Origin of the sequence: Armatimonas rosea (genome assembly GCF_014202505.1) — a bacterium.
Classification (GTDB): Bacteria; Armatimonadota; Armatimonadia; order Armatimonadales; family Armatimonadaceae; genus Armatimonas; species Armatimonas rosea.
Map to the genome: position 1 here is coordinate 1 of NZ_JACHGW010000008.1, position 55,206 is coordinate 55,206.

Consider the following 55,206-nt stretch of genomic DNA (forward strand, 5'->3'; position numbering starts at 1 on the left):
CGGCGAAGATACTGGGGGCATAAGCCTTTGGGAAAATAGCGCGACGCCAGAATTTATGTGAGGGCCTTGTCTTTCTCTACGAATATCGTAGGGAGGGGCGAGGCCTTTTGCGTTTGTGAGCCAGCAGAGCCGCGCTTTTACTTGTCTGCTGCTGTGGTCGGTACGCTGCTGCTTTGGGCGGTCTTTGCCTCGCTCTAGCAGATCCTCCCTTGATTCCTTCCCTCTCATTGATAGACATGTGGGATTCCTCCGGGTAAAGTATGCCTACGACACTTGCTTCGAGGTTTTTTCACCTGCCTTTAATCTCCCGGAGGTAACAAAGACCCTGTCGTGGTATCTAAAGAAGCAGTATCTGTTTCAGGGGGTTTGGACACATCGTAATGAGGAATTGTTTTGTAATGTCGCTTCGGGTGGCTCTTGTGCCACTGCTGGCTATCTTGCCCATTGTTGCTGCACAGGCTCAGGAAGCTGCTCTCGAAGCCAATCCACAGTCCTCCGGCGCAGGGCCGATGACGCTCTCTGCCGCCATCACAACGGCACTCAATCGCCAGCCCCAGCTTGTTGCTGCTGCAGCAAGCAAAGAATCTGCCGCCCAGCGCCTCAAGCAGACCAAGGCAAGCTACCTACCCACTGTCACGCCGTCGTATAACTTTCAGAACCAGTACACCTTTGGAAAGGTGCAGGTGTTCCAGGGGAACGGGGTCGTGACCGAGCTGCCTTCTGGCAAGACTGTCACCACGCGCCAGGAGCAGATCTCGCTGAGCTACCGTGTCTTTGACTCTGGGCGGCGCGATCTCAACGCAAAACAGGCAAAGCAGAGCCTCACTGCCTCCGAGCTTGGGGAGCAGAATACCCGCCAGAGCGTCATTGGCAATGTCGCCGATGCCTACTTTAATGCCCTGCGGACCGATGCGCTTGTCCGGGTCTCCCAGGCACAGGTGGATCGTGCCAAGACCACCCTGGATCAGATCAGGTTTCAGGCGAGCGATGCCGTTGGGACAACCCCGAAAAAGGATGTCTTTCAGGCCGAGGCGGACTACCTCAACGCCACCGTGAACCTACTTCAGGCGCAGAACAATGCGGAGATTGCTCACACCCAGCTCCGCAATGCGATGGGGATCAGCGGGACCGGGAAGCTCGCCTTGGCAGAGGTGCCGCCCCCGACACTGGCCACCCCGATGACCGCGACCGTGCCTGGGGTAACTCTAGACACGCCGAGCCCACAGGCAATCCCCAAGCTGATCACCGAGGCTCAGGCAAATCGTCCTGATATTCAACAGAGTGAGGTCAATGCAGCAGCCGGGGAGACCACGGTGAAGCTAGCGCAGCTAAACACGCGCCCCAACCTCAATGTCGATCTCTCCGCGGGCTACCAGCTCGATGCGGCCAACGATCCGACGCGCCAGATTGGAAACAACCGGGCGGTGGTTGCCAACCTGACCTACCCGCTCTACGATGGTGGGGCGTCCCGGGCCAATGTCCACGCCTCGGAGGCCAGCCAGCGCTCGACAGTTGCCCAGCTTGAGAACCAGAAGCAGACGGTTGCACTGGAGGTGGAGCAGTCCTGGCGGAACCTGGGGCAAGCGCGGGTCAGTATCGCAGCCACCGAGTCTGCGCTGGCGGCAGCACGCAAGAACTACGAGGCGGCGTCCGAGGCCCTAAAGCTGGGCGCCGGGAGCACGGTTGAGGTTATCACGGCCCAGACCGCGCTCGTGCAGGCTGAGATCAACAATGTCCAGGCACTCTATAACTTCTATACTGCCGATGCGCGCCTGACCCGCTCCCTCGGGCAGGCCGATCGTATCGGTCGTGCTGCGACAAAGTAGCCTCGTGGAAAGAAAAAATGCAGCCTTGACTGGGCTCTGGGATCGGCTCTTTGGGATCGATCTACGGAGCCTGGCCTTGCTACGCATTGCGATGGGAGTCTTTCTGGTCTGGGACTTGCTGGACCGGGCGCGGTTCCTACGCCAGCACTACACCGACCAGGGAGTCTTTCCCACCAATGCCTGTATCGAGATGTGGAGCTCGGGCGAGATCTGGGAGCGGCTCTGGGCGTTTGCGTCTTTTCACATGATCTCGGGGGAGCTGGGCTGGCAGGTCTTTCTCTTTCTGTTTACCGCGGCGTGCGCTGTCTGCCTCGCCGTGGGCTACCGCTCCCGTCTCTTTGCCTTTCTTTGCTGGCTGCTGACGGTCTCTCTCCAGAACCGCAATCCACATGTCCTCCACGGCGGCGATCAGATGATCCGCCATACGCTCTTCTGGATGATGTTCCTGCCGCTGGGGGCGCGCTTCTCCGTGGACGGTCTCTGTGCGCTCTGTAAGGCCTACCAGCAGCCTGTGCCTGCCCGGACCCTCTCGCTCGCCTCGGCGGGGATTCTGATCCAGACCGCCCTGCTCTATTGGTTCACGTCGGCGCTCAAGTACGCCCCCGAGTGGCGTGGCGAAGGCACCGCGATCTACTATGCCTTCTCCATCGAGCACTACCAGACCGCCCTGGGACGCCTGATGCTGGGCATGCCGCTGATTGTCTTGAAGCTCATGACCTGGGCGGCGATTGGCCTGGAGATGCTCGGGGGGATTGTCGCCTTCTGCCCTGTCGCGACCGAGCGGGTTCGGATAGGGTGCGTGGCGGTGTTCTGGACCTTCCACCTGGTCCTGATCGGCGGCCTCATGGATGTTGGCCCGATCAGTGAGGCGAGCTGCATGCTCTGGATCCCGTTCCTGCCCGCCCTTTTCTGGGACAAGCTCGCGGCGCTCTGGCAGCGCCTGCCTGCCCGTGGCCTGAAGCAGCGTCTTGAGGGAGCCTACCACGCGCTTGTGGGGTGGCGCAATCGCCTGATTGTCCGCCGTGTGCAGCGCCAAGCGCCGCTCCCCGAGCTGAGGCCGACCAAGGTAACCCAGGTCTTTGCGGGCCTCGCGATTGTCTTTGCCGTGCTCTGGAACCTGCGTGGTGTCGATGCGAAGCGCTACGGCAGTCTCACCGACAACATGACCTGGGTCGCAAAGCTGGTGCGCCTGGACCAACAGTGGGGAATGTTTGCGCCCTTTCCCTTCAAGGACGACGGCTGGTTTATCCTGGCGGTGGAGCGTGAGGATGGCTCACAGGTGGACCTGCTCCAAGACGGTAAGCCTGTCAGCTGGGCAAAGCCCGCCTCGGTGCTGAAGATGTACACCAGCGAGCGCGACCGCAAGTACCTGATGAACCTCTACATGGCAAACTACTCCGCGCAGCGCCCCTACTTTGTGCACTCAAAGCTGCTGGAGTGGTTCCAGGTCCATCCCAAGCCGAGCAAGGGGGAGCAGGTCAAGCGTGTCAGCCTCTACTACATGCTCCACCGCACCCCGCCACCGGGAAGCCCTCCCGTGGAGCCGAAAAAAGTGCTGCTCTTTAGCGAAACCTATACGAAAGTGTAAAAAACATGCCCGTTGTTATCGAGACGCGAGATCTCATCAAGAACTATAAGACCGGCCTGATCGAGGTCAAGGTGCTCCTTGGCATCACGCTCCAGATCAACGAGGGGGAGTTTGTTGCTATCATGGGGCCTTCGGGTTCGGGCAAGTCCACCTACATGAATATCCTGGGGTGCTTGGACCGGCCCACGGGAGGCGAGTACCTGCTGGATGGCGAGGATGTCTCCCGCCTCTCGGACAACCGCCTGGCCGATATCCGCAACCAGAAGTTTGGCTTTGTCTTCCAGAGCTTCAACCTGCTGCCCCGCACGACAGCCCAGCGTCAGGTGGAGCTGCCGATGCTCTACGCGGGCAAGCCCAACAAAGAGAAGCGGGCAAAGTGGGCACTGGAGCGGGTCGGGCTGGGGGACCGCACCCACCACAAGCCCAACGAGCTCTCGGGCGGCCAGCAGCAGCGTGTCGCCATCGCCCGCTCGCTGGTCAACGACCCCCGCGTGATCATGGCTGACGAGCCCACGGGCGCGCTGGACACCCGCACGAGCTTTGAGATCATGGGAATCTTCCAGGAGCTCAACCGTGAGGGCAAGACGATTGTCATGGTGACTCACGAGAACGATATCGCCCAGCACGCCACGCGTATCATTCGCTTCCGTGACGGCCTGATCCACGAGGATACCCAGGTCGCCAACCCCAAAGACGCCCGCGTCGAGCTGGAGCACTTCCTGGAAGAGCAAGCCCGTAACGATGCCGCCGCGGGAATCAAGCGCTAGGTTTTTGCGCCTTTGATCGCCCTTTTGACCGCCCCGATGAACCGGGGCGTCTTGCTGTCGTCGCAGGCTCCGACACGAAGGCCTCCGGCCATACCGCGCGTTCACGCGGATCGGGATGGGCGCAGCCCTTTGTATCCGAGGCACGAGGATAGCAAGACGCCCCCGTTTATGGGGGCGATCAAAAGGGCGAGCTAGAACAACGTCCTCGGGGGCTCTTTTTTGGCCTCGACCACTTTCTTTCGGGCGGCTTCGATATCGGCGATCAGGAGCTCGCGGGCGTGGTCGTAGGCGGCGCCTTCTTGCCGCAGAATGTAGGCGGGGTGCAGGCCGGCGATGGCGTAGCGGGCGTAGCAGCTCTCGAAGAACTTTCCGCGCTCACTGGTGATCTTAAAGCCCTTGTGGATGATCGTGTTGGCCGAGGGCGCTCCCAGGCAGAGAATCACCAGCGGCTCGATCGTCCCCAGAATCGGCTCCAGCCAGCTACTCACGCAGGCGCTGGCTTCGTCGGCGGTGGGCGGGCGGTTTTGTAGGCGACCCGTCTCCCCCACGAGAGTCGGGCGGCAGCGGACGACATTGGTGATAAAGATATGCTTGCGCGTGATCCCACACGCATAGAGGCACTCGTCGAGGAGCTGCCCCGCGCGGCCCACAAACGGGCGGCCGGTCTTGTCTTCCGTCTCGCCGGGGCCCTCACCGACAATCACCAGGGGGCTGTTGGGGTTGCCCTCGCCAAAGACCACATTCGTGCGTGTCTCACAGAGTCCGCAGCCCTGGCAGCCCAGTGCCTCCTCGCGTAGGGCCGCAATCCGCGATTCTTTTTCCGTCATAGCGGCTTGATTGTACCTACTTGTATGCAAAGGCGGAAAGCAGGCCGGAGTCGAACCCACACCTCTTTAATGCCATTAAAGCGCTCTTCCATTGAGCTACTGCTCTCCACGCATGATTTTACCTGGGGTATAACAAACGATGCAGCACCTGGATAAAGTTTTGAATGGCTACCTCGACGATCCCCAGGCGACGGCGGACCAGCTCTGGTATGCGTATCAGCACTATCACTACCTGCCCGTCCAACAGTACCAAGTCATTCAAGAGAGACTGGCACGCAATCCAAGCTGTCCCTCTCGCCTCCTCGCTCAGCTCGTCCCTCAGGTGTGCCCTGCTGCCCTGCAGAATCCGGCTTGGGAGGTGTATCGAAAAGACGAGGACTTTCTGCGAAGCTTACCCAGCAACTTTATCCTGCGGCTCCTGAGTGATGAGAGTGCACCACAGCTCCTGATGGAAGCGCTGACGCTGCATCCTAGTACCCGGATTGTCAGTGCGGCGCGGCGGCACGTGAGCATCGTAGGTGAAGTGACCGAGGGCTGGGAACGTGCAGTGCGCGATGACTGGGTAACTCAGCTTCGGCGTGATAGCGCACTCGTCTGGCTCCAGCGTGCAGGAGGACTGGCTGAGGGAATCAATGCGGCCTTTCCCTACCCGATCACTCCTCTGCCACTACTACCTGAGCCGCAACGCCTCCCTATCCTTCTGGAGATTGCAAAACAGAGTGGGCCGCGGCTTGCTCCCATCCTCGCGATCTCCCAGCTTGTCCATGCCCCCACAGAGCTACGCGGCTACTACAACCACCCTCATTGGGAGCGGCGGTTTGCGGTGGCGCTGAATCCACAGGCACCGCGCGATGTCCGTGTTTTGCTTACCCACGACGGCCACCAGTGGGTACGGGCTGCCGCACGGGTGGCCGATTTTAAGAGCTTCCTCAAAGCGATGGGATAACGTCGGCGAGGGCGGCTTCGAGGGTGGGCCAACGGAAGCTGTAGCCGAGGGCGAGGGCGCGCTGGGGGATTACCCGCTGGCTGGCGACCAGGTAGTCGGCGAACTCGCCTACGAGAGCCTTGAGGGCGAAGAGCGGCACGGGGAAGCGGGCGGGTTTTCCTAGGAGCTCCCCCAGCGCATCGGCGAGCACCTGGCCGGTGACCGGGTTGGGGGCGACGGCATTGAGCGGGCCGGAGACAGTCGGGTTCTCCAGCGCGAGCGTAAACAGCCCCAGGACATCGTCGCGGTGGACCCACGGAACCCACTGGCGCCCGTTGCCCAGCGGCCCGCCGAGCCCGAGCTTCCAGGGAGAGAAGGGCACCTGCGGGGGATTGAGCATGCTCTCGATCACCCCACCGCCGCGCGCAAAGACCTGCCCGATCCGCAGAAAGGCCACGCGCCCGCCGCTGCTCACCGCCTCCTGGGTCGCCTCTTCCCAGCGGGAGCAGACATGGGTGAAGTAGTCCGGCACGGGAGCCGTCTCCTCCGTGATCTCGTCATCGCCGTGGTCGCCGTAGAACCCGACCGCCGACGCATTGAGCAGGACCTTGGGGCGCGCCGATGCCAGCTTGCGGGTGGGCTCCACCCGGCTGCTTAAAATCTCATCGCGGACCTCGTCGTTCCAGCGCTTGGCCGCCACCGAGACCCCACAGAGATTGATCACCGCATCGGCCTGCGCCACGGCGGTGCGCCAGCCGAGGGTATCGTCCCAGTGGAGCTGGCCGGGCTTGGCCGTGCGGCTGAGGGACTGGACCGTGTGGCCCGAGGAAGTGAGGTGCGCACTCAGCGCCTGCCCGATAAAGCCTGAGGCTCCCGCGATCACGATCTTCATACCAGGAGAGTACCTGATTTGGCCTCAGCGCAGGCGCAGGTCGGTCTCGGGCGAGATTCCCAGGCGCTTGCGCAGCATCAGGTTCTCCTCTTGGGACGTGCGCAGGCGGTCCTCGGCGAGCTGGCGCAGGGCGGCATCGGCGCTGGAGTGGCTGGCGCGCTCGTTGGCGAGGGCCTCCAGCGCCTCTTTCCAGCGCTGCTCGCGCAGGCGCACCTCATTGAGCGAGCGGGTGGCCTCCCGCTCCGCGCGCACGGAGCGCACGGTCAGCACGCCAGTCGCAGCGAGGCCCGCGAGCCCCACCGACGCCGTGGGAAGCAGACCGCGGTAGAACGCCGCCCGCTGCCGCCGCCGCTCGCCATCGGGGATGCTCCGGTTGATCCAGGCCTCGTCGAAGACACGGGCGTAGATACGGTTGCGCACCCGGAGCTGGCTGCGCACGCTACGGACGATCCCCGAGAGCTTCAGGATGGCGCCCAGGGGGCTTCCCGGCTCTTCCTTGACCTCCCGGCGGCGGGCGCGACGGTAGAGCTCCAGCAGGGCCGTGACATCCTCCCCGCCCTCCAGCACGCGCCGCTGGACAAAGCTCAGGTTGGTCTCCTCTTCACGCGCCGACTCATGGAAAAACAGCCGCGCCACCGCCCGGTCCACGGAGTCATTGTCCCAGCGCCCGACCTCTGCGACCGCCTGGCAGAGCCGCTGGGTGAGGTAGGGGTGCCCATCGGTCCAGTAGAGAATCCGCTCGATCGCGTGCATCCCGCCGTCGCCGAAGCCCTCCGCGAGGGGGCGGGCCTCCAAAAGCGTGAAGTCGGTGGGGACGATCCGCTGGCCGATATTGAACGGGGTGACACGGGCATCGCGCACGAGGCTATCGGGGGTGGCCGAGCCCAGCAGGCAGAACGTCAAGCGCAAGAGCTCGGGGTCGTCGGCGCGGCGGTTGTAGCAGGCACGCACCCCGGCAAAGAACTCATCGGTGGGGAACGGTAGCGAGCGCACGGCGTCGATCTCGTCCACAAAGAGGGTCAGCGGGCGAGGGCTGGCCGGGAGCGCGACCTCACGGAGCGCCGCAAAGAACCGCTGTGCCGGCCCGAGCTGCGGGCGGGTCTCACTGAAGTCCTCCAGCGCGTCCTCGAGCCCAATCGCCGCACCGAGCTGGGCGAGCAGGCCGCTGTACCACTGCTCCGGGGAGACATTCTGCCCGACACCGGTCAGGTCGAGGATCGCCACCCGGACCTCCTCCCGGCGGAGCTGGGCGGCGGCGCGCACCATCAGGCTAGACTTGCCGACCTGACGTGTGTCCAGGACATAGCTAAACTCCCGCGAGAGCAGCGCCGCCAGCAGGGCATCGTCGGCCTGGCGGCGCACGTAGCACCGGGCATCGGGCGCGAGGTTGCCTCCCGCGACAAAGAAACCGTTCATTGGGGGAGCACCTCGCGGGAGCGCCGCCAGAGAGTCGCCTCGCTCTTGAGGTTCTGCGCCCGCGCAAACGCCTCTAGCTCGCTGAACCAGGCCGTGGGGCGGAGCCCCGTGGCATGCCAGAGCTTGGCGGCGCACTCGGGGCAGAAGGCGAGGGGGGCGTGATCGGTCTCCATGATGCTGTTGCAGCCGTTCATCCCACACCGTGCGATAAGGCAGTGCTCCATTCCGTACATGTGGCCCGTCTCGTGTGTCGCGAGCTTGAAGAAGCGTAGCCGGGTGCGTGCGAGGTCGCCGTTGGGATCGATCAGCCGCGCCAGCGACCAGACCCCCACTCGATTGACCAGCGAGGCCTGCCCAAAGACAAAGTTCCAGCCCTCGCCTGGGGTGAGGTCCGCCGTGGTGACCCCCAGCACCGCGATGGCATCAGCAGGGCGCTGGGGAAGCAAAACCTGGTTGAGGAGCACCCCGGTCAGGAGCTGAGCGCCGCGGCGGGCGCTCGCCGGGAGGCTCTCCAGCGCGATGGGCGGCAGGGTCTTGACGGGCGAGCCAAACCAGTGCTCCAAGAGAGTCGCCGTATCGGTCAGGAGCTGCTGCTGGTCTTTCCCAAACCGGCCGATGGGCTGGATATAAAACGAGTGCGCCTTGCGGTCCGTGAGGGGCGTGCGCTGTGCTCGAAAGGCCTCCAGGGTCTGTGGCACCTCCTCAGGGTGGCGGAAGCTCCAGTCGGTCTCCTCAAAGCGGGGGTAGAGAGGAGCAAGGCGGCGCACGGTGGCATCGGGGTGCTGGGTGAGCGCACGCGCGGGCCGGTGGTGCTGGCTCCGGAGCAGGAAAAACACGCCTCCCGCCAGCGCCAGACCAAGCAGAAACAGTTGAAAGGTGCGCACCATAGTATAATCTTCGGCATGGATATCATTACCACCTTTGCGGGCACCGGCAAGCCCGAGCACAGCGGCGACGGCGGCGCGGCCAAGGACGCGGGAATCCAGGACCCGTTTACGCTGGCGTTCGATAAAAAAGGCAACCTCTATGTGGCCGAGGCGGGCGTCAATGCGCTCCGCAAGATCGAGGCGAAGACCCAAAAAATCACCACGCTCTACGACCAGCGCAAGGAATCGGGCGCGATTCAGACCGCCGAGGATCTGGTGGCCGTGGCGGTACAAGGCCAGCTTCTCTGGACGGCCCACCGGGTTAGCCACAAGATCCGCCACGACTCCCAGCCCCACGACTTTGTGTTCCAAGAGCCCCACGATGTGGCGGTCTCGGGCGATGGCCGCTGGCTCTATATCGCCGATGTGAAGGCCTGCCTGATCTACCGGCTTGGTGTGGGGATGGGAATCGGCAATCCTCAAGTCTTCGCAGGGACGGGCAAGCGGGCGCACACAGGCGACGGTGGCCCGGCGGCGCAGGCGGATATCTTTGGCGCTCGGGCGGTGTGCTGCTCTAGAGAGTTTGTCTATATCATCGAGCGAGAAGGCAACTGTGTCCGTCGCGTGGATGCACAGGGCATCATCACGACGATTGCGGGGACGGGCAAGAAAGGCTACACGGGCGATGGCGGCCCGGCGACCGAGGCGACCTTCAACGGCCCCAAGGGCGCGGCGTGCGACAAGGCAGGGAATCTCTTTATTGTCGATACGGAGAACCATGCGATCCGGCGCATCGACGCCAAGACGGGCGTGATCACCACGGTGACAGGAGGGCGGAAAGGCGCGGGCGGCGACGGTGGCCCGGCAACCGAAGCGGGGCTAGATCGCCCCCACGGCGTGACCGTTGGCCCAGACGGCGCACTCTATATCGGCGACACCCTCAATCACCGTATCCGCCGAGTTGCAAAGAGGTAAGAATCGCGATAGAATTACCGTCGCTATCTGGCGGGATAGCTCAGCTGGTTAGAGCGATGGATTCATAACCCATAGGTCAGGGGTTCAAGTCCCCTTCCCGCTATAGAGAAATCCCTATATGGATGCAGTATCCATATAGGGATTTTTTCTTTTAGTGCTTGCGGCGTCGGGCGGCGACAAGGCCGAGCAGGCCTAGCGCGCCGAGGGCAAGTGTCCCTGGCTCCGGGGCGGCGGTGGAGCCCGCGAAGCTATCGAAGTAGAGGGTCTTGGCGATCTGGATATTGGCCGCGGGGCCCACAAAGACACTATCAAAGGTGTTGGTGGTGGCGTTGATCTTCAGGACACTCCCATTGCCGCCGCTGGTGGGGTTGGCGGTGGCGTAGAGGTTGCCGTCGGGGCCAATGGCGAGGTCAAAGCCGCTGAGGTTGTTGAAGATCGCCCCGCCCGCGCCATCGGTCACCGTGGTGAGGTAGCTCCCGGCGGCGTTGTAGCGGTTGATGCGGAGCGGGCCGCCCGCAAAGAGGCTCCCGACCGTGAAGAAGTCGCCGTTGGGCAGGATCGCGATTCCCCCGGGGCGGCTGATGCCATTGAGGCTTGCCCCCGTGACCAGGGCGGTCGGGACACTGGCGCTGGTGAAGTTCAGCGGGAGGGTGTAGATTCCCTGGTTGGCGCTGTTGCTGAAAAAGCCCATGGAGAAGAGCAGGCGGTTGTTGGCCGAGTCCAGACGAACGGACCAGGGATCGTTGGCAATCCCCGAGATATCCACGGTGTCGAGGAGGCTTCCCGTGATCGAGTAGCGCCGAATGCTGGCGTTCTGAACCCCCTGCGTGTTGGTGGTAATCAGCTCGGTGCCTGCGGGATTGAGCTGAAGCCCGATCACGTTGTTGAGGCTGATCAGGGTCGTGCGTGGCGCGGCGAGGTTGGTGCGGTTGTACTTAAAGACCGCGCCATCGCCAAAGGCGGCGATATAGAGATCGTTGGCCGTGGTCTGAATGTGGTCGGGCTGGGTTAGCGAGGGGATTGTCGCATCGGGGAGACCGCCGGTAAACGCATTGAAGCGCAATACCGAGTTGCCAGAAAAGTCCCCGACATAGAGATTCTGTGCCTGAGCGCCGCTTGTGAGCGCCAGCACTCCGAGGACAGCCAGTCCCCTTTTAAACGAAAATTGCATCCTTAAAACTCCTTCTACAGAGCAGCAATTGTGCAAGAATCGTGCCACGAAGATCACCGGAATATTTTTCGCGGAGATTGAACTTTTCAGAATCGTCGTTAGTTATTAGGGCAACAACCGCCCGCTATGGTGCGGAATTTAAATGGAGTAAACTTCCAATGAAACGATCAACCCTTTTTCTGTCGGGTGCAGCCCTTGTCTCTGCGATTGCACTGCTGACAGGCTGTGCTTCTGGTACTCAGCTTTCTGCAACACGGACATTTGATATTACATTAACTGATTTAACTAATCCCGCTGAGAATAGTGGTCAACCTTTCTCTCCTCCCGTGTTTATTACGCATGATTCCAGCGTGAAGCTCTTTGATCTAGGTCAAACGGCATCCAATGGGATTCAGAATATCGCAGAGGCGGGGAACCGGGCACCGATGGTGAGCGCACTGCAGCCACTCGTGGGAAGTAGCATCCTGTCGCTGCAGACACCGCTCTCGTCTCCGCTACTTCCGGGCACTTCGGTAACCGTTCGTGTGACCGTGGACGCTGCCCATCCTTATCTCTCGCATGCTTGGATGCTGGGGCGCACCAACGATGGCTTTGGCGGGCAAAATAGCATCAATCTCTTCGACCAGGTGGGGGCCAAGACCTACGACGTGCTGGGAATGGATGCTGGCACGGAGCTCAATAGCGAGAAGCGTGGGTTTCTGGGAGCACTGGGCGGTGGCAATGCCCGCGACCCCGAGAACGGCGTGATCCGTGTCCACGAGGGCATCACGGGCCGTGCGGATGCGCCGCTCTCCTGGAACTGGAGCAATGGCTCGATCCCGGCCAGCCAGAACCCGGTGGCCCGCGTGACCATTACCCCGGTGGATGTCCCGATGGGCTAGCGACCGCATCGGTGGCCTCGGAGAGGAGGCGCCAGAGGGTCTCCTGCCACTCCAAATCCGCGTGCTCGGGCTTCATCTGCACCGAGCGCAGGCAGGAGACACGCGTCTCCCCTTCGAGGCCAAAGAACGCTCCCGGTAGCTCGGCGAGGGCGAGGTGCAGCCCGCGCCGAGCCGCCTCCTCAAACACCGCACGCGCTGACATGTCTCGCACGCCCCACACGACAATATCCAGCTCCGGCGCAAAGCCGACTAGAAAACGCGGATCGGCGGCGAGGCGCTCGTAGAGAGCAAGGGCCGCACTTCGGCACTGGGCGAGCATCCCGGCAAACTCCCCACCCGGCACGGGCGGCAGGAGGCGCTGGGTTGCCCAGAGTGCGACCGCGGCGGCTCCGGCGCGCGAGCACTCCAGGCTGATCTCCCCTAGATGAAGCTCGGTGGAGCTGAAGTAGGTGTAGGGTGAGTCGTGCTTGTAGAAGCGCCCGACACTGGGATCGGAGAACAGCACGCAGCCGCAGCCGTAGGGCTGGAGCCCATGCTTGTGCGGGTCGATCACCAGCGAGTCGACGTCCCCGATCCGCTCAAACGCCGCGCGCGCCTCAGGTCCCAGGTTCGCTGCCAGCCCGAAGTAGCCGCCGTAGGCCGCGTCGGTGTGGAGCCGGAAGCCGTACCTCTCGCGCAGCGCCAGGATCTGGGGCAGGGGATCGACCGAGCCGGTCGCGGTGGTTCCCAGGGTCGCCACGACACAGCCGATATCGCCGCGCTCCAGCCGCGCCTCCAGTGCCGCCATGTCCATGCGCCCAAAGCGATCCACGGGCACCGCCTCAAAGGGCAGGCCCAGCACCGCGCTGATCCGGGAGTGCGTGTAGTGCGCCTGCGACGATGCCAGCACGACTTTCCCCGGCGCGAGCCGCCCCGCCACCCAGAGCGCCTCTAAATTCGCCATCGTCCCGCCGCTGGTCAGGTGCCCCAGAAACGTTGTCCACCCAAACATCGCCGCCAGCTGCGCGACCGCCTCTTTCTCCATTTGGGAGCTCGCCCGCCCGCCGTCGAGCGCGTGGTTGTTCGGATTGACGTACAGCGCGAGCTGGTACGCCAGCCGCGCGACCGGGTGCGGCGGCTTGAGCATCTGCCCAGCATAAAGGGGATGAAAGTAGGGATAGTTGTCCTGAAGCCGAACCGCCACCTCCTGCAAGACCGCCGCGAGCGTCGCAGGATCGGCAGTCTCCGCGTGCGGCGGCAGGTCCGAGAAGCCCGCCCCGAGCGTGGCGAGGGCGTCTTTCAAGATATCGAGCGTGCTGTCGTTGGGCATCTTCCCCCCTAGCCCCCGCCCAGCGGGGGGACAAAGCAGAATCGGATTCCTTATCTTCCCCCCGCCCGGCGGGGGTTAGGGGGCAGTTACCACCGCAGCTTGGCGGGGAAGAACTGGTCGATGAGCTCTAGGTAGTAGGGCTTCAGGGCGGCCACGTCGGGGCGCTCGTCGGTCTTGGTGTAGAGGTCGTAGGGGTTGAAGGCTTTGACGGCGCTTAAAAGCTGGCGGTCCTTGGCGCTGGTGAGGTGCGTGTAGGCGCCCTCGTTGTGCCAGGGGTAGAAGGAGTGAAAGCGGATCATGTAGAGCGCCTCGTCGGGGAGGTGGTCCTTGACCACGTGGTAGAGGTACTCGTCGTGGCCCCACGAGAGATGCACGTTGTCGAGGCCCGTCTCCGGCTCGTAGATGCCGTACTCGGTCTGGTACTCAGCCACCTGGCTATCGGGGTTGAGGGCGAAGAACTCGGGGTAGACACACTTCTCCGAGTACTTGCAGCCGGTCGCAAACGTATCCCCGACCACGGCCCACTGCGGCTCGCCAAAGAGGCAGAGAATCTTCCCCAGATCGTGGATGAGGCCGGTGAGCACAAACCAGTCCGGGTGACCGTCCTTGCGGATCGCCTCGGAGGTCATCAGCAGGTGCTCGATCTGGGTAAAGTCGCCGTCGGGGTCGGAGTCGTCGATCAGCTCGTTGAGAAACTCCATCGCCTCCCAGATGCCCATCTCGCGCCGGTTCAGCGCCAGGTAGTCGGCTTTCTTGGCCTTCACAAAGTCCAGGGTCTGGTGGGTGTGGTTGAGGCGGTAGAAGGTCTTGACGGTATCGCGGGCCTCGGCCTCGTAGTCCCGGAACTTATGCTCGGTGTTGGTTTCCATGCCCCACCGTTCGGCAAAAACAGCGGGATTTCCTGCCCACGGAAGTTAGAGGAGGCTCCTTATCTAACTCTCCGCCGTGTGCTCTTGCACCGTGAGCCGCATCAGAGTGGGAGAATACCCAGTGTCTGCATGACGGATGCGGGCGTTTCCTCCCGAAGCTGGGCCAGCTCGACCACTGCCTCCAGTCGGGCGACCTGCCAGCGCTCGATCTGGGTGAGAAGCTCCAGTCGCTCTTGGTACTGGTCGGGGGTAAGAGTGGCGGACTCGGCTCGTGTGTCCAGCTCCGCTTTCCTTGCCCAGAGCGTCTCGGGTAGCCCCTCCGAGATCACGTGTAAAAGCTCGCTCTCCCGATCCTGCACTGGCTCTCGAAACAGCGCCGCCGCCATGAGCGCTGCCGCAACTTCCTCCGTGGGACGGTTCTGCTTTTTGGCCAGTGCCTCCAGACGGCGTTGTGTGGGGGGATCGAGCGAGATGTTCATGAAGAGATTATATCCCCCAGTGTCCCGGAACTTATGCTCGGTGTTGGTTTCCATGGCTCGCCGTTTGGCAAAAGCAGGTCTGTAGGTGCGAGATGAGCCTGTCAAACGCTGTGTAATCTACATAGCTGTTGAGCCGAGTGCTCACAAGGACATCCGTCCCGAGCGCGGCAATCGACGATCTTAGCTCGCCGAGGTTGGCGCACACAACCGCTGCATCGAGTCTGGCTCCCGCGTGCGCGACGGCTTCGGGGGTGAAGTCGAACGCGTCTAAGCCGCAACACTCGGCAACGCAATGAGTTTCGAGTGCGGCCCACATCGGCTCAAGTTGGACCAGTAGAGGATCGATCTCGATTGCTCGGTCGTAGTGTCCGGTCAGATCAATGACGTTAATCCACTGCTCCGTGCCAATCGAGATAGCCTTCCTCATTTGAGCCAGCCGACCGCCGATTTCGGTGCGTAGAAGAGGGTTCCGTGAAGCTCCTTAGGAGGCAGTGTCGCTTCCTTACGATGAGTCCACTTCAAGAGATCTTTCGAAGTGGCCAGCTGGAGTCCGTCCCCGGCCGGCTCGTCCCAGACAAGAATCCAATGGTCCTGGTACTTGATCAGAGAGGGCCCCTCCGCCATCGACTTTCCGGGATCCGTATTAGACAACATGGGGGAGTGATTTCCTGCGATCGGTCCCTGAAGCGGGGTGAAGTTGGGACGGTCCAGGTCCAGCCCCGTGAAGGTGACCCAGAGGTTGCGCCCCGGCATCTTGGGAAGATTCCAGTTGCGCGAGCACTTGATGACCATGGCCCAGCGGTTGTTCGGTTCATCCAGACGCATCACGGCGTCGATAGAGGCGAAGTCGCAGGGATAGAAGACCTTAGGGGCGCTATAGGTCTGGAAGTCCTTGGTTCTGGTGATGTAGACGCGATTGTCGTATTGGGAACCAATCTTGCCATCGTTGTTGCTGGCATTGTCGTTGTCGCGCTCACGTGGCGTCGTGCTGGAGAAGAGGATGAAGTAGTCCTGCTTCGCCGGATCCCAATGCAGCTCCGGTGCCCAGACATTGTTCGGTTGATCCTCCTTGGGAAGGCTTGCCGGGAAAGGAGTTACCAGTCTAGGCTCCGACCACTGCACGAGATCCTTCGAGGAGGCGTAGCCAAAGGTTCGGGTTGTCCAGCCGGTTGTCCAGACCAGATGGAAGACACCATCGCGGTAGAGGACCGAGGCATCGCGCACCAAGTTCTGACCGTTGGGCCACGGGGGAGGCAGGAAGAAAGGTTTTCCGTTGTTGAGCGGGGCGAAATGAATACCGTCGGTGCTCTGCCAAAGGTGCGGGCCTTCCTTTTGGTCCTTAAACGAGGTAAAGAGTAGCACCTCATCGGAAGTGGGATGCCCCGCGGCCTGGTAGTTCGTCTGGGCACCACAGGGTAGCGTCGCAGTGCAGAGAAAGAAGGCTGACAAAAAGTGACGGAGGAAGGTTTGCATGGGGGTTAAGGATTTGGTTAGGCCGGTTTTCTAACCGTTGAGCGAGTGACGGTGTGGCTATCCACCTTAGACGATTTTGGGGATTGTACCCTACTGCCCCGAGGTTTACCGTCGGGTTTATGGGGTATTTACGAAGTGGTACGACGTAGGCGCTCGATGAGAGAGCGTAGCTCTTCTTCGTAGGCTTCGATTTGTTCACGAAATGCTAGGTTCTCCCGTGCCATCCGCTCATTTTGTCGAAGTCGCAGTCGGTGCCCCACCAATTGTGGACGGTTGAGATGGAGTGTCTCAATGTGAAATCCTGCGGTCTCTGTTAGAGCAACTAGTTCCCCGCTTTCGGACTCTGTAAAGTGCTCAGGGAGGTTATCGCGAAGCGGGTGTAAGAGGCGCAAAACCGCTTGAGGATCGGGATTCCAGAACTCCCCTTTAAAACCATTGCAGGCGTGGCAGCAGTAAACAAGATTCTCCAGAGCATCGGTGCCCTGTGCCACCTGAGGCTGAAAGTGATCTATCGTTAGCTCTGCCCCATTGTCGAGCTCGCTGATGCCACAGTAGCCACAGCGCCGACTAAAAAGCTCGCGAACTTGCCGTCGGACAGTGAGACGCATCTCAGCGGGGGCGAAGGCTCAGGCGCGAGAAGGCACTATCAATGGCCGCTTTCTCGCTCTCCACTTCGGGCACCAGAATGCGCAGGCGCTCTACCAGTGCTCGCTTGCGTGCGAGTATCTGGCGTAGCTCCTCGTTCTCCCTCTGAAGTAGCGCCGCTTCTTCGTCCAGGCGAGCATTGGCCGCAATCAGGGGATCGTTCTCAATGGGCTCTTGCATGCGCTGATTATACCGCTGGAATACGGACACCAACCAAGCAGGTGTATAGTGGAGGAGATGTTTGAGGAGGAACCGTTGCTCGCCCGTGCGGCCCGTCTGGGGGATCGTGCGGCGCTGGAGCGTCTGATCGCGGACGGGGCCGACATCAATGCGCGGATCGATTTTGAGTGGGAGTACCTCAGCGCTTGCGGGAACGTGACACCGCTGATGATCGCGGCGCGCTCCGTGGACGGGGCCACGGTGGCGACTCTGGCTTGGCTTTTAGAGCACGGCGCGGATCTCTTTGCCACCAGCGATGAGCGCGGCCACCAAAATGCCGCTTGGTATGCTGCGGGTCTGGGTGGGCGCTGGGAGTGCCTGCCTTGGCGCAATGTCCCCAGCCACGGAGAGCGCCTGCGCTTTCTGCTGGATGCCGGGCTGGAGCCCACCAATTATATGCTCTGGGAAGCCTGCGATGCGGGCGATCCAACGCGGGTAAAGCTCTTGCTAGAGCGTGGCGTCTCGCCCCATCCCACGGACGAGGGCTACTCTCACGGGATTCCCCTGCTCCGTGCCGCCAAATCGGGCTCTGCCGCGTGTGTCCAGCTCCTCCTCGATGCGGGAGCCGATCCCAATGTCATGGACCGCCAGGGCATGACAACCATTCTCGGTGGGGCAGGTTCCGCCGAGGTCGTGCAGGTGCTCTTGGCCGCCGGAGCAAGCCGAGATCAGGCCATTGAGTACAACGAGGATGTGCTGGGGTGCCTACTGGAGAACGCCTTTGGGTACGAGCGTTGCCATGTAGGACACCGGGCCGCCGCCCAAGCGCTTCGGGATGCAGGGGCACCGCTAGAGCCCGCGAGCGGCTCTCGGCTTCCTGCTCTCGCCTAGCGGCGGCATGCGGATGCGCTGGACTGGCTGATGGACCGTGGCGCGCCTCTCACTCATGCGGGCTGGACAGCACTGCACGCCGTCTGCTGGCCGGGAGAAAGAACGGTCACGGGCGAGGATGTTCGTGCAGAGACCGAGCAGATTATCCGGCGATTGATTGCCGAAGGGGTGCCGATAGATTGCCAAGATGCCAACGGGCTAACCCCGCTCCTGACCGCACTGGATGGCGACGAAGTGAGTTTTACTGCGGTGCGGACGCTTCTGGAGCTGGGCGCGACCGTGGGGGCATGCGATCAAAAAGGGCAGACGGAGCTCCACTATGCGCTGTCTTCCCCCGACTGCATCCAACTCTTGCTGGCTGCCGGTGCCGATCCCCTGCGCCCCGATCACGCGGGAATCACCCCACAGGCGCTGGCCGAGCAGAGTTTACGCTACTACCAAGAGCGTCTGGAAAGGGCGGAGGCAATTCCCGGAGTCCGGGAGTCGGTGCGCCGTGCTCACTTTACCCCTTACGTCGAGGCGGCGCAGAAGGTCGTTGCGCTGTTAGCTGGGTGACATCTCTCCGGCATCCCTCCCCCGGCCCCTCCCTTCGCTTGAAACCCAACTTCGTTGGGACGAAGGGAGGGGAGCCACTCAACCCACCCCCTCTTTTATCTCCCCCTCCCTTCCCCCCTCGGAACGAGGGTTTCAGGGGAAGGGAGGGGGCCGGGGGGAGGGATGTTAAGAGGTTATATACCCGCCAGCGCCTGCTCTAGGTCGGCGATAATATCCCCGACATGCTCGATACCAATCGAGAGGCGCACAAAGTCTGGGGTCACGCCGGTGGCGGCCTGCTCCTCCTCGGTGAGCTGGGAGTGGGTCGTGCTGGCGGGGTGGATGATGAGGCTCTTCGCATCGCCGATATTGGCCAGCAGCGAGAGCAGCTTCACCGACGACACCAGCTTGCGGCCGGCATCGACCCCGCCTTGCACCCCAAAGCCAACCAGCGCCCCGTACTGCGTGTTGCCGTCGCTATCTTTCTTGTGGTAGCGGTTGGCGATCTCATGCGCCGGGTGCTCGGGGAGGCCGGGGTAGTTCACCCAGGTCACCTTGGGGTGGGTCTTGAGCCACTGCGCCACCGCCAGCGCGTTCTTGCTATGGCGCTCCATGCGCAGGTGCAGGGTCTCCAGCCCGATAATCAGCTGCCACGAGTTGAAGGGAGAGATCGCCGCACCCATGTCGCGCAGGCCCTGGAGGCGTGCCTTGAGGATATAGCTCATCGAGCGCAGCGGCTCCGGCAAGCTCGCCAGAACGAGGCCGTGGTAGCTGGGATCGGGCGACGTAAAGTCCGGGAACTTGCCTGAGGCCGCCCAGTCAAACTTGCCTGAATCGACGATCACGCCGCCAATGGTGGTCCCGTGCCCCCCGATAAACTTGGTCGCCGAGTGCACGACAATATCTGCACCGTGGGCGATGGGATTGACGATGGCCGGGGACGCCGCCGTGTTGTCGATCATCAGCGGAATCTTATGGGCGTGCGCGATCTCCGCCACCGCCGCGATATCCAGCGTGTCGAGCTTGGGGTTGCCCATGGTCTCAGCAAAGATCAGCCGGGTCGAGTCTGTGATCGCCGCCGCAAAGTTCTCGGGCTTGCTCGGGTCCACAAACGTGGTCGTGATCCCTAGCTTGGGGAGCGTGTGGCGAAGTAAATTCCACGTCCCCCCATACAGCGACGACGACGAGACGATATGATCGCCCGCATTCAAAATATTCAGGATCGCCAGGGTCTCTGCCGCCTGCCCGGAAGCCGCCGCCAGCCCGCCGATTCCCCCTTCGAGCGCCGCCACGCGCTTCTCAAAGACGTCGGTAGTGGGGTTCATCAGGCGGGTGTAGATATTGCCAAACTCCTTCAGGCCAAACAGATTCGCCGCATGGTCGGCATCGTTGAAGACATAGCTCGTGGTCTGGTAGAGCGGCACCGCGCGTGCGGTCGTCGTGGGGTCGGGGACTTGCCCGGCGTGCAGTGCCAGGGTATCGAAGTGCAATTGGGATTCATCCAGTGACATAGGGATTTCCTTTCCGTTCAGCTAGATTATAGGTCAGGCAAAAACCAATGTCAATTAATTCCGATAGACTTAGTCTGGATTTAATCCCTTGCGGGTTTGAAGACCAGCCTAGGGCGAGCAGGCTCGCTCGTTGGCTTGGCGAGCCAGAGCAGGTGGCGGCGAAGCGGCTCGTTCTCCAGCGACTGGGCCATCAGGAGTGTGATGAGCTGCTCCTTGGTGCAAGTCTCCAGATGCTTCTGAATCGTGTCCATCGTGCTGCCCTTGGGAACGGCGACCTCCTCGACCGCGTTGCGCCGCACGTACGCCAGCCCCAGCGCGACCAGGTGCTTGCAGAAAGCGCCATCGTCTTGGTGGTAAGGGCAGGAGCAGTCGTAGAGCAAGTTCCCCCGCGTCGTCACCGAGAGGGACGCCGTGTAGGGCTGCGTCCCCCGAATCGCCGCCGTCACCCGCTCCGTATCGGCCTTCATCAGCACCACCGCACCCGCCGCCAGGTACTCTTCCCCCAGCTTCCACGAGCGGGCATCGGCGTAGCGCAACAGCCGCGCCTCGGTCAGCACTTCCTCCAGCGGAAGCTTCACACTCGCTGCCGCCGCCTCCGCCCGCCGTCGCCGCCGAATCGGTGAGATCGGCTCGGGTGTCGGCTCTGGCTCAATGGGGGGCTGTTCTTTTGGTCGTCGTCCCATGGTGATATTGTTGGCCCTAAGGCGCGGGATCGCAAGAGATGCCATGCTGGATCGCGAGTGCTCGGGCAAATGCAGCAAATTGGTGATTTGCTTGCATTGCCTCACAAAGAATTTGTTTTGCTTTTGGATCGCTGGTAGCGTAGGTTGCCAGCACGGCAAGACGTTTGACTTGTTTATCGCGCTCGTCCCGCAGATTGGAGCGGTTGAGTCCCAGCAAGCGGCGTGTCGTCCGCCCCCGAGTCGTCTTTCCTAAGACAACAGAGGTATTGCTCTGTGCGTGCCAGCGAAAGTGCAGGTGCTCAGTCGGGTTGTCTTTTGTCGGGTCGAGCAGCAGAGAGGTTCCATCAGGAGCGAGAGGGAAATGATCGCGCTTATGCCCCTGATTGCAGCGTGGGCAGGCGAGTAGCAAGTTTTCCCAAACGAAGGTTAGGTGCTCAAAGTGGGCTTTGGGGCGAAAGTGCTCGATATCGCTGTAAGCGACATGCGTGATACACGCCTCGCAAAACGCGCACTTGCCATGAAACATCGCCTCTAGAGCCAGCTTAATCTCCACATGGCGGTAGCGGTCTTGTTTCGCTTTACGCTCCTCGGGGGAGGTTGCCGCCAGAAGTTCCGCCAGCCAGAGGGCCTCATTTGCCACTAAAATGGCTGGCTTTGCCGTGCGAGTGACAGAAATCATCCCAGCTTCTCGCGTAGGTAGTCCTCCAGCTTGGCCTCAAACGAGCCAGGGGCTGGCTTTCCTCCAATAGGACGGACCTCGGCCATAAACCTCTGAAGCTTCTGTAGCTCCGTCTCTTCTGCCGCCGTGCGCTGCTCTACTTCGAGCAACTCATCGTAGCGGTCTATCTTCTTCTCTACCTCAGGTGGGCGCGGAGCCACCATCCCGAACGCAGGGCTTTCGAGCGCCCGGTTGATGTCCATCGCCGCTAGGTCATCGTCGATGCGCTGCACACTCGCCTTGCCGTCGTTGATCTCCAACTTCAGTGTCAGCACATCATCGCGTAACTCGCCCGTTTCTCCGTTCCAGTACGCCCCCATCGCCACGAGGGGGCTGTGGGTGGCGACAATGAACTGAATATTGGGAAATGCAGAGCGCAACTTCTGCGCGATCCACGCCTGCCAGCGCGGGTGAAGGTGAATATCAAGCTCATCAATCAATACAACCCCTTCTTCTTTCATAGGGTCTTCGCTGTCGGGGAAAGCATTGATAAGTCGCCAAATTAAATCACCACCAAGAGCAAGCACGGAGCGATAGCCATCGCTGAGAGCATAGGTTGGAACTGATGTACCTTGAGCGATAAATCGAATTTGTCCATCATTATCTAGAGCACTTCTATCAAATTCGACACCACCAGGTAATAGTAAACTTAACGCACTTAAACCTGACTCCAGTTTGCGTCGGGCGGCCATGTCACCTTTCACAGAGCGGTAATCCAGAGATGAAATCCATTGATTAAAAGTTGTAAGAGGAGTATCCTCATCAAACAGAGTTATGAAATTTGCTCGTATACCTTGCTCTTGAAATTCAATAAGTGGTGAAAACTCTTTGCGAGATAGACGGCGAAAGGCACCATAAGCTGCCGAAAAGCCTTTTGGCGTTTTATTGTATATGTCAGCAAAGGTAATTGATTGATTTCGTATGAAAAAACCATATTCCCATAAATTATCGTCATTTTCTTTTATTGATGCTGATAATTGACTCATGTGGGAATTTTGTCTAGGCCAATAAGAGGTTAGTTCTTTGAAGAAAAATCCCCATAGTGGCTCTCCTCCAATTAGTAGTGCTATTGATTGTAATACCGTAGTTTTTCCTGTGGCATTTTCACCAATTATATTTACCCACTTGGCTATAGTGTTTCCATTGTCGTTTGCAAAGGAAAATTCGGACTTCTGGAAACATTTTATGTTATGAATGCTTAGCTTTCTAACATGCATGATAAAATCCCGTTAGATTTGTAACGAAGCATCTTCGATTGGCAATGCTGAAATTTCGGCCGCATATCAAGCATTTCTCAGAAGAGATGAAGCATCTCCGCTTGATAATAGACTGATTTTGTTTGTTGAAGAAGAGTTTTATTTTTGACATGAGCTTTATGCAGCGGCGAACTCGGTGTAGGGACGAAGCGATGGGTGTTTAAAGGCGAGAACTATCTTATCTGAGGGGATACCGGCTTTAAGTAGCTCTGTGGCAATTCCTTCTTCAGTGTCGTCTTTTTGAATCCAGAGCTTGCCATCGAGAATATCAATGTGGACAAGCGTTCCGTAGAGGCGACGGTAGCCATCCCAGCCGACATTTGCCAGGATATAGCGGTCTTGTTTCTCATCAATCACGGACTCAATGGCAAAGTGTGCTTTGTTGCCCGGCCATGATTCCCAAGTACGAAATACGGCTACTATTTTCTCACGATAGGAAGCTAAGGTATCCATTTGGTTATCACCTCACTGGTAGGGTCGTATCCAATTAGTAAAACAAGGCCATCCTCGATCAGGTTCAGTCCTACCTCTTCTGTAAAGATACCCGATAGAGCTGCCTGTGGAACGGCAAGATAGAGCTGTCGATCAGGGTCGTGGCGTCGCATCGTGGAGCGGTAGACGATGAACTGTCCGATGGCACTTTCAAGATCCGCGACCTCGCTTTTGCCTGCAAAGGTTTTGATCTCGACGGCAATTTTTTGGGTGCTTTTCTCCGCCCCGAGAACGAACTCTGCTCCAAGATCAACAAAAAGCGTCCGCGATTTCGTGGTGAGAACATAAGGCTCGTGCGTGATCGTCCACCCGTCTTTCACAAGAGCATTTCGGACAGCGTGATGGAAACGATCTAGCGCAGGCATGGCTGTTTACACCAATTCCCCCATGAAGCCCCAGAGATGGCCTTCTAGGGCGCGGACCTTGACGGTGTGGCCGGTGAGGTTGCGGTGGGCGTCGAAGTTGACGGTCTTGCCGCCTCTTGTGAGGCCGTGCCACTGGCCAGGGTGCTTGGGGGAGGCACCCTCGACCAGCACATCGTAGACGCGGCGCTCGGCGGCGTACTGGTTGTTTTTCTCCACGACGATGCGGTTCTGAATCGCGATCAGGCGCTCCAGGCGCTCGACCTTGACGGGCTGGGGAATCTGGTCGGGCATTTTTGCGGCGGGGGTGGGGTGGCGCGGGGAGTAGATGAACATAAACGCCTGGTCGAAGCGGATCTCCTCCACAAAGTCCAGGGTATTCTGCACCTGCTCCTCGGTCTCGCCGGGGAAGCCGAGCATCAGGTCCGTGGTGATGACGATATCGGGCATCGCGGCGCGTAGCTTTGCGACAATGGTTCGGTACTGGTCCAGCGTGTAGCCACGGTTCATCCGCTTGAGCAGCACATCGTCGCCGACTTGCACGGGAAGGTGCACTTGCTCGCAGACCGCCGGCAGGCTCGCCATCGCCTCGATCACATCGTCGGTGAAGTCCTTGGGGTAGGGCGACGTGAACCGAATGCGCTCGATGCCGTCGACCGCGTCCACGCGGCGCAGGAGCTCGGAGAAGCTACAGGTCGCTTCGAGGCCCTTAAGGCCGTAGGAGTTGACGGTCTGACCGAGCAGGCAGACCTCTTTGGTGCCGTGCTGCGCAAGATACTCCACCTCGCCGATAATCTCCGATGCCGGCCGGGAGCGCTCTTTTCCGCGCGTGTGGGGGACGATGCAGAACTGGCAGAACTTGTCGCAGCCGTACATGATGCTGACAAAGCTCTTTAGTTTTCCCGTAGTGACCCGTTTGCGCTCGGGGAGATAGAGCTGGCTCTCCTCCTTCTTGCGCGGGAGCTGGAGCTGGATCAGCACATCGCTGGGGGCGTTCTGCTTGGCCGCGCCGCTCTCCAGCAGGCTCTGGCGCGTGCGCACTAACTCCGGGATGCGCTCTAGCTGCGCGGTGCCGGCGATCAGGTCGATGTGCGGCGCGCGCCTCGCGATCTCGGCACCGGCGCGCTGGGCCATGCAGCCCGTCACCCCGATCACCATGTCCGGGCGGGCCTGCTTCAGCTCCGCGAGGATTCCCAGCTGCGAGAAAACCTTGTCCTCAGGCTTCTGGCGCACCGAGCAGGTATTGAGCATCACCACATCGGCGTCTTCGAGCGAGTCGGCTTTCTCCAGCCCATCGGAGAGCAGCAGGTTCTCGATCTGGTCGGAGTCATCGACATTCATCTGGCAGCCCCAGGTGATGACATGAAATTTCTTGGTTTTCTCAGCCATAGCAACGGCTATTGTATCGCGCTACAGTAAACTAGCTCTATGAAGGCTGCGACGCTCACCCTGGACCGTGATTTTTCCCTTGCCCCGATCGACCCGCGGGTCTATGGTGGCTTTGCCGAGCACCTGGGGCGGCATATCTACACGGGAATCTACGAGCCTGGCCACCCGACCGCCGATGCGCAAGGCTTTCGCCAGGACGTGATCGCGCTGGTGCGGGAGCTGGCGATGCCGATCATGCGCTACCCCGGCGGCAACTTTGTCAGCGGCTACCACTGGGAAGACGGGGTCGGGCCACAGGAGACGCGGCCCCGGCGGCTGGACCTGGCCTGGGGAGTCACCGAGACCAATGCGTTTGGGACCAATGAGTTTATCGACTGGTGCCAGAAAGTAAACACCGAGCCGATGCTCGCCGTGAACCTGGGGACGCGCGGCCCCGACCAGGCGCGGCAGCTTGTCGAGTACTGCAACCATCCCGGCGGCACCCAGCTCTCCGAGCTCCGAATCTCGCACGGCTGGCGCGCGCCGCACGCCGTTAAGACCTGGTGCCTGGGCAATGAGATGGATGGCTTCTGGCAGATGGGGACCAAGACACCCTACGAGTACGGCCGCCTCGCCAACGAGACCGCCAAGCTGATGAAGTGGGTGGACAGCCGTATCGAGCTAATCCTGTGTGGCTCGTCGGGGCGGGGCATGCCCGATTTTGGCAAGTGGGAGTGGGAGGCGCTTCAGGAGTGCTATGAGAATGTCGATTACCTCTCGCTGCACACCTACTACGATGACCACAACGGCGATCTGGCCAGCTTTGTCTCCGAGCCGGACAACATGGGGGACTTTATCGACGAGGCGATCGCGCTCTGTGATGCGGTGAAGGCGAGTAAAAAAAGTAAGAAGACCCTCCACCTGAGCTTCGACGAGTGGAATGTCTGGTTTCCCAAGAACAACGCCCTCCCACAGAAGCGCACCTGGCCTGAGGTCAGTGAGCGCCCCAGCGATGTCTACGACATGGCCGATGTGCTGGTGGTGGGCGGGATGCTCCTGACCCTCATGGAGCACGCCGAGCGCGTCAAGATCGGCTGCATCGCGCAAGTGGTGAACCTGCTCGCCCCAATCCTCACCGAGCCGGGCGGGCGGGCGTGGCGGCAGACCATCTTCTGGCCGTTCCACCACGCCGCCACCCTGGGCCGAGGGACCGCCCTGCGCTGCGCCGTCAATGCCCCGCGTTTTGATAGCAAGGTCCGTGAGCAAGCCAGTGTCTTAAAGACCGTCGCCGTGCTCGCCGACGATGAGAGCGCACTGACAATCTTCGCCATCAACCGCGACCCGGCTGGCGACCCGCTGGAGCTCTCTCTCGACCTGCGCGCCTTTGGCACACTCGCGCCCCACGAGCACCTCTGTATCGCGCACCCGAACCTCAACGCCGAGAACACCGCCGACGCGCCAGAGACGGTCGTCCCGCACACACGCGCACTCCCACCACTCGACCACGGCAAGGGAGCCGTCACGCTCCCGCCGCTCAGCTGGAATGTCCTGCGCTATCGGACCGCGCCGTGATGCCGCCGGTTGGAAACCAGCGTCTGCAATGGCCTCGTCCCTCGGCCGCAAAGCCCGTGCCGGGCTGGGAATAAGTTCGGTAGCCCGGCACGGGCTTTGCGGCACGCAGTGCCATTGCAGACGTCCCATTCCATGGGGCGATAAAATAGCGTCATGTTCCCCGATACCCTGCCCGCCGAAGTGGCGGCCTGCTTGGACCGTCATATCCTGCGTTGCTGGTTTCCCCGCGCAGTCGATCCCAAAGGTGGGTTTTTACAGAGCTACGACGACACCTGGAAGCCGGGGGCGGATCACGAGCGCAACGTGGTCTACCAGGCGCGGCTGACCTGGACCGCCGCCGAGGCCGCGCTGCGGGGGAAGCCAGAGGAGGCAAGCGCTTGGCGTGAGCGGGTCGCGCACGGGGTGGCGTACCTGAGCAGCGCCCTCTGGGACGACACACGCGGTGGGTTTTACTGGTCGGTGGACACGGAGACAAAGCAGTCCACGCGCGATGAAAAACATGTCTACGGCAATGCCTTTGCGGTCTACGCCCTCGCCACGGCCTACAAAGCGACCAAGGACAGCGCGGCGCTGGAGTGGGCCAAGCGCGGCTTTGCCTGGCTAGAGCGGCACGCCCATGACAGCAAGCACCTCGGCTGGCACGAGGCGCTGACACTCGACGGCACGCCCAAACCGCGGGGAGCGGGCAACGACCAGATCGGAACGGCGCTGGGGCTCAAGTCCATGAACACGCACATCCATGTGCTCGAAGCCCTCACCGCGCTCCACGAAGTCTGGCCGGACCCGCTGGTGCGAACACGCCTTGCGGAGGCACACGCGCTGGTGCGGGACACGATCGCCCAGCCCGACGGCTACCAGCGGCTGTTCTTCCTCCTCGACTGGACCCCCGCGCCCGACCACCTCAGCTTCGGCCACGATGTCGAGACCGGCTTCTTGCTCCACGAGTCCGCCCACGCGCTAGGGCTCCGTAATGAGCCGAAGGAAAAGACCGCCAAGCTCGCCCGTGCCTTGGTCGATCACGCGCTCACCTACGGCTGGGACGAGAAAAACGGGGGCTTCTTCGACGCCGCCGACCGCGCGACCAAGAAGATCGAGCACCGGGAGAAGGTCTGGTGGGTGGAGGCCGAGGGGCTCAATGCTCTCTTACTGATGCACAAGCTCTACGGCAAAGAGACCCCGCGCTACGGCGAGGCGTTTCAAAAGCTCTGGGCCTTTATCCGCGACAAGCAGTGCGATGCGCTCCATAGCGGCTGGTTCTCCGCCACCGACGAAGCCGGACCGCCCCAGCGTAGCCGCGCCAAGAGCGATGCTTGGACCGATCCCTACCACCAAGCCCGCTCCCTCTGGCACGTTCTAGACGGGCTCAGAGCAAGCGCCCGATCCCGATAAGCAGCACGAGCACTAGCAGCAGCAAAAAGCCCACCAGCTCGCGGGCTGTCTGGCGGTCGATGCGTGGCGCTGGCTCTTGGGTCAGGTGCCAAAGGCCCATACTCTCCAGCTGCTCCTGCATGGCCTCCTCGATCTGGGTGCCCTTCCACTCCAGCTGAAGCGCCAGAATCTGCGCCGTCTTCGCTCGCACCTGCTCCTCCTCGCGGTCTAGGGCGCGTTTCACCTGCTCGCCGGTCTCAACCGCTTGCTGAAGGGTCTCCTCCGCACTGCGAAGTGAGAGCTCGTAGCTTTGCTTTTCGCGAAGGAGCTTATCGGCGAGAGCGTTCTCGCCCTTGCGAACCGCCGCCTCCGCCTTTTCCTGAAGATTCTGCACCGTCTTCTGGAGGTCATCTACCTGGCTTTGCAGGTTGTTCTTCTGCGTAAGCGCGATCACAGCTTGCTCTCGGTGCCGTGCGTGGAGCTCATCGAGACGTTTCTTGGCCAGGTCCAGCAGCTGATCGGCAGACCGTTCCTCGCGGGAGCGACGCTGGGGGAGCGGGAAGAGATACAGAAGGAGAGCGAGGTGTCGTTGCATTGTATTTCCTTTCCGGGAATGGGTGCTCACCGTGAGGCAAACCGTACCACGAGGACGAGTAGCCCGATTGTCACCAGCAGAAAAAAGCCCACTAGCTCCCGCACCGTCTTGCGGTTCAGCTCCGCCGAGGGATGCTCTAGCCCTATCGCGCGAAGCTGTTCTTTCAGGTACCGCTCGACCTCGCTCTCTTTCCACTGCACCCGGAGCGCGAGCAGCTCGGCGGTCTGTTGACGAATTCTCTCTTCTTCTTGCTTGACAGCACCCTTGAGCTTTTCGCAGTCTTCCTCGGCCCGCGCGAGTGTCTCGTCCGTGTTCTGGAGCGCCGCTACATAACCTTGCTTTTCTTTCAAGAGCTGGTCCGCCAGCTCATGATCCTGGCGTTTCCGAGCTTCGTCCGCCTTCTTGTCCAGTTTCTGGATCGTCGCTTTCAAGCTGTCCACTTCGTTCCGAAATTGATTCTTCGTTTCAATAGCCTGCACAACGCGCTCTCGGTTGCGGACATGCTCTTCCTGTATCTGGCGCTTCGCATGATCCCAAAGTTCTTCAGGAGACTCTCTCTTCCCCAGTTCCTCAGAGCGGCGTTTTGGAGGGAAGAATAGCTCACGAAGTAAGGCAAGATGGCGTTGCATGAAGAACACTCCGTTAGGCGAGAATATCGGCCACCACCGTTCCGTAGACATCCGTCAGGCGGTAGTTTCGTCCTCCGTAGAGATACGTCAGCTTGGTGTGGTCGATTCCCATCAGGTGCAGAATGGTCGCGTGCAGGTCGTGGACATGGACTTTCTTGTCCTGTGCGTGCCAGCCGTACTCATCCGTGGAGCCGTGCACCATGCCGCCCTTGACGCCGCCGCCTGCCAGCCACATCGAGAACCCAAACGGGTGGTGCTCGCGGCCGTCCATGCTCTCTGCGGTGGGCGTGCGCCCAAACTCGCCGCCCCAGATCACGAGGGTATCTTCTAGTAAGCCGCGTGCCTTGAGGTCTTTGAGCAGCGCGGCGATGGGCTGGTCGGTGGCGGCGCAGTTGTTGGGCAGCTCGGTCTTGAGGCCCCCGTGCTGGTCCCAGAGCTGGCAGCTGGAGCGCTTCGACGTGGCGGTGTGGTAGACCTGCACCATCCGCACGCCACGCTCGACCAGCCGCCGCGCCATCAGGCACTGCCGCCCGAAGGTCTCGGTGAGCGGGTTGTCGAGGCCGTAGAGTTTTTTGGTCTCTGGGCTCTCTTTCTCGACATCAAAGGCCTCGGGGGCCTCGCGCTGCATCCGAAACGCCAGCTCGAAGCTCTGGATGCGGCCCTCTAGCTGGGAGTCGCCGGGGCGGGCGGCCTTGTGGGCGGCGTTGAGCTGCGCCAGCAAGTCCAGCTGCTCGCGCTGCTTCTGCGCCGAGAGCTTGGCGTTGCTCAGGTTGGCGATCGGGTTCTTCAGGTCGCTGACCAGGGTTCCCTGGAACGCGGCGGGAAGAAAGCTGCTGGTCCAGAGCGGCGCCCCTTGCGCAGGCTGCGCCGGCGAGAGCACGACATAGCCGGGCAGGTTCTTGTTCTCTGTTCCCAGTCCATACAGGAGCCACGAACCCAGCGACGGCCGCGAGAACGCTTGCTCGCCGGTGTTCATCTGGAGGCACGCGCCGTTGTGGTTGATGTTGTCGGCGACCATGGAGCGAATCACGCACATGTCATCGACACACTCCGCCACCTTGGGAAAGAGCTCGCTGACCTCGGTGCCACACTGCCCGTGCTTCTTGAACTGCCACGGCGAGCCCAGGAGGTTTCCGGTCTTGGTGCGCTCCAGCGACGGCTTGGCAAACGGTAGCGGCTTGCCGGTCTCTGCGGTCAGGCGCGGCTTGGGGTCAAAGGTATCCACGTGCGACGGTCCCCCGGACATGAAGAGAAAGATCACGCGCTTGGCCTTGCCCGCGCCGGGCACTCCCCCGGGCACTCCCCCGGCCTCGTGCCTCGGCCACCCCCTCTCGCTCGTTTTCCCGCTTCGCGGGGACGAGAGGGGGGATGCGAGGGGGGAGGCTTGTGCTTCGTCGGCGAGCAGGCTCGCGAGGCCGAGCATTCCAAAGCCCGTGCCCCAGTTTTGCAAAATCTCACGTCGTGTCATAACTTTTTCTCCGGGAACCGCCCCGGTTGGAGCGGGGCGTCAACGAGCCTGCGGCTGGTAAGGGCTTCGCCCATAAAAGAGCTCTCTGCAGTTTGTATGGCCGAAGGCCTTTGCAGCGGAGCTTGCGACGCTCGTTGACGCCCCCCTCTAACGGGGGCGATCACAGCCGAGGCGATATTAGTCCACATAGCAGAACTCGTTGGCGCAGAGGAGCGCTTGAGCATAGGCCTCCCAGCCGTCGGGGGTGAGCTTTGCCAGAAAGCTCTGGCCGAGGGCGAGCTCCTTGGGCGATGGTGGGCGGGAGTAGAGTAGCTTGTAGGCGTAGACGATCCGCTCAGAATCGGTTCCCGGGTGGGCCTTGAGGCGGGCGGCGAGGGCCTGCGCTTGCTCCAGCGCGAAGGGGCTGTTGAGCAAGTAGAGCGCTTGCGGGGCCACTGTCGAGACCGTGCGTTTCTCCGCGCTATTGGTTGGGTCGGCGCTGTCGAAGAGCGGCCCAAAGCCCGTTCTATCCGAGCGTATCGTCATGGCGTAGACCGTCCGGCGTGGCGTCGCGATATCGCGGTAGGCGAGGCCGCCGGGCGTGCGGTCGAGCTTCCCCGATGCCGAGAGCAGGGCATCGCGGAGGGCCTCGGCCTCTAGGCGGCGGCGGGGTGCACGGGAGAGGAGCTTGTTGTCGGGGTCCTTGGCGAGGGCGCGCGCCGAGGGAACCGACGACTGCTGGTAGGCATCGCTGGTGACGATGCGCTTGTGGAGGGCCTTGAGGCTCCAGCCGCTCTGCACCAGCTCACGGGCCAGGTAGTCGAGGAGCTCGGGGTGGGTGGCTTTCTCGCCGAGCTTGCCGAAGTTGCTGGGGGTGGCCACGATCCCGCGACCAAAGTGCCCCTGCCAGAGCCGGTTGGCGATCACCCGCGCGGTCATGGGGTTTTTGTCGCTGGCGATCCACTCCGCCAGCTCACGTCGGCCACTACCGGTGGTGGGCTTGAAGGGGCCACCGCCCAGCACCACGGGCGCACCGCGGGGAACAAGCTCACCGAGGTTGTCGTAGCGGCCGCGCTTGTGGACCTTCACATCGTGGACACCCTCGTGCGGCGTCCCGGGGACACCGCCCTCCGCGATCCCATTGGCAATTTGGGGGACAGCGGGGATCTGGGCTTGGAGCGCAGTGCGCTCCCGCTCCAGCGCGGCAAGCTGGGTTTGCGTTGCTGCAGAGAGCTGGCTGTCGCTGTCGGGGAGAAACGGGCTCTGCTCCAGTGGTAGCGTGGCGGCGAGGGTGAGCGCCTTGGCATGATCTCCGGACTTCCAGGCAGCGACCACTGCACTTGCCTCCGGGGAGCGCTGGACGGGGCCAAGATCGACAAAGCGCCACGGCCCAAAGCTCCCTTGGCCGGCATGGGTGAGCGCGTCTTTTGTCAGCTCGTCGGTGCCCACTTTCCAGGTGAGGGTGGTCGTGTCACAGGAGTACTCGCCGCCGGGGAGGACACAGAGGAGGAGCGTCTCGCCTGCCTTGACACTCACTTCGCGCTTGAGGGGCGGCGCCGTTCCACCATTAGCCACCTTGCCGCTCGCCAGCACTTTTTCGTCCTGCCGTAGCTCCCAGGCAAAGCCATCGCCGCACGCGGGGTCAGCATCCGCGAGTGTGGCCTCGACCGCAACTGTCCCTGTCCGCTCCGCCTTCCAGACCGCCGCGACTCCTGCGTTGGGGCTGGGATGGAGATTTACCGAGCGCGGCGGCAGGGTGAAGGTCAGAATGCGCTGCGCTTGGTTTGTCGTATTCACCGTCGCACTGACCGCAGGCTTGTCGCCCTTGACGCCCTCAATTCCCGCGATATCGCCCACCCGCTGCATCGTCGTGCGTAGTGTAGGAGGGCCGTCGAGCGCCAGAAACTCCTGCCAGCGCCGCTCGGAGCCGGTGGGGATTTTTCCCTGCGCTGCTTCTCTGGCCCACGCCTGCGCCACGGCCTTGCGCGCCGCCGTGCGCTCGTCGGTGAGCTGCTTCTCCACGACAGCGAGTTTTTCGCGTGCCGCCTTCTGCGCTGGGGTTTCGAGGGGGATGCGCAGCATCACCTCGCCCGCGCCCTTGGGCGTGAGCTTGGGGAGGATATGGCTGGAGAAGAAAACCCCCGCCATCGCGTAGTAGTCGCGTGTGGAGATCGGGTCGAACTTGTGGTCGTGGCAGCGCGCGCAGCCGACGGTTAGTCCTAGAAATGCCTTGCTGGTCGTGTCCACCTGATCATCGGCGATATCCGTCAGGATCTTGTCTTTGTCCGCATCGCCGTTGCCCCAGTTGCCGATCGCCAGAAATCCGGTCGGGACGGGATCGCCGTCGAGGACATCGCCCGCGAGCTGCTTCTTAATGAACTCGGTGTAGGGCATATCCGCGTTGAGCGCCCCGATCACCCAGTCGCGGTAGCGCCACGCCTCGCTGATATCGCCCTCACTGCCCAGCCCGCGCGCATCGGCGGAGTCGGCGTAGCGTGCCACATCCAGCCAGTGCCGCCCCCAACGCTCACCGTAGGCCGAAGATGCCAGGAGCTCGTCGGCGAGCTTTTCATAGGCATCGGGGCGCGTGTCCTTGATAAAGGCCTCGACCCGCTCGGGCGTCGGCGGCAGGCCGGTGAGATCGAAGCTCAGACGTCGGATCAGGGTTCGTTTATCGGCCTTGGGCGCAAACCCCAGCCCCTGTTTTTGGAGCCGCGCTAGCAGAAACGCATCGAGATCGGTCCGCGCTCCCGCAACCGGCGGCGCAAGGCTAATCTTGACAGGCGAGTAAGGCCATGCTCCCGCGCGGGCTCCCCCAAGCTTGGGGGCGGGGGGGGCAACGGCCCCGCTCTGCGCCCAGCTTGTGAGGGCAAGGCGCTCGCTCTCGGGGAGCTTGCCAGCGGGGGGCATCTTGATCGCGCCCGTGTAGCCAATCGCCGCGACCAGCTTCTGTGCTTGGTCTTTGGAGAGAGTCTGGTCCAGGCGGACGCCCCCAAGCTGCTGGGTCGCGCCGTGGCACGAGAGGCACTTCTCCGCCAAGACGGGCCGGACGGAGCGCTCAAACGCCTCCGACGACACTTGCCCCGGCGACTGCGGAGCCGCGAGCGCCAGAGTGAGGGGAATCGCCCCAAGAGCCAGAGCCAGAAAGCCACGGTGCATCGTAGTCTCTGGTTCGCGAGCGCCCGAGGAAATCCCTCCTATCGCTTGGGGAGGTTATTTTAAAACCGCGAGGATTCCCGCGAAGTTATCGCTGCCCGTGTTGGAGAGAGTGGTTCCTGGGCAGAGCATCCCCGAGATCGCGCCGTCTAGGTAGAGCGCATCGGGGCAGTGGAGCATGTCGCGGAAGAGGCTGGCGAAGTCGTAGAAGTTGACGGGCAGCTGGGAGAGCACAAAGACCACCTTGCCGTCCTGTGCGACTCCCACCCCGCTACGGATATTTCGATTGGCTGAGCCCTTGGTGAACTTGGGGTGGAGCTTCCCACGCTGCACCAAGAGCGGCCCGGACTGAGTCGCAAGGCGCGGTTTTAGCTGGCGCTGTGCAAACTCCCCCGTCTCCCAGACCCCGGTGCGCTTGCCCACCACCGCAAAGACCCCGTTGGGAGCGAGAAAGAAGTTCCCCCCGCCGTGCCACTGGTTGAGCTTGACCAAGGTCTTGCCCTCCGAGACATGCAGCCCCAGCGGGACATAGCCCGGCGCAAAGATCCCCGCATTGGTTGCCAGCAGAAGCTTCTTCTTCTGCGCCGTCGCCCAAGCCTCCGCTCCCTCCAGCGAGCCAAAACGCTGGCCCCGGGCATCTTTCCAGAGTAGGTGTAGGTCGTCGTGGGCCAGATCGACTGTCGCCACGACAAATGAGGTGCCTTGGTGGCGGAGCTCGCGTAGGTTCATGGTTATGGCCTAGAGCTCCCGATAGACGACATCTTCAAAGCGCGAGGAACCATAGGCATCGGAGTTGGTGAGATGACCATCGTAGCCTCCCACTTTATTGACAAAAAGCCCCTGCTTGAAGACGATCATCAGCCCATGTTCCTCTTCCCAGTCGCAGCCACAGGAGAGCGAGAGGTAGATTTTCTTGTCCCCATAGGGTCGCCGACTTACATGGATCACTTCCGCGAGTTGGATATGCTCCCAGACCTCGCTTGCCTCTGTTAGTGGGGGAATGCCTGCCTCTTCAAAGTCTTCATCGTCGTAGTCTTCGGCAACGTCCTGGTAGTACCGAAAGATCGGCTCCTCCGCGGCCTTGAGTGCCACGGGCGAGAGCTTGAGGAAGTTGGCGATGGCCTCCTGAAACTCTTCTTGCGCTTTATCCTTCTCGTAGTTTTCTAACACAAAGCGCCGCTTCCCTGTCCCCAGCACAGGTACCTCTATCGCTTCACTCTCAAGCCACTCGGGAAACCGCGAATCTCTGGTGAGGTCCCCTAAGACTGGAACTGTCATCTTCTATACTCCTCCATTACTATTTTGGTAGCGAGGCGAGCTAGGGTTAGGGATGGTGCGTATGCTCATTCCACCCGTTTATCTTCCTCTAATGACATGCGCAAAGCACGCGGCGAGGCGCCGAGGGCGGTGCGGATGGTCTTATTGAAGAGGTGCAGGTCAGGAATGCCGACAGCGATCGCGACGGACTTGATCGGGAGCGTGGACTCTCGGAGCAGGTGCTCGGCGCGCTCGATGCGGCGCTTTCTCAGATAGCCAATCGCGCTTGTTCCTACTTGTTGCTGAAATAATCGCCCCAGGTAGCTGTAAGACACCCCGGCCTCACGGGCGAGCTGGGCGATACTGAGCGGCTCCCCGAGGCGCTGCTCGATGCGCTCGATAGTCGCCGAGACCGCGGGGTGGCCGGTCAGGCTGGTCTGGGGGGCGGGGCGCTCGGTGAGCTGGCAGAGGAGCTCCCAGAGGCGGGCCTCACGACGCCAGCGCGGCAGGTGGGGCGCCAGCGCCACTTCCTCGAACTGGGCGTAGAGCAGCGGAAAGCGCGTGCCCAGGTCCTGCATCAAGGGAATGGTGCCCGTGGCGGGCTGGCTCCCCGACGGTAGCCGGAAGTGGGCGTAGAGGTGCGGCGACGGCCCCTCGTAGTGGTAGAGAACGGGCTGGTTGGGCGGGGTGATCCCGACAAAGCCCGGTCGGATGGGAAAGGTCTGCCCCGCGAGCTCCAGCGTGGCGCGGTAGCGGTAGAAGTGCAGCGACCAGAGAGTCGGGAGCTGAAAACGATCCGTGCTCTGGTGCCCATGGAGCCCCGCCGACATCTGTGCCAGCACTGGGGGCTCGGACAGACAGATCGGCCACTCGATAGCCTGCCAGTTCTCGGTGAGGGAGGTCACGACAATTTTTTACCACCAATTGACAACTCAGGCCATTGAAAGCCTAGACTAAAACTATTAAAATCAACCAATTCCGCCGTTAGGATCGCCCCCGTTGGGACCGCCCCCATGAACGGGGGCGTCTTGCTATCGTCGCAGGCTCCGACACGAAGGCCTCCGGCCATACCGAGTTTACTCGGGATTATGGGCGAAGCCCTTTGTGTCCGAGGCACGAGGACAGCAAGACGCCCCGCTCCAACCGGGGCGATCGAAAACGGGGGCGATCCACAAGGGCGATTAGGAGAAAAAGCGATGTTACGGCAGAAACTGCTGGTGCTCTACCTGCACTACCCTGCGCTCAATAGCGGGGTCTGTGCCTGGTCGATCTGGGACGGGACAGGCAAGGAGCACCACACCACGGGGGACAGCGATACGCCCCCCTACAACTCAGTGATTGAGGCCATGAAAGACGGCTGGCGCGTGATCCAGTTCCCGCAGCTCAACCCCGCCTACCCCGGCATGGAGCTGACCACGAGCTACCTGCGCTTTGAGTATGTCTTGGAGAAACTGGAGGATATTAGCAATGACAGTTAGTAAAGAGCATCTGCTCACAACAGTGCAGGTGGCCAACTTCGCCGCCGATGGCCTGCTGGTCTTCCCAGAGCTCATCCCCGACGAGATCAACCAAGAGGCGATGCGGGAGATCGACGAGAAGCTGATCCCCACGGGCTACGAAAAATCTGGCCAGGAGCTCTCCAATATCTGGAAGGACTCCAAGGGCTTTGGGGCGCTCTTCCGCCTGCCGCAGGTAGAGGGGATCATCCGCAGCCTGGTGGGGCCCTCGCCGCTCTACGACCACCATGCGTTCCATAAAGTGGGGCCGCGCCACGAAGAGGGGCAGATCTGGCACGCAGACAATATCATCGACCCGCGCCAGCACTTCGATATCCAGCTCTTCTACTTCCCCCACGACACGCCGCGGGAGATGGGCGGGACGATGTTCCTGCCGGGGAGCCACCTGCGCCGCATCCACGAGACCGATATCGGGCGCTACCAGAACTTCCGGGGCCAGGTGCCGATTGTGTGCAAGGCGGGGACGATCGCGGTGGGGCACCATGGGATCTGGCACTGCGCCCAGCCCAACCACACCGAGCAGATGCGCTACATGTTCAAGCTCCGCATCAACCCGACCGTCCGGCAGCGCCAGCTCTGGAACACCGACGATCTCAACGATCCGCAGGTGCCGGGGATCCTGATGCGCAACCACAAGTGGTACGGCAACGACGACCGCTTGGAGTACGCGCAGCGCATCAAGTTCTGGCGGTTCTTGATCGACGACGACAAGTGGGACGCGCACTACTGGCTCACGCGTGTTGAGAACAAGCCCGAGCGCCCCGCGCCGTTCTTCACCTGAGCGACGCGATTGGCTTAGTCGCTCCAAGGGTCTTCTTTAAGAACCCGGAAGATCGGGCCGGTGGTGTTGCGGAGCGGAAAGTCGCTCTCACGGCCCCGTGGGACGACAAAGCAGTGCTCGCGGGGGCACTGGAGCTGCTCCTCGCACCAGCCGTCGGTGAGGATCATGACCGGGGCGGTGGTGGGAAAGTCCGGCCGGGAGACAAGATAGTTGATTCCCGGCTGGAGAACTGTCCCGCCGCGCCCCTGGATTGCAATCAGGCCGCGTAGCTCCGACGGCTCGACAAACCCCTTGTCGTAGGGCGCGGCATCGCAGAGCACCAAGCGGACCGCGGGGACACCGCGCGCCTCTGCGAAGCTGGCGATCGCCCCGAGCGAGCGTCCGAGGAGCTGACGGTCCATCGAGCCCGAGGTATCCAGGATCACCCCGAAGGTACAGGCGGCCAAGACTTCCTGCGGCAGGTAGCGTGCTGCACGGGGGATCTCCGGTGTGGAGGCTTGCCGGCGGCTCGCGCGGGCGAACGAGCGCCGGTAGTCGTCGAGGCGCGGGACATGGCGGTCCAGCCAGTGCGCCAGCTCGACATCCCAGGGAACGGGCGGCGTGAAGAGCGACTGAATCTCCTCCATCAGCCCGGCGGGAATCAGGCCGCGCCCTGTCTGACACGCCATCCCGGCCTGAAGCGCCCGCTTGTAGATATCGTCGAGGGTGGTCGCATCGCCCCGGTAGAGCCGCCGCCCGCCCGTATCCAGCAAGACATCCCCGAGCGCGCCGCGTAGGCCACGGAGTTTTTTGCGCTCCTTCGGGCTCCAGGTCAGGAGCAGGTCGTAGACCTCCTCCGCCCCCATGTCCTTCAGCCGGGGATCGTAGAGCGCCCCGATCAGCGGCATCTTTCCCACTCCCATCTCGATCAGCCACGCGTTGATACAGAAATCGCAGGCAAGGTTCCAGAGGTGTGGGTCGCGGCCCTGCGCCCGGGTGTGGTGGAGGAGCGCGACATGGAGCAGCTCGTGGGCGTAGACAAAGACCATCTCGTCGTGGCTGAGCGGGACAGCGGGGTTCCAGTAGAGCTCTCCCAGGAAGCCGTTGACCGCCGCCACGGAGATATCCATGCGGTCGCACAGGTCGGCGCGGGCGATGATCTTGAGCTCTTGTGCCACCGCGCCCAGCAGCGGGAGGTTCTGAAAGACCCAGCGGCGGGCCGCGGCGAGCGCGGGGAACTTGCTGAGGCTATCCTCGGCATCGGTGAGGTGCTCCGCCGTGCTCTCGACCGCCTCCAGAACGGCCTTGCGAATCCCGTCGGCCAGCCGCGCCTCGGCATCGTGGCGGTAGGTCAGGGCCTTGGTCAGCCCCAGCAGATCGGGGCGGCTCTTGCCCGCCAGCGTGGTGTACTCAGCCTTGATTCCCTGCTCACGGCGGAGCAGAAGCTCATCGTAGAGCGCCTCTTCACTCTCGCTATCGCCGGGGAGCCAGCCATTGCCTCGGTACGTCCGGCCCAGCTCCATCGCGCGGAGCAGGCGATCCACAGTCACATCACAGGCGACACTCCAGAGCATGGGGTCGCGCGAGCCGGCCCCCCAGCCCCCGTCCGACGGGGGGGAGCTGCACTTGGGGGCGTGGTTCAGCGCGAAGTGGAGAGCCATGTGGGCCAGCACCCAGAGCCACTCGTCGCGGGAGAGCGCGTGCCGTCCGTTGACCGCATGGTGGACATTGACATAGATCGTCGCCGCGCTATGGTCCAGCCCCGCCACCTCGACACTCTCGCTCTCCTCGATCTTGAGGAGCTTCGCCACCCCGACCAGCGGGCTCCTCTCTAGGTCGGTCTTGGCGTAGCCCAGGTTCCAGCGGCTCTGCTGGAGCCGTGTCTGCGCCTGCTTCTCTGACTCGCGCTTGGCCACCTTACTTGACCTTCACGACACCGGCGAGGCGGGGGAGATCGCGGATGAGATCGACCAGGAGCCAGCTCGGTAGGTTTCGTGCGTTCTCGCCCGTCTCCTCGACCACCATCACGGACGCCAGCTCGACATTGATTTCACAGAGCTCGACCAGAATGCGCTTGGCCTGGCTGGCGAGGTGGCGGTGCTGGGGTTTGCAGTCGTCCTTCTGGGGCGGGAGCTCCTTGGCGAGCTGGGCGCGGATGCTCTGGACAATAAAGAACAGCACGTCGCGCTCCTTCGGGTCGCGTGGGAGCGGCTGCTCACCCTTGAGGATCTTGTCGATGTGCAGGCTCCCCGAGAGCTGCTTCAAAAACGCCGCGAACGAGCGGGCGTGGCTCGGGGTGAGGCACCCGGCGGCGAGCAGGTCGATCTCCTGGGGCTGAATCTCGCGGCCATAGGCGAGCAGGGCATCTGAGAGGATGTGCCAGGAGCGCGGGGTGGTGAAGGTCTCCTCGGTCTTGGGCGGCGCGGAGAAGAGATGATCGGGGCGGGTCTCCACATAGCGGATCACCCACTCGTGGATCCCGACCGTGTAGGCCCAGTCCAGCCACTCGCGGACACTGGGGCGCAGCTCGACATGGAGCATGCGGTTCATCAGCGCCGACGACATGGGTTTCACAATCGCCGAGTCCTGCGCCCGGTTGCCCGCTCCCACCACCACCGAGTCTTTGGGGAGGGTATACTCGCCCAGCCGTCGGTCGTTGATGAGCGAGTAGAAGGCTTTCTGAACCTCGAACGAGCAGGCATTGAGCTCATCGACAAAGAGGAGATAGGGCGTGTCACGGGCGATCAGCCGAGGTGGACAGAAGACACTCTTCCCGTCCTCGATCCGCGGCACCCCGATCAGGTCCTCGGGCGCGAGCTGCGAGCCTAGGAGGGAGACGCACTCCAGCCCGACCGCGTGGGCGAAGGCCTCGACCAGCGCCGACTTCCCGATTCCGGGGGCTCCCCAGATAAAGACCGGGCGGATCGGGGCCACATTGAGCAGGAGCTTGGTCAGCTCCGACGGGGTTACGGTAAGCACGGCTCTCTATCGCCTCGGCGTCGGGTTCTGCTAAGTGCCGCTGGCCTGTGCCCAGGCTTCCAGGTACTTGAGGCCGCTACCCGTGTTAAAGAGCACCACGCGCTCGTCGCGGCCCACCAGCTGCTGTTCGCGGAGCTTCTGGAGCGCGGCGAGCGTGGCGGCACCTTCCGGGGCGCAGAAGAGGCCAGTGAGCGCGCAGAACTGCCGCCACGCCGCAAACATCTCCTCCTCGGTGACCGCGAGCGCACAGCCGCCGGACTTTCGGACGGCATCCAGAATGAGAAAATCGGCGATCGCACGGGGGACCCGCAGGCCACTCGCGCTGGTGTGGGCGTTCTCCCACGGCGCGGCGTGCTCCGTCCCTTCCTCAAAGGCCCGTACGATCGGGGCACAGCCCGCCGCCTGCACCGAGACCATGCGCGGACGCTGACTCCCGATCCAGCCGAGCTGCTCCATCTCGTCGAAGGCTTTCCACATCCCGATCAGCCCCGTCCCGCCGCCGGTCGGGTAGACAATCACGTCGGGCAGGTGGCCATCTAGCTGTTCGAAGAGCTCGTAGCCCATGGTCTTCTTGCCTTCCAGGCGGTACGGCTCGCGCAGGGTCGCCATGTCGAACCAGCCCAGCTCCTTGATGCCTTTTTGGACATGGGCATTAGCATCGGTAATCAGACCATCAATCAGCGCCAAGTCGACGCCAAAGCTGCGGCACTCCGCGACAATGCTGGCGGGTGTGTCCTTGGGCATGGCGATATGCGCCTCCAGCCCCAGCGCGGCGGCGTAGGCACCCAGTGCGCTCCCCGCGTTGCCTGCGGACCCCACCGCCAGGGATTTTATGCCCAGCTCCGCCGCGCGCGCCACCGCCACCGCCATCCCGCGCGCCTTGAACGAGCCGGTTGGGTTCACCGATTCTTCTTTGATGAGCAGGTGCGGCATTCCCAGCGCTTCTCCGAGCCGGTCGGCGGGAAAGAGCGGGGTCCCGCCCTCGCCCAGATCGCGCACAAACTCCGGGCTCCGCACCGGCAGGAGCGCAGAGTAGCGCCACAGCCCCGGCTTGTGCGCCAGCTCCCGCGGCGAGCGCGGCCCGCGCGATAGATCGTAGCGTGCCAGCAGCGGCGCCCCGACACGGCTCAGGTTCTGGGGCACATCGGCATCGTAGTGCTCGCCAGTTTTGCTGCACTCTAAATGAGTTAGGAGACTCTTCATGTGGAGATTGTACCCACCGATTTGATCCAGAAGGAGAGGGGGAGCTCAGAGCCGTGCTGGTAGTGGTGCTCAAACTGCTCCGTGGGGAGCGCCTCTCTGAGCGTACGTCGGGTTCTTGCATCCGCGTCCCGCATGACAGGGCTGATCTGGATATCCATCTCCTTGCGGAGTGTGTCGGTTGCACCTAAGAGCTCGGTGGCCTCGACAAATTTCTCCTCCGCGATTCGGAGCTGCATGAGCGCTGCCAGGCTTGTCAGGACGCCATGACGCTCCCCGACTTCGTGACGGAGCGTCAGGCTCTTCAGAGCGGCCTGCTCCGCGCGAGCGAAGTCGCCTTCGTCGCGAGCGAGGCGGTAGATATGGAGCCAGGCGTAGCCCAGCATGAGCGGCTCACTAAACTCCTCACCAATGATCCGACTCTCCTCCGCCGCCTGCCAGGCATCGTCGTATCGGCCCAGCTCCGCATAGACATCCACTAAGTTCCCTAGGATCGTCCCCTGCCCCAGACGATCCCCCAGTGTGCGGCGGAGCTGAAGCGACTCCTCAAAGAGCGCTAAGGCCTCGCTGTGGCGACCACGCCCTACCGCAACCAAACCGGAGTTGTTCAGGGCACGGGCGATATCCTGGGGCTTGCCACCCTGACGAGAGAGCTCGAGCACCTCGGTGTAGAGCGGCTCGGCGGTGGCGTAGTCGCCCTGGTAGTAGATCACGTTGGCCAAGCCACCCAGGGTGCGGTAGAACCCGGGAGCATCGCCGAGTGTCTTCCACAGCGGGAGGGCCTTCTCAAAGTGCACCCGCGCCTTCGCATAGTCCCCGCGCCTCCAGTACGCCTGACCAAGATAGGTGAGGACTTGTACCGCTAGGTTCATGGGAGGCGCGACAGCGCCAGGGTACTTGGTTTCAAGCCAGAGGATCGCCTCCGTGAGATTGCCTCGCATCTCCACGAGATAGGGGTTGAGGGCCAGGGCAAGACGAAGGCCGAGGTGGGTGGGGTCGGGGAGGGGCAGGCCCATTGCTTGCCGACAGTTCTCTAGCTCCTGATCGAACCGCTGGAGCCAGCGGGCTTGGTCTGCGCCCCGCAGGTGGGTAGTCGCCTCTTCGGCCAGCAAACAGACAGTCTCACGGTGGCGCAGACGAAGCCGATCGAGCTCCTCTGAGGCGGCTAAGTGCTCGGTAGCGTACTGACGGATCGTCTCCAGAAGTCGGTAGCGCCCCAGGCCGCCTTCTTCTTCTTCGTAGATGACGAGAGATTTATCCGTGAGTGCGGTTAGCAGATCCAGCACCTCCCACGCCTCGATCCCATCGGTGCCACAGACCTTCTCCGCCATGTCCAGTGCCCAGCCACCGGAGAAGACGCACAGTCGGCCCAAGAGGAGCTTCTCTTGGGCGTTGAGTAGCTCGTAGCTCCAGTCAATCAGCGCCCGCAGTGTCTGTTGCCGGGGCAAAGCCGTGCGTGAGCCACCTGTCAGGAGACGAAAGCGGTCGTCGAGGCGTGAAGCAAGCTGCTCAACAGGCATGGAGCGCACCCGAGCGGCGGCGAGCTCGATCGCAAGAGGAATCCCATCCAGGTGCTCACAGAGCTGTGTGATGGTGGAGAGGTTACTCTCCGTCAGAGCAAACCGGGGCAGGTGTGAGCTCGCACGCTCCACCAGGAGCTGGGTGGATTCTGGCACGGAGAGCGAGGGAACCCGGTAGGTTTTCTCTCCCAGAATCCCCAGTGCCTCGCGGCTACTAACCAGGATTTGGACCTGTGAGCATCCCTGGAGAAGCAGCTCCACGAGATCCGCGACCGCACGGAGCACATGCTCGCAGTTATCCAGAATAACGAGGAGCTTTTTTTCTTTGAGAGACTTCACCAGGGTCTTGCTGAGCGACTCCCCTGGCACGGGGCGCACCCCTAGCACGTCAGCGACGGTCAGCTCGACAAGGGTGGCGTCTGTGAGAGGGGCAAGCTCCACAAACCAGATTCCCTCAGAGAACTGCTCTAGTAGTTCCGTGGCCACTTGGAGTGTCAGCCGTGTCTTCCCGCAGCCTCCGCTGCCGGTGACGGTCAAGAGCCTTGCGGTCTGTAGGTGCTCCCTGACTTGGCTAAGCTCCTTCTCCCGACCGATAAACGAGGTCACTTGCTGGGGGAGGTTATTGTCATAGAGGGTGAGAGAGCGTAGCTTGGGAAACTCCTGCGGTCCCCACTGCCAGACGTGCTCCGGTTCTTGGAGGTCTCGAAGCCGATGCATTCCTAGGTCGCGGAGACCGGCGGTGTGGGATAAGAGCGCATAGGTTGCCTGGGAGAGGAGAGTCTGCCCACCATGCCCGATCGCCAAGAGGCGTGCCACTCGGTTTAGGGGAGGGCCAAAGTAGTCGCCTGCGCGTTGCTCTGCAACACCACTATGGAGCGCAATCCGCACTCTCAGAGCTCGCTTATCCCCCACGAGGATCCTCAGACGGCGCTGCATCTCTTCCGAAGCGGCGAGAGCATCATCCGCCACTGCAAACGCGGCGCAGAACCCATCGCCGATTGTCTTAAATACTAGACCGCCTCGCGCTTCAATGATCTCCCGCAGGAGCTGATCGTGCTCCTCAAGAGCTGAGGGCATCTCAGCGGGATAGTCCTCCCAGAGCCGCGTACTTCCCTCGATATCGGTAAAGAGGAACGTTGTGGCACTCATGCACCAGCGATCCTCAGGGCGTGAGTGGGATACGTAACAAGGTGGCGAAGGAGGCTCTTCATGCGTCTTAGAATACCGCGAAGGTGAGCTGGACGCCCTGTGCCTGGGCGTACTTTGCCAGCTCTTGCAACCGATCCAGAGTCCTCAGGATGGCTTGGCGATCCCGATGGTCCCACCAGTCCATCAGCCCGTTGTCCACCAGAAGCTCCGGGAGGTGGCTGGCAGACCAGATCACCTGCCACCGTCGTGCCCAGTCTGAGACCAGCTCAGGGGGGACAGCATCTGTTGAGACTTCCTCCATGATGTAGTGGTCGGGGTTCTCGAAAAACTGTTGTAGAAAGGGGGCATTTCCGCCTACTGCATCGAGAATCTCGTTATCCAGGAGAAGCAACCATCCCAAGACATCCGTCGAAACCTCCGCGACTTCGGGGGCGGTAAGAGGCGGCTCGTAGCTGAAAAATGTATCCATGGTCTATGCTCCGGCAAGTCTCACAAACCGTGTCGGTCAGTCGTGCATCGTGGTTATGGTCAGCCGTGAGACTCCGGGAGCATCGGGCTTCACTGTGATTCCAAGCTCATCCGAGCCATCCTGCTTTCCGTAGACACTGCCCTCCAGCGCCGTTCCTTCTTGTGCGACTTTTCCCCCTTGACGTGGGCTGGGTTTGACCTGTGCCAGGATCGCGGGGACGTCCTTGTTTGGAACCAGAACGACTGTCGTGATATGTCCATCTATAAAGCTCCCGCCCGACTCGCGGTTGAGAATCTGGGCACTCCCTGGCAAGTTGATCTTGTGGTCCCAGTGCGCCATGAATCGGGTGTGTGAGCCAAACAGCCGCTCAGGTTCCAGGAGGAGAAAGTAAAACACCACAACAGCTAGCACTCCCGCTCCGAGACAACCCAGACAGCCTTTCCCCATCGTCGGCTTTTGCACCCGATTTATGCTCCCGCAATTCGTGCGAAGCGAGTCGGCTCGCGGGCGATTTCGGCCTGGAGCCACTGTTCCATGAGCTGGGCTTTCACGGTCGCGTAGCTTGGGTCGGCGAAGCGGTTGTGGAGCTCGCCGGGGTCGGCCTCTAGATCGAAGAGCTCGCCAAAGGTCTCGCCGCGGTAGAGCGTGAGCTTGTAGCGCTCGGTGATGAAGGTCCGCAGGTGGAGCTTGGTGGGCTGGTGGCGAAACTCGGTGATGACGGAGCTACGGGCCGATTCTTGTGCACCGGTCCAGACGGGGAGCTGGCTGATTCCCTGCATCTGGCCGGGGATGGGGATGTCGCAGGCATCGAGGAACGTCTCCGGCAGGTCGATCAGCGCTTGGAGCGCACTGGAGACCTCTCCCGCAGGGATTTTCCCGGGCCAGCGGGCGAGAAACGGGAGGCGCAGGAGGTCCTCGTAGTGGAAGGCACCTTTGTACCAGAGCCCGTGCTGCCCCAGAAAGTGCCCGTGGTCGGTGGAGAAGACCACCAGCGTGTTGTCGGCGAGCCCGCGCTTGTCCAGCTCGTCGAGGATGCGCCCGATCTCCCGGTCCATCAGGCTGATCATCCCGTAGTAGATCGCCAGGTCTTTCTTTTGCTGCGCCTCGGGAACCAGGTGCGAGTGGAAGCCGTGGTTGCCGTAGCCGCTCTCCTGCCAGTGCGAGAAGTCCGGCGCTGCTTTCTGGGTCTCGCCAAAGTGGGGCGGGGTGCGGTCGTGCTCGCCGGGGGTGAGGGTTCCGGGCGTCATGTCGTCGGGATCGTAGAGCGACGCCCAAGGCTCGGGGACGACATAGGGCGGGTGGGGGTCGGCGAAGCTGGCCCAGGCGAAGAACGGCTTGTCGTCCTGCTGCGCCTTGTCGATCGCTTCGATGGTCTTGTCGGCCACAAAGACCGAGTAGTGGAGCTCCTCGGGCAGGTCCCACGCGCCCTGCCGGGGCTTGAGCTTCTCCTTGGGCGAGCCGCCGCCGGCAAAGTAGTCCTCCCAGCTATCGCACCCCTTCTCCTCCAGCCAGAGCCCGTAGTGCTGCCCCGCCCAGGCCTCGTCGCCGTGGTTGCGGTTGATCTGAACCCAGTCAAAGCCGTACCAAGGCCCGGTGAAGCCGCGCCAGAAGGCCAAGTCGCGGAACTTGTCCGGCGTCTCCAGGCTGACCTGGTTCTCCTCGGAGCGTAGCGGCTGGAAGTGGGCCTTTCCGAGGAGCGCCGTGAAGTAGCCGTTTTCCCGAAAGACATCCCCGACCGTGGGGACGTCCTCGCCCAGCTTGACTCCGATTGTCCAGCAGCCGTGCCAGCTCGGGTACTGCCCCGTGATCAGGGTGGAGCGCGACGGTGAGCACACCGGGTTGTTGCAGTACGCCCGCTCAAAGCGCATGCCCTCGGCGGCGAGGCGATCCAGCGCGGGGGTTTGGAGCGTTGCGTTCACGCTGCCAAGGCACGAGAAATGGTGCTGATCGCTGGTGATCAACAAAACATTGGGGCGTTTGGACATGGCGATTGTTTCGCCGTGGGGGGAGAAACGTCCTGCGTTTGGCGGGCGTATAAATTCGGGCGGCTAAAGCGGCCCGCTGGTGCGGCAAGACCCATGAATGGGCCTACAAAGCGAAGCTTTACATTTTAGCACGGAGGTGTTTCCCACAGATAAAGAGGCGTGAAAGGAAAAACGACACAACCTATACGCCACCGTCGCGACGGTCTGAGTGCTCGGTATGTCCGCCTGCGTGAACAGGAACGGGATCAAGAGTTCGCGGAGTGGTACTGGAGCGGGTACGACCAAGACGACTACGATGGGTACGACGATTTTGACGACTGGGATCAAGACAACATGGCACTCATTGGGGAGCATTTTGCACTTGTCCGGGCGACTTTCTACCCGAACCAGCCCCTGCGTGCGCTTCGTCGCTTTCTTTCAGAACCGCTCCCTTCGGCGGAGCCGATGCTACCCGAGAACCTTGCCTCAGATGAGCTTATACAGCGGCTGGCGGCCTATCTCTCGCGGCTGGTGGATACCCCAAGTGACTCGCAGCTGACGGAGGAGATTCGGGCGGCGCTGGGAGACGAGGAGGCACGTCAGGTTATTGCTCAGCACCTCCCAAAATCCGCCGAGGCGATCTGTCTCTTTGCGCCGTTCTGGTGCCGCTCACCACTGACGTGGAGCCCGGATTCGGGAGTGTCGCTCCAAGAGCATCTCTTTGCAACGTACCCCGTTCCTGCCTTTCTGATTGAGGCTCTCAACAACCCCATCCGCTTCCCCGACTACAAGTGGCTCTGCTGGTTTATCTTGCTGGGCCGTAGCGCCTCTCTCAAGGCGGCAGGGCGCGTCTTCGGCTGGGACATCCCCGGCAAGTTCGCTCACTTTCTCCAGCAAGTCCCCGCCCGTACTCCTATTGAGGATGTCTTACTCACAGGGGAAATGCTCTCATGCCCCTTCTCTCCCAAACAAGCCTGTCTCTACGCCGAGGTGCTACGCTTGGGAGGAACGGAGACGGACTACCAACGGCTCGCCCGCGATGGCTCGTACTGCCTCGACCCAACCGATCTGAGCGTGGCCGAGGACGATTTTCGATTTTGGGAGGGAGCGGTCTGCTGGCTGATTCGCCACCGCGAAGAGCTCAGCGATACCGACGCAGGGCGGGTTTTGGCTTGGGCGCGGCACTGCCACACGGAGTTTCTCGCGGGGCACGAAGCGGCGTTTCGATGGGTGGGACGTAGTGTGGCGGCGACTGTGGAGCGTGCCCGTATCTACCACGATCAGCAACACGCTCGCTGGCACCGCTGGCATTACTACGCTTGGTCTGCCCACGGCTGGGACTCGGCGGGTGCTAGTGGCTGGAGCATCACCGAGCTGACCAACAGCAACCAGCTCATCGACGAAGGGGCCGCGATGCAGCACTGTGTCTGGAGCTACGGCTGGCGGTGTCAGGCAGAGTCCTCGGCGATCTTCTCCGTGTGCTACAAAGACCAGCGCCGGGTGACGGTCGAGGTGAACCCCAAGACGGGCGAGCTGGTTCAGGCGCACGGCCTCGCCAACCGTGACCCGGACACCGAGGAGCTCCAGATCGTGGCCATCTGGCTACAGGCTCTGGTGCTCCCCTCGCTCCGGCCTACTGCTGGATGACAGACTTGAAGCGCTCATTCATGCGGTCGAAGGCTTCCTGTTGCGACTTTAGTGTCTCCCGGCGCGCCTTCAGGTTCGCCTTGATCGCTTCGTCGATGAGGGCACCATCGCTGCCCTCACGGGGAGCCTTCCCATTGGGGCGGTAGGAGCCATAGATCGCCATGAGGGTGCCGAACTCTTTGATGAAGGTCGCCTTGGGGGCGATCACCGCCGACGAGTAGAGCTGCCAGTAGGGGAGTGTCTGGGTCTCGTCGATGATCGCGCTGAAGTAGCCTAGGGCCATGGTACGCTTCCCTTTAGACTCCATCTCGTAGAGGAAAAATGCCGCCGGGATACCGGGTGCGGGGGAGGGAGCCTCGCGGGTTCGCAGGCTGAGGAGCCGCGTGCCACTCTTCTCCAGAACCGCTTTGAGCGCGCCTGCAAGGTCGCCGTCGCGGCCCATCGGCCCGCTGTAGGGAATTCCCTGGTTGTTCGCCGGGTGGTTGGGGCGCCCGATCACAAATGCCATCCCCATAATGGCTTTCTGGCTCTCGGGGCCGTTGCAGCCCACCGTACCACGGTAGGAGCCCTCAATGCTCCAGCCTGCGGGGAGACCGATTGTTCCCGTACCATCGGGAAACTCCTTGGTGGTCAGCGAAACACGGGGGGCGGCGGTTGTAGGTCTCTGCTCCGGCTTCGCACGGCCTTGGGGCGTTGCGGAGGCAAGTCCGGCGAGCAGGGTCAGAGCGAGGGCGGTGCCTAGAGTGGTTCGAGTTGTCATGAGGTTCAAAAGTCTTTCTGTGGGGAGAGCGTTGCCAAACTCTATCTCCCTTACGTGAGGCCAGCGTGAGGCGCTGGCGTTTCCGGCGGCGGGGACACCCGAGGCACGGCCCGTGCTATAATGCCGCCGTGCCACTTACACGACTTCCCGGCGGGCTTCTGGTCGCCATCGAGGGGATCGACGGAGCGGGAAAGACCTCGGTCTCGACCCTCCTCTCCCAGTACTGCGGCGAGCGCGGGATCGCCTGCCTGCTCTCCAAAGAACCGACCAGCCTCAAGTGGGGCCAGGAGCTACGCCGCTCGGCGAGCACGGGGCGGCTGACCCTCGACGACGAGCTGGAGCTTTTCTACAAGGACCGCCAGGAGCATGTCGAGCGCTCGATTGCCCCGGCGCTTGCGGAGGGAAGTGTGGTCCTGCTGGACCGCTACTACTGGTCCAACGCGGCCTACCAGGGCGGGCGCGGCGCCGATGTGGCCCAGGTGCTCGCGCGCAACGAGACCTTTGCTCCCAAGCCCGATCTCTGGCTGCTGATGGATGTCGAGGCGGCTGTGGGGCGCGAGCGCATCCAGCGGCGCGGCGATGCCCCCAATCTCTTTGAGGACCACGCCGCCCTCACCCGTGCGCGGGAGATCTTCCTCGCCCTCGCCGAGCAGACCCCCACCGCCCGGACTCTGGATGCCTCCGGGGCGCTCAAGTCGGTGGCCGGTGCGGCGCTCCAGGCCTTCCGCGATGCGCTCTCCCAAAAACTCCCTCCCGACGGCGAGCTTCGGGAGCGACTTCAGGCTCTCTTAGGGTAAGACCGGGTATAACTGTCCCTATGCGTTGGGTCAGTCTTATCCGAGGGAAGCGAAACGGGGCATGGGATAGCCTGAGCATTGTCGCGGGCTGTGCGCTGATGGCCCTGGGGTTCCGGCTCTTTATGAACGGCAACGGGATTGTGGCCGGTGGGGTCGTAGGGCTCTCGACCCTGCTGGAGCGGCGCTTTGGCTGGGAGGCGGCCGGGGTGCAGTGGGGGATCAATCTACCATTGCTGGGGCTAGGGTTCTGGGGGCTGGGGAGAGCGGCGGGAGCACGCTCTGCGCTGGGCTCGCTGGTGCTCCCGCTCTTGATGCTGGTCACCCGCGCCGTCCCCACACTCACCCAGACCCCTCTCCTCGCGGCGCTCTTTGGCGGGGTGGTCTACGGTGCGGGGCTGGGGCTTGTGCTCTCGGGGAGCGGCTCAGTGGGGGGCTACTCTCTCTTTGCGCGCCTGGTGACCAAGCGCCTGCCCCTCTCCGTGAGCAATGCGATCTTTGCCCTGGATGCCCTGACGATCCTCGGGGGGGGCCTGCTCTTTGGCGCGGAGAAAGCCATGTACGGCCTGATCGCCGCCTTTGTCATGCGCCGCGCCCTCGATGCTGTCCTGCTGGGGTTCTCCCACACCAAGCTCGCCTTCGTCATCTCCACCGCCTCCGACTCCATCCGCGCCGCGATCCTGAGCGAGCTAGACCGCGGCCTGACGATCCTTCCCGGCACGGGCGGCTACACCGGCGACCCGCGCCCCGTGCTCCTGATCGCGCTGGGGCAAGCCGAGGTCCCCCACCTCCGCTCCCTCGTCCGCACCCACGACCCCGATGCCTTCGTCGTCCTCACCGACGCCGCCGAGGTCCTCGGAAAAGGTTTTCACCGAGAGGCGTAACCAATCGACTGTCTTCTGCGTTCTTTGATGTAGGAGGTACACGATGAAGCGTGCCAAGAGCTGGTTTCAAGAGTATGGGGATTGTCTGTGGTTCAGCGCTCCCCTTGTCGGTTGGATCGTGCTGTCCATCACGGTGCTGATGTCAACGATGCCCTGGTTTTTCGCGATCCCCCTGGGATGTATGGTCGGGTTTGTTCTCTGGCTGGGGCTCGGCATCTTAAACGGGGGAACAACCCTCGTCGAGATAACCATTGGCTCCGCAATACCCTTGGTCTGTGCCCTTACTTTAATCCCTGTGTTTGCCCAGGCACGAGAAAGGGCGCGGGAGACAGCCTGCCGATCCAACCTTAAAGACCTTGCCAGAGCGTGGGCAAACTACGAGGCGGACCACGATGACAAGCCTCTCCCCGAGAAGAACTGGCAGGCGGCGCTTGCTCCCTACCTCCCCAAAACGTTCCGGCTCCAGTGCCCCGACAGCAAGGGGGGCTACCGCTACGAAGCCGAGCGGGGTGGTGTCTTGTTCACGGAGCTCAAGCCTGCACACAAAGGACATCGCGCCGCGATTTTCACCGATGGGACGATCCGTCTGCTTGAGGTAAGCCAAGCTCCACCCCGCCCGGCACTTCTGGCCCGCCAATAAGCGTACAATGCGGTATGGACGAAGACATTGAGATCAGCCCGTGTGGTCAGTGGAAGCACGATCACCCGCCGGTGCGCGACATCAACACCGAGTTTGCCAAGCAGCAGACCACCGGCCAGCGCCTCGCCGACAAGATCGCGGGGGCGGTGGGGGGCTGGCCCTTTATCATCATCCAGTCCTTTATTCTGATGTGCTGGATCGCGGCCAATGTCTACTTTGCGCTGCACCCCGCGCTCCTCAAGGCCTGGGACCCGTACCCGTTTATCCTGCTCAATCTCGTGCTCTCGTTTCAGGCGGCCTACACCGGCCCGGTCGTGATGATGAGCCAGAACCGCCAGGCCGAGAAAGACCGCCTCACCGCCCAGCGCGACTACGAGGTGGACCAGCGGGCCGAGACCGAGATCGCGATCGTGATGGAGCACCTCCTGCACCAAGACCGCCAGATCGCCGCACTCCGGCAAGAGATTTCCAGTCTGCACCGGGCGCTAGAGAGTAGCAAGAAATGACAACGGCTGAGAAAATTGTCGCAGCGGCACGGGCGCAAGTGGGGGATCGCTATGTGGCGGACTATGTCTCCCTAAAGTACCCCGGCGGCGATGTCCCCAAGGGCCAAGGTGCCTGCACCGATGTCGTGATCCGTGCGCTCCGGGCCGCCGGCTACGATCTGCAAAAGCTCGTCCACGACGATATGCGGCGCAACTTCAACCTCTACCCCAAGAAATGGGGCCTGCGCCGCCCCGACCCGAGCATCGACCACCGCCGCGTCCCCAACCTCCGGGTCTTCTTCGCCCGCTTCGGCCAGTCGCTGCCCCTCAACAAAGACTTCCAACCCGGCGATATCGTCACCTGGGACCTGACGCCCACCAGCCTCACGCACTGTGGCATCGTCAGCGACCGAAAAAACGCACAGGGCGGCTACTTGATTCTCCACAACATCGGCCCGCAAGCCAGCGAAGAAGATCGCCTTTTTGCCTGGAAAATCACCGGGCACTATCGGTTTCCGGGCAATAAATTACCCGGCAGATAGTGGGGAGCGCCCCGAGGGCGCGGAGAGCATTTTGTATTTGCGCGTCCCCGGACGCTCTTTTGCTTGTGCCGGGTATTTCAATGCCCAGCCACGATAACACGATAAAATGACACATGGCCTACAGCGATTTCACCTACTTGGAAGTAAAGCGCCGGTTTGCTCTGGAGGTCACCGACGATGAGGATCTATTTGCCGAGGTCGTGTTGGTGGAGCCAAGTGCCTGGCTCAAGGAGACACTGGAGAAGACGCTTCCCCTAGCCCTTGCCGTGTCAACCGAGAAAGCACGCTCCGAGTGGCTTATCGCCCCACTTCTTGTCGAGATGCAGCAGCGTAGCGGCCAGCCCCTTAGCCTGTTCTCTGGCACGGAGTTCAATGCCGCCCCCGATGAAGGCTTGGCAGGCTTCTGCGACTTTATCGCCACCCAGTCCGACGAGCAGCTTGCTATCACGGCCCCTGTGCTGATGATTGTCGAGGCCAAGAACGAGAACATGCGAGCGGGAATTGGTCAGTGCCTCGCCGCGATGGTCGGAGCCCAGCGCTTCAACGAGCGCGAGGGCACGGTCAAAGATCCGCTCTACGGCGCCGTGACAACCGGAACCACCTGGCGCTTTCTCACCCTCACCGGCAACCGAGCACGCCTCGACCGCGCGGAGCACTATATTGAAAACGTCGCCAAAGTACTGGGAATCTTGGTCGCCATCTCCCAGAGTGGAGCCAGTGACCAAACCGAGACGGATGAGCTTTGAGAAGAGATCGAGTACTCTTTGGTCTGGTCTGTCTTGTGCTCGCAGGAGTAGGGATAGATGCCTTACGTAGATTCGCATTTCCTGAAATCTATAATCTGTATACAAGACGTTTCTTAGATAAAGAAATTATCATCCTGCAAAAAATGGATATCTCGCCTTACAATACTTGGACCGTTTTTGTGGTGGATAAAGGAACCAGGAAATTAGTGCTTACTCCCTCCTCGCGTGAGCAAGGGAACTGCATCAAAGAAATATTTCTAAGCAAAGACCAACGCTATATCTACTTGAAGGCAATTTCCGCATCGGCTGGCTTTGATCTTGCCTCTGGAAATATCACCCATGACCCGCAGGTGGCGCAAAGCTCACTCTCTGAACATGGCGGGGCAGGGACACAACTATTTCCTCCGTATGACGGGCAGATGCAACAGAGAGAAATCTCTGAGTGGGAAGCCCAAGCTTGGCTCAAGCTGGCCCCCACTGCCCAAAATCAGTAACTATCTGCAAGAACGCAGAGAGCATTTTGGTGCCTACGCGCCCTCGGGGCGCTCCCTGCTCTCTGCCGGGTAATTTATTGCCCGGCACTCTGCCCGGCATGATTCCCCGCCGGGTAGAATGCCTGTGTGACAAATAGCGACGATATCTACGATGTGGCGACGAAGGCCGCCGGGCCTGCGGGGGAGCTGCCCCTGACCGAGGAGATGCTACGAGATCGCCCGTCCGGGGATCTCTTTGGGCTCTCGATGAACGCCGGCATGGGCTGGGAGCCGTCGAAGGTGGTCGGGCGGGAGTTTCTGGTGCTCTCGACCCTCGGGGGGATGCGCGGCGAGGACGGCAAGCCGATCGCGCTGGGCTACCACACGGGGCACTGGGAGGTCGGTCTGCAGGTGCGCGAGTGCGCCGAGGAGCTGGCGCGGCGGGGCGCGATCCCGTTTGCAGGCTTTGTCTCCGACCCCTGCGATGGCCGCAGCCAGGGCACGACCGGGATGTTCGACTCGCTGCCGTACCGCAACGACGCCGCAGTGGTGCTACGAAGGCTCATTCGCTCACTACCGACCCGGCGTGGGGTGATCGGGGTGGCGACCTGTGACAAGGGGCTGCCCGCGATGCTCATGGCGCTTGCCGGGATGCGCGATCTGCCCTGCGCCATTGTCCCCGGCGGCGTCACCCTGCCGCCGGAGCGCGGTGAGGACGCCGGCAAAGTCCAGACTATCGGGGCCCGGTTTTCGCACGGGCTCATCACGCTCAAAGAAGCGGCCGAGGCGGGCTGCCGCGCCTGTGCGACTCCGGGCGGCGGCTGTCAGTTCTTCGGCACCGCGGCCACGGCTCAGGCGGTCTCCGAGGCGCTCGGGTTGACCGTTCCCCATGCTGCCCTCGCGCCCAGCGGCCAGAAGATCTGGTTCGATATCGCCACTCGCACCGCCAACGCCATGCTCGCGCTCGATGCCAATGGGGTCACGGGCCGCGATATCCTCACCGATAAAAGTATCGAGAACGCCATGCTGGTGCACGCGGCCTGCGGCGGCTCTACCAACTTACTCTTGCACATTCCCGCCATCGCCCACGCCGCCGGGCTGAAGCGCCCGAGCGTCGACGACTGGATCCGTGTCAACCGCTCCGTGCCGCGCCTGGTCGATGTGCTCCCCAACGGCCCCACGGACCATCCCACCGTGCGGATGTATCTGGCGGGCGGTGTCCCGGAAGTGATGCTGCACCTGCGGAACCTCGGGCTGCTGCACTTAGACTGCCTGACGGTGAACGGAAAGACCGTGGGCGAGAACCTAGCCGAGTGGGAGACCAGCGAGCGGCGCGAGAGAGTCCGGCAAGTCCTGCGCGATAAAGACGGCGTCGATCCCGACGATGTCATCTCCGACCCGGAGCACGCCCGCAAGAAGGGCCTCACCAGCACGGTCTGCTTCCCCGTGGGCAACCTCGCGCCGGAGGGCAGCGTCATCAAGGCTACGAGCATTCACCCGTCGGTGGTGGGCGAGGACGGTGTCTACCGCAAGACCGGCCCCGCCAAGGTGTTTACGTCGGAGCGCGCTGCGATTGCGGCGATCAAGGGCGGTAAGATTGTCGCCGGCGATGTGATTGTCCTGACCTGCCGCGGGCCGCTCGGGACGGGTATGGAGGAGACCTACCAGCTCACCAGCGCCCTGAAATTTTTACCCTTTGGCAAGGAGGTCGCGCTCATCACGGATGCAAGATTTAGCGGTGTCTCCACCGGTGCGTGCATCGGCCATATC

55 protein-coding genes and 2 tRNA genes (1 of these 57 only partly in view) are annotated in these 55,206 nt (G+C 62.1%); 22 read left to right on the forward strand and 35 right to left on the reverse strand.

Features of this window, described 5'->3' with window-relative positions:
- Positions 1–398 precede the first annotated feature (398 nt).
- Genes HNQ39_RS27120 through HNQ39_RS27130 form a run of 3 tightly spaced genes read left to right on the forward strand, consistent with a single transcriptional unit; the run spans position 399 to position 4,181 of the window.
- Entirely contained in the window at positions 399–1,826 is a 1,428-nt protein-coding gene (locus HNQ39_RS27120; protein ID WP_184203737.1) for a TolC family protein, read from the forward strand.
- Between the two features lie 25 nt (positions 1,827–1,851).
- Complete coding sequence (locus tag HNQ39_RS27125) at positions 1,852–3,414, forward strand: hypothetical protein (RefSeq protein WP_184203738.1); 1,563 nt, start codon at positions 1,852–1,854, stop codon at positions 3,412–3,414.
- Positions 3,415–3,419: 5 nt separating this feature from the next.
- Positions 3,420–4,181, forward strand: a complete 762-nt coding sequence (locus HNQ39_RS27130) for an ABC transporter ATP-binding protein (RefSeq protein WP_184203739.1) — start codon at positions 3,420–3,422, stop codon at positions 4,179–4,181.
- Positions 4,182–4,372: 191 nt separating this feature from the next.
- On the opposite strand, the gene HNQ39_RS27135 is transcribed toward HNQ39_RS27130, so the two are convergent.
- The gene (locus tag HNQ39_RS27135; protein WP_184203740.1) at positions 4,373–5,008 is read right to left on the reverse strand and encodes a uracil-DNA glycosylase; all 636 of its coding nucleotides are present in this window, start codon (positions 5,006–5,008) and stop codon (positions 4,373–4,375) included.
- A 35-nt stretch (positions 5,009–5,043) separates the two neighbouring features.
- Positions 5,044–5,114 (reverse strand) — tRNA-Ala (locus HNQ39_RS27140).
- A 33-nt stretch (positions 5,115–5,147) separates the two neighbouring features.
- Between HNQ39_RS27140 and HNQ39_RS27145 the strand changes: the two genes are divergently transcribed.
- Positions 5,148–5,954 carry a hypothetical protein gene (locus HNQ39_RS27145; protein ID WP_184203741.1) on the forward strand — a complete coding sequence of 269 codons (807 nt, stop codon included), beginning with the start codon at positions 5,148–5,150 and terminating at the stop codon, positions 5,952–5,954.
- Here HNQ39_RS27145 and HNQ39_RS27150 read toward each other — a convergent pair.
- The 3 genes from HNQ39_RS27150 to HNQ39_RS27160 are packed head-to-tail and all read right to left on the reverse strand — an operon-like array spanning position 5,938 to position 9,128.
- Complete coding sequence (locus tag HNQ39_RS27150) at positions 5,938–6,825, reverse strand: TIGR01777 family oxidoreductase (RefSeq protein ID WP_184203742.1); 888 nt, start codon at positions 6,823–6,825, stop codon at positions 5,938–5,940. The genes HNQ39_RS27145 and HNQ39_RS27150 overlap by 17 nt on opposite strands.
- A gap of 24 nt (positions 6,826–6,849) precedes the next feature.
- Positions 6,850–8,241, reverse strand: a complete 1,392-nt coding sequence (locus tag HNQ39_RS27155) for an AAA-like domain-containing protein (RefSeq protein ID WP_184203743.1) — start codon at positions 8,239–8,241, stop codon at positions 6,850–6,852.
- A complete protein-coding gene (locus HNQ39_RS27160; RefSeq protein WP_184203744.1) occupies positions 8,238–9,128 on the reverse strand; it encodes an archaemetzincin in 891 nt (296 codons plus the stop codon). Before HNQ39_RS27160 ends, HNQ39_RS27155 begins: the two co-directional genes overlap by 4 nt.
- Positions 9,129–9,143: 15 nt before the next feature.
- On the opposite strand from HNQ39_RS27160, the gene HNQ39_RS27165 reads away from it, so the two are divergent.
- Both HNQ39_RS27165 and HNQ39_RS27170 read left to right on the forward strand, forming a co-directional pair.
- A complete protein-coding gene (locus HNQ39_RS27165) occupies positions 9,144–10,082 on the forward strand; it encodes an NHL domain-containing protein (RefSeq protein ID WP_184203745.1) in 939 nt (312 codons plus the stop codon).
- A 29-nt stretch (positions 10,083–10,111) separates the two neighbouring features.
- Positions 10,112–10,185, forward strand: a tRNA-Met gene (locus HNQ39_RS27170).
- 48 nt (positions 10,186–10,233) lie between these two features.
- Here the strand turns inward: HNQ39_RS27170 and HNQ39_RS27175 are convergent.
- Positions 10,234–11,253: a PEP-CTERM sorting domain-containing protein gene (locus HNQ39_RS27175; protein WP_184203746.1), complete on the reverse strand. Its 1,020-nt coding sequence runs from the start codon at positions 11,251–11,253 to the stop codon at positions 10,234–10,236.
- 158 nt (positions 11,254–11,411) lie between these two features.
- Between HNQ39_RS27175 and HNQ39_RS27180 the strand changes: the two genes are divergently transcribed.
- Positions 11,412–12,134: a spondin domain-containing protein gene (locus HNQ39_RS27180; RefSeq protein WP_184203747.1), complete on the forward strand. Its 723-nt coding sequence runs from the start codon at positions 11,412–11,414 to the stop codon at positions 12,132–12,134.
- Here HNQ39_RS27180 and HNQ39_RS27185 read toward each other — a convergent pair.
- The 7 genes from HNQ39_RS27185 to HNQ39_RS27210 all read right to left on the reverse strand — a co-directional run bounded on the left by HNQ39_RS27185 (position 12,106) and on the right by HNQ39_RS27210 (position 17,089).
- Entirely contained in the window at positions 12,106–13,443 is a 1,338-nt protein-coding gene (locus HNQ39_RS27185) for a pyridoxal phosphate-dependent decarboxylase family protein (protein WP_184203748.1), read from the reverse strand. The genes HNQ39_RS27180 and HNQ39_RS27185 overlap by 29 nt on opposite strands.
- An 86-nt stretch (positions 13,444–13,529) precedes the next feature.
- Positions 13,530–14,312, reverse strand: coding sequence for an inositol oxygenase (locus HNQ39_RS27190; RefSeq protein WP_184203749.1), 783 nt, complete (start codon positions 14,310–14,312; stop codon positions 13,530–13,532).
- Between the two features lie 101 nt (positions 14,313–14,413).
- Positions 14,414–14,791, reverse strand: a complete 378-nt coding sequence (locus HNQ39_RS27195) for a hypothetical protein (RefSeq protein ID WP_184203750.1) — start codon at positions 14,789–14,791, stop codon at positions 14,414–14,416.
- Between the two features lie 31 nt (positions 14,792–14,822).
- On the reverse strand, positions 14,823–15,218 hold the full coding sequence (locus tag HNQ39_RS30890) for a DUF6331 family protein (protein ID WP_221290392.1): 396 nt from the start codon (positions 15,216–15,218) through the stop codon (positions 14,823–14,825).
- Positions 15,215–16,264 (reverse strand): glycoside hydrolase family protein, encoded by a 1,050-nt coding sequence (locus HNQ39_RS27200; RefSeq protein ID WP_184203751.1) that lies wholly within the window; start codon positions 16,262–16,264, stop codon positions 15,215–15,217. Before HNQ39_RS27200 ends, HNQ39_RS30890 begins: the two co-directional genes overlap by 4 nt.
- A 128-nt stretch (positions 16,265–16,392) precedes the next feature.
- Positions 16,393–16,872 (reverse strand): HNH endonuclease, encoded by a 480-nt coding sequence (locus HNQ39_RS27205; RefSeq protein WP_184203752.1) that lies wholly within the window; start codon positions 16,870–16,872, stop codon positions 16,393–16,395.
- Position 16,873: 1 nt separating this feature from the next.
- The gene (locus tag HNQ39_RS27210; RefSeq protein WP_184203753.1) at positions 16,874–17,089 is read right to left on the reverse strand and encodes a hypothetical protein; all 216 of its coding nucleotides are present in this window, start codon (positions 17,087–17,089) and stop codon (positions 16,874–16,876) included.
- 57 nt (positions 17,090–17,146) lie between these two features.
- Between HNQ39_RS27210 and HNQ39_RS27215 the strand changes: the two genes are divergently transcribed.
- Together HNQ39_RS27215 and HNQ39_RS27220 are read left to right on the forward strand one after the other, a co-directional pair.
- Positions 17,147–17,959, forward strand: a complete 813-nt coding sequence (locus HNQ39_RS27215) for an ankyrin repeat domain-containing protein (RefSeq protein ID WP_184203754.1) — start codon at positions 17,147–17,149, stop codon at positions 17,957–17,959.
- A gap of 30 nt (positions 17,960–17,989) precedes the next feature.
- A complete protein-coding gene (locus HNQ39_RS27220; RefSeq protein WP_184203755.1) occupies positions 17,990–18,514 on the forward strand; it encodes an ankyrin repeat domain-containing protein in 525 nt (174 codons plus the stop codon).
- Between the two features lie 173 nt (positions 18,515–18,687).
- Here the strand turns inward: HNQ39_RS27220 and HNQ39_RS27225 are convergent, their stop codons facing one another.
- From HNQ39_RS27225 to miaB, 7 genes are all read right to left on the reverse strand, one after another.
- Positions 18,688–20,004 (reverse strand): O-acetylhomoserine aminocarboxypropyltransferase/cysteine synthase family protein, encoded by a 1,317-nt coding sequence (locus HNQ39_RS27225; RefSeq protein WP_184203756.1) that lies wholly within the window; start codon positions 20,002–20,004, stop codon positions 18,688–18,690.
- 80 nt (positions 20,005–20,084) lie between these two features.
- A complete protein-coding gene (locus HNQ39_RS27230; RefSeq protein WP_184203757.1) occupies positions 20,085–20,687 on the reverse strand; it encodes an SWIM zinc finger family protein in 603 nt (200 codons plus the stop codon).
- 16 nt (positions 20,688–20,703) lie between these two features.
- Positions 20,704–21,366 carry a retron system putative HNH endonuclease gene (locus tag HNQ39_RS27235; RefSeq protein WP_184203758.1) on the reverse strand — a complete coding sequence of 221 codons (663 nt, stop codon included), beginning with the start codon at positions 21,364–21,366 and terminating at the stop codon, positions 20,704–20,706.
- Positions 21,363–22,622 carry an AAA family ATPase gene (locus HNQ39_RS27240; protein ID WP_184203759.1) on the reverse strand — a complete coding sequence of 420 codons (1,260 nt, stop codon included), beginning with the start codon at positions 22,620–22,622 and terminating at the stop codon, positions 21,363–21,365. The genes HNQ39_RS27235 and HNQ39_RS27240 overlap by 4 nt, the downstream gene beginning before the upstream one ends.
- 156 nt (positions 22,623–22,778) lie before the next feature.
- The gene (locus tag HNQ39_RS27245; RefSeq protein WP_184203760.1) at positions 22,779–23,114 is read right to left on the reverse strand and encodes a XisI protein; all 336 of its coding nucleotides are present in this window, start codon (positions 23,112–23,114) and stop codon (positions 22,779–22,781) included.
- Positions 23,102–23,518 carry an element excision factor XisH family protein gene (locus tag HNQ39_RS27250; protein WP_184203761.1) on the reverse strand — a complete coding sequence of 139 codons (417 nt, stop codon included), beginning with the start codon at positions 23,516–23,518 and terminating at the stop codon, positions 23,102–23,104. Before HNQ39_RS27250 ends, HNQ39_RS27245 begins: the two co-directional genes overlap by 13 nt.
- 6 nt (positions 23,519–23,524) lie before the next feature.
- On the reverse strand, positions 23,525–24,904 hold the full coding sequence (gene miaB / locus HNQ39_RS27255) for a tRNA (N6-isopentenyl adenosine(37)-C2)-methylthiotransferase MiaB (protein ID WP_184203762.1): 1,380 nt from the start codon (positions 24,902–24,904) through the stop codon (positions 23,525–23,527).
- 39 nt (positions 24,905–24,943) lie between these two features.
- On the opposite strand from miaB, the gene arfA reads away from it, so the two are divergent.
- On the forward strand, positions 24,944–26,455 hold the full coding sequence (gene arfA, locus HNQ39_RS27260) for an arabinosylfuranosidase ArfA (protein WP_184203763.1): 1,512 nt from the start codon (positions 24,944–24,946) through the stop codon (positions 26,453–26,455).
- A 153-nt stretch (positions 26,456–26,608) separates the two neighbouring features.
- The gene (locus tag HNQ39_RS27265) at positions 26,609–27,844 is read left to right on the forward strand and encodes an AGE family epimerase/isomerase (protein WP_184203764.1); all 1,236 of its coding nucleotides are present in this window, start codon (positions 26,609–26,611) and stop codon (positions 27,842–27,844) included.
- Here the strand turns inward: HNQ39_RS27265 and HNQ39_RS27270 are convergent.
- From HNQ39_RS27270 to HNQ39_RS30760, 7 genes are all read right to left on the reverse strand, one after another.
- Complete coding sequence (locus tag HNQ39_RS27270) at positions 27,819–28,418, reverse strand: PspA/IM30 family protein (protein WP_184203765.1); 600 nt, start codon at positions 28,416–28,418, stop codon at positions 27,819–27,821. The genes HNQ39_RS27265 and HNQ39_RS27270 overlap by 26 nt on opposite strands.
- A 26-nt stretch (positions 28,419–28,444) precedes the next feature.
- Entirely contained in the window at positions 28,445–29,098 is a 654-nt protein-coding gene (locus HNQ39_RS27275; protein WP_343075991.1) for a PspA/IM30 family protein, read from the reverse strand.
- On the reverse strand, positions 29,061–30,515 hold the full coding sequence (locus HNQ39_RS27280; RefSeq protein WP_184203767.1) for a DUF1501 domain-containing protein: 1,455 nt from the start codon (positions 30,513–30,515) through the stop codon (positions 29,061–29,063). The genes HNQ39_RS27275 and HNQ39_RS27280 overlap by 38 nt, the downstream gene beginning before the upstream one ends.
- A gap of 177 nt (positions 30,516–30,692) precedes the next feature.
- Positions 30,693–33,653: a DUF1549 and DUF1553 domain-containing protein gene (locus HNQ39_RS27285; RefSeq protein WP_184203768.1), complete on the reverse strand. Its 2,961-nt coding sequence runs from the start codon at positions 33,651–33,653 to the stop codon at positions 30,693–30,695.
- Positions 33,654–33,707: 54 nt separating this feature from the next.
- The gene (locus tag HNQ39_RS27290; RefSeq protein WP_184203769.1) at positions 33,708–34,379 is read right to left on the reverse strand and encodes a phosphodiester glycosidase family protein; all 672 of its coding nucleotides are present in this window, start codon (positions 34,377–34,379) and stop codon (positions 33,708–33,710) included.
- A gap of 9 nt (positions 34,380–34,388) precedes the next feature.
- Complete coding sequence (locus tag HNQ39_RS27295) at positions 34,389–34,928, reverse strand: DUF6985 domain-containing protein (protein WP_184203770.1); 540 nt, start codon at positions 34,926–34,928, stop codon at positions 34,389–34,391.
- Positions 34,929–34,993: 65 nt separating this feature from the next.
- Entirely contained in the window at positions 34,994–35,812 is an 819-nt protein-coding gene (locus HNQ39_RS30760; protein ID WP_221290395.1) for a helix-turn-helix domain-containing protein, read from the reverse strand.
- Between the two features lie 291 nt (positions 35,813–36,103).
- On the opposite strand from HNQ39_RS30760, the gene HNQ39_RS27305 reads away from it, so the two are divergent.
- Positions 36,104–36,385 (forward strand): hypothetical protein, encoded by a 282-nt coding sequence (locus HNQ39_RS27305; RefSeq protein ID WP_184203771.1) that lies wholly within the window; start codon positions 36,104–36,106, stop codon positions 36,383–36,385.
- The gene (locus tag HNQ39_RS27310; RefSeq protein WP_184203772.1) at positions 36,375–37,205 is read left to right on the forward strand and encodes a phytanoyl-CoA dioxygenase family protein; all 831 of its coding nucleotides are present in this window, start codon (positions 36,375–36,377) and stop codon (positions 37,203–37,205) included. The genes HNQ39_RS27305 and HNQ39_RS27310 overlap by 11 nt, the downstream gene beginning before the upstream one ends.
- 14 nt (positions 37,206–37,219) lie before the next feature.
- On the opposite strand, the gene HNQ39_RS27315 is transcribed toward HNQ39_RS27310, so the two are convergent.
- The 7 genes from HNQ39_RS27315 to HNQ39_RS27345 all read right to left on the reverse strand — a co-directional run bounded on the left by HNQ39_RS27315 (position 37,220) and on the right by HNQ39_RS27345 (position 46,486).
- Positions 37,220–39,100, reverse strand: a complete 1,881-nt coding sequence (locus tag HNQ39_RS27315; RefSeq protein WP_184203773.1) for a DUF2201 family putative metallopeptidase — start codon at positions 39,098–39,100, stop codon at positions 37,220–37,222.
- 1 nt (position 39,101) lies between these two features.
- Positions 39,102–40,163, reverse strand: coding sequence for an AAA family ATPase (locus tag HNQ39_RS27320; protein WP_184203774.1), 1,062 nt, complete (start codon positions 40,161–40,163; stop codon positions 39,102–39,104).
- A 30-nt stretch (positions 40,164–40,193) separates the two neighbouring features.
- Positions 40,194–41,366 carry a threonine synthase gene (locus HNQ39_RS27325; RefSeq protein ID WP_184203775.1) on the reverse strand — a complete coding sequence of 391 codons (1,173 nt, stop codon included), beginning with the start codon at positions 41,364–41,366 and terminating at the stop codon, positions 40,194–40,196.
- Complete coding sequence (locus tag HNQ39_RS27330; RefSeq protein ID WP_184203776.1) at positions 41,363–44,032, reverse strand: ATP-binding protein; 2,670 nt, start codon at positions 44,030–44,032, stop codon at positions 41,363–41,365. Before HNQ39_RS27330 ends, HNQ39_RS27325 begins: the two co-directional genes overlap by 4 nt.
- A gap of 67 nt (positions 44,033–44,099) precedes the next feature.
- Positions 44,100–44,501, reverse strand: a complete 402-nt coding sequence (locus tag HNQ39_RS27335; protein WP_184203777.1) for a hypothetical protein — start codon at positions 44,499–44,501, stop codon at positions 44,100–44,102.
- A gap of 36 nt (positions 44,502–44,537) precedes the next feature.
- Positions 44,538–44,963: a hypothetical protein gene (locus HNQ39_RS27340; protein WP_184203778.1), complete on the reverse strand. Its 426-nt coding sequence runs from the start codon at positions 44,961–44,963 to the stop codon at positions 44,538–44,540.
- 5 nt (positions 44,964–44,968) lie between these two features.
- Positions 44,969–46,486: a sulfatase family protein gene (locus HNQ39_RS27345; protein ID WP_184203779.1), complete on the reverse strand. Its 1,518-nt coding sequence runs from the start codon at positions 46,484–46,486 to the stop codon at positions 44,969–44,971.
- A gap of 159 nt (positions 46,487–46,645) precedes the next feature.
- On the opposite strand from HNQ39_RS27345, the gene HNQ39_RS30765 reads away from it, so the two are divergent.
- The gene (locus tag HNQ39_RS30765) at positions 46,646–48,112 is read left to right on the forward strand and encodes a PcfJ domain-containing protein (RefSeq protein ID WP_184203780.1); all 1,467 of its coding nucleotides are present in this window, start codon (positions 46,646–46,648) and stop codon (positions 48,110–48,112) included.
- Here HNQ39_RS30765 and HNQ39_RS27355 read toward each other — a convergent pair.
- Positions 48,099–48,872: a hypothetical protein gene (locus HNQ39_RS27355; protein ID WP_184203781.1), complete on the reverse strand. Its 774-nt coding sequence runs from the start codon at positions 48,870–48,872 to the stop codon at positions 48,099–48,101. The genes HNQ39_RS30765 and HNQ39_RS27355 overlap by 14 nt on opposite strands.
- Before the next feature lie 128 nt (positions 48,873–49,000).
- Between HNQ39_RS27355 and tmk the strand changes: the two genes are divergently transcribed.
- The 8 genes from tmk to HNQ39_RS27395 all read left to right on the forward strand — a co-directional run.
- Positions 49,001–49,669, forward strand: a complete 669-nt coding sequence (gene tmk, locus HNQ39_RS27360; RefSeq protein ID WP_184203782.1) for a dTMP kinase — start codon at positions 49,001–49,003, stop codon at positions 49,667–49,669.
- 20 nt (positions 49,670–49,689) lie between these two features.
- Positions 49,690–50,550 carry a YitT family protein gene (locus tag HNQ39_RS27365; RefSeq protein WP_184203783.1) on the forward strand — a complete coding sequence of 287 codons (861 nt, stop codon included), beginning with the start codon at positions 49,690–49,692 and terminating at the stop codon, positions 50,548–50,550.
- A gap of 43 nt (positions 50,551–50,593) precedes the next feature.
- Positions 50,594–51,190: a DUF1559 family PulG-like putative transporter gene (locus HNQ39_RS27370; protein ID WP_184203784.1), complete on the forward strand. Its 597-nt coding sequence runs from the start codon at positions 50,594–50,596 to the stop codon at positions 51,188–51,190.
- 14 nt (positions 51,191–51,204) lie between these two features.
- Positions 51,205–51,696: a DUF1003 domain-containing protein gene (locus tag HNQ39_RS27375; RefSeq protein WP_184203785.1), complete on the forward strand. Its 492-nt coding sequence runs from the start codon at positions 51,205–51,207 to the stop codon at positions 51,694–51,696.
- Positions 51,693–52,217 (forward strand): DUF1287 domain-containing protein, encoded by a 525-nt coding sequence (locus HNQ39_RS27380; protein WP_184203786.1) that lies wholly within the window; start codon positions 51,693–51,695, stop codon positions 52,215–52,217. Before HNQ39_RS27375 ends, HNQ39_RS27380 begins: the two co-directional genes overlap by 4 nt.
- Positions 52,218–52,330: 113 nt before the next feature.
- Positions 52,331–52,963 carry a hypothetical protein gene (locus HNQ39_RS27385; protein ID WP_184203787.1) on the forward strand — a complete coding sequence of 211 codons (633 nt, stop codon included), beginning with the start codon at positions 52,331–52,333 and terminating at the stop codon, positions 52,961–52,963.
- Positions 52,960–53,457, forward strand: coding sequence for a hypothetical protein (locus HNQ39_RS27390; protein WP_184203788.1), 498 nt, complete (start codon positions 52,960–52,962; stop codon positions 53,455–53,457). Before HNQ39_RS27385 ends, HNQ39_RS27390 begins: the two co-directional genes overlap by 4 nt.
- 126 nt (positions 53,458–53,583) lie before the next feature.
- A protein-coding gene (locus tag HNQ39_RS27395) for a YjhG/YagF family D-xylonate dehydratase (protein ID WP_184203789.1) crosses the window boundary here: on the forward strand, positions 53,584–55,206 show its 5' portion. It continues 267 nt past the right edge of the window; only the first 1,623 of its 1,890 coding nucleotides appear in the window; it begins with the start codon at positions 53,584–53,586; the stop codon falls past the right edge of the window.

Coding starts and splice junctions, on each gene's coding strand:
- HNQ39_RS27185 (WP_184203748.1), bottom strand. CDS start 13,443: ATGCCCAACGACAGCACGCTCGATATCTTGAAAGACGCCCTCGCCACG.
- HNQ39_RS27280 (WP_184203767.1), bottom strand. CDS start 30,515: ATGACACGACGTGAGATTTTGCAAAACTGGGGCACGGGCTTTGGAATG.
- HNQ39_RS27310 (WP_184203772.1), top strand. CDS start 36,375: ATGACAGTTAGTAAAGAGCATCTGCTCACAACAGTGCAGGTGGCCAAC.
- HNQ39_RS27250 (WP_184203761.1), bottom strand. CDS start 23,518: ATGCCTGCGCTAGATCGTTTCCATCACGCTGTCCGAAATGCTCTTGTG.
- HNQ39_RS27175 (WP_184203746.1), bottom strand. CDS start 11,253: ATGCAATTTTCGTTTAAAAGGGGACTGGCTGTCCTCGGAGTGCTGGCG.
- HNQ39_RS27370 (WP_184203784.1), top strand. CDS start 50,594: ATGAAGCGTGCCAAGAGCTGGTTTCAAGAGTATGGGGATTGTCTGTGG.
- miaB (WP_184203762.1), bottom strand. CDS start 24,904: ATGGCTGAGAAAACCAAGAAATTTCATGTCATCACCTGGGGCTGCCAG.
- HNQ39_RS27120 (WP_184203737.1), top strand. CDS start 399: ATGTCGCTTCGGGTGGCTCTTGTGCCACTGCTGGCTATCTTGCCCATT.
- HNQ39_RS27145 (WP_184203741.1), top strand. CDS start 5,148: ATGCAGCACCTGGATAAAGTTTTGAATGGCTACCTCGACGATCCCCAG.
- arfA (WP_184203763.1), top strand. CDS start 24,944: ATGAAGGCTGCGACGCTCACCCTGGACCGTGATTTTTCCCTTGCCCCG.
- HNQ39_RS27335 (WP_184203777.1), bottom strand. CDS start 44,501: ATGGATACATTTTTCAGCTACGAGCCGCCTCTTACCGCCCCCGAAGTC.
- HNQ39_RS27195 (WP_184203750.1), bottom strand. CDS start 14,791: ATGAACATCTCGCTCGATCCCCCCACACAACGCCGTCTGGAGGCACTG.
- HNQ39_RS27355 (WP_184203781.1), bottom strand. CDS start 48,872: ATGACAACTCGAACCACTCTAGGCACCGCCCTCGCTCTGACCCTGCTC.
- HNQ39_RS27240 (WP_184203759.1), bottom strand. CDS start 22,622: ATGCATGTTAGAAAGCTAAGCATTCATAACATAAAATGTTTCCAGAAG.
- HNQ39_RS27220 (WP_184203755.1), top strand. CDS start 17,990: ATGGACCGTGGCGCGCCTCTCACTCATGCGGGCTGGACAGCACTGCAC.
- HNQ39_RS27385 (WP_184203787.1), top strand. CDS start 52,331: ATGGCCTACAGCGATTTCACCTACTTGGAAGTAAAGCGCCGGTTTGCT.
- HNQ39_RS27305 (WP_184203771.1), top strand. CDS start 36,104: ATGTTACGGCAGAAACTGCTGGTGCTCTACCTGCACTACCCTGCGCTC.
- HNQ39_RS27180 (WP_184203747.1), top strand. CDS start 11,412: ATGAAACGATCAACCCTTTTTCTGTCGGGTGCAGCCCTTGTCTCTGCG.
- HNQ39_RS27345 (WP_184203779.1), bottom strand. CDS start 46,486: ATGTCCAAACGCCCCAATGTTTTGTTGATCACCAGCGATCAGCACCAT.
- HNQ39_RS27155 (WP_184203743.1), bottom strand. CDS start 8,241: ATGAACGGTTTCTTTGTCGCGGGAGGCAACCTCGCGCCCGATGCCCGG.
- HNQ39_RS27295 (WP_184203770.1), bottom strand. CDS start 34,928: ATGACAGTTCCAGTCTTAGGGGACCTCACCAGAGATTCGCGGTTTCCC.
- HNQ39_RS27325 (WP_184203775.1), bottom strand. CDS start 41,366: ATGAAGAGTCTCCTAACTCATTTAGAGTGCAGCAAAACTGGCGAGCAC.
- HNQ39_RS27165 (WP_184203745.1), top strand. CDS start 9,144: ATGGATATCATTACCACCTTTGCGGGCACCGGCAAGCCCGAGCACAGC.
- HNQ39_RS27190 (WP_184203749.1), bottom strand. CDS start 14,312: ATGGAAACCAACACCGAGCATAAGTTCCGGGACTACGAGGCCGAGGCC.
- HNQ39_RS27265 (WP_184203764.1), top strand. CDS start 26,609: ATGTTCCCCGATACCCTGCCCGCCGAAGTGGCGGCCTGCTTGGACCGT.
- HNQ39_RS27245 (WP_184203760.1), bottom strand. CDS start 23,114: ATGGATACCTTAGCTTCCTATCGTGAGAAAATAGTAGCCGTATTTCGT.
- HNQ39_RS27150 (WP_184203742.1), bottom strand. CDS start 6,825: ATGAAGATCGTGATCGCGGGAGCCTCAGGCTTTATCGGGCAGGCGCTG.
- HNQ39_RS27380 (WP_184203786.1), top strand. CDS start 51,693: ATGACAACGGCTGAGAAAATTGTCGCAGCGGCACGGGCGCAAGTGGGG.
- HNQ39_RS27290 (WP_184203769.1), bottom strand. CDS start 34,379: ATGAACCTACGCGAGCTCCGCCACCAAGGCACCTCATTTGTCGTGGCG.
- HNQ39_RS27160 (WP_184203744.1), bottom strand. CDS start 9,128: ATGGTGCGCACCTTTCAACTGTTTCTGCTTGGTCTGGCGCTGGCGGGA.
- HNQ39_RS27230 (WP_184203757.1), bottom strand. CDS start 20,687: ATGGGACGACGACCAAAAGAACAGCCCCCCATTGAGCCAGAGCCGACA.
- HNQ39_RS27205 (WP_184203752.1), bottom strand. CDS start 16,872: ATGCGTCTCACTGTCCGACGGCAAGTTCGCGAGCTTTTTAGTCGGCGC.
- HNQ39_RS27330 (WP_184203776.1), bottom strand. CDS start 44,032: ATGAGTGCCACAACGTTCCTCTTTACCGATATCGAGGGAAGTACGCGG.
- HNQ39_RS27285 (WP_184203768.1), bottom strand. CDS start 33,653: ATGCACCGTGGCTTTCTGGCTCTGGCTCTTGGGGCGATTCCCCTCACT.
- HNQ39_RS27200 (WP_184203751.1), bottom strand. CDS start 16,264: ATGCAAACCTTCCTCCGTCACTTTTTGTCAGCCTTCTTTCTCTGCACT.
- HNQ39_RS27135 (WP_184203740.1), bottom strand. CDS start 5,008: ATGACGGAAAAAGAATCGCGGATTGCGGCCCTACGCGAGGAGGCACTG.
- HNQ39_RS27210 (WP_184203753.1), bottom strand. CDS start 17,089: ATGCAAGAGCCCATTGAGAACGATCCCCTGATTGCGGCCAATGCTCGC.
- HNQ39_RS27375 (WP_184203785.1), top strand. CDS start 51,205: ATGGACGAAGACATTGAGATCAGCCCGTGTGGTCAGTGGAAGCACGAT.
- HNQ39_RS27215 (WP_184203754.1), top strand. CDS start 17,147: ATGTTTGAGGAGGAACCGTTGCTCGCCCGTGCGGCCCGTCTGGGGGAT.
- HNQ39_RS27225 (WP_184203756.1), bottom strand. CDS start 20,004: ATGTCACTGGATGAATCCCAATTGCACTTCGATACCCTGGCACTGCAC.
- HNQ39_RS27130 (WP_184203739.1), top strand. CDS start 3,420: ATGCCCGTTGTTATCGAGACGCGAGATCTCATCAAGAACTATAAGACC.
- HNQ39_RS27270 (WP_184203765.1), bottom strand. CDS start 28,418: ATGCAACGACACCTCGCTCTCCTTCTGTATCTCTTCCCGCTCCCCCAG.
- HNQ39_RS27275 (WP_343075991.1), bottom strand. CDS start 29,098: ATGTCTACGGAACGGTGGTGGCCGATATTCTCGCCTAACGGAGTGTTC.
- HNQ39_RS30890 (WP_221290392.1), bottom strand. CDS start 15,218: ATGAGGAAGGCTATCTCGATTGGCACGGAGCAGTGGATTAACGTCATT.
- HNQ39_RS27235 (WP_184203758.1), bottom strand. CDS start 21,366: ATGATTTCTGTCACTCGCACGGCAAAGCCAGCCATTTTAGTGGCAAAT.
- HNQ39_RS27365 (WP_184203783.1), top strand. CDS start 49,690: ATGCGTTGGGTCAGTCTTATCCGAGGGAAGCGAAACGGGGCATGGGAT.